At 68.2% G+C, this 57,671-nt stretch carries 47 protein-coding genes (1 of these 47 only partly in view); 19 read left to right on the top strand and 28 right to left on the bottom strand.

Annotated elements, in window-relative coordinates; all coding sequences use genetic code 11:
- The 6 genes from CRP45_RS23440 to CRP45_RS23415 all read right to left on the bottom strand — a co-directional run.
- Positions 1–1,339, bottom strand: partial view of a serine/threonine-protein kinase gene (locus tag CRP45_RS23440; RefSeq protein WP_342747035.1) — the 5' portion only. It extends 269 nt beyond the left edge of the window; only the first 1,339 of its 1,608 coding nucleotides appear in the window; it begins with the start codon at positions 1,337–1,339; the stop codon falls past the left edge of the window.
- A 176-nt stretch (positions 1,340–1,515) separates the two neighbouring features.
- Positions 1,516–1,923, bottom strand: a complete 408-nt coding sequence (locus CRP45_RS23435; protein ID WP_097246973.1) for a hypothetical protein — start codon at positions 1,921–1,923, stop codon at positions 1,516–1,518.
- Between the two features lie 28 nt (positions 1,924–1,951).
- Positions 1,952–3,586 (bottom strand): hypothetical protein, encoded by a 1,635-nt coding sequence (locus tag CRP45_RS23430; protein ID WP_097246971.1) that lies wholly within the window; start codon positions 3,584–3,586, stop codon positions 1,952–1,954.
- 31 nt (positions 3,587–3,617) lie between these two features.
- Positions 3,618–3,974 carry a hypothetical protein gene (locus CRP45_RS23425; protein ID WP_067784964.1) on the bottom strand — a complete coding sequence of 119 codons (357 nt, stop codon included), beginning with the start codon at positions 3,972–3,974 and terminating at the stop codon, positions 3,618–3,620.
- A 360-nt stretch (positions 3,975–4,334) separates the two neighbouring features.
- Complete coding sequence (locus tag CRP45_RS23420; RefSeq protein ID WP_097246969.1) at positions 4,335–4,643, bottom strand: DUF6802 family protein; 309 nt, start codon at positions 4,641–4,643, stop codon at positions 4,335–4,337.
- A gap of 114 nt (positions 4,644–4,757) precedes the next feature.
- Positions 4,758–4,949, bottom strand: coding sequence for a PspC domain-containing protein (locus tag CRP45_RS23415; RefSeq protein ID WP_067784968.1), 192 nt, complete (start codon positions 4,947–4,949; stop codon positions 4,758–4,760).
- Positions 4,950–5,172: 223 nt separating this feature from the next.
- Between CRP45_RS23415 and CRP45_RS23410 the strand changes: the two genes are divergently transcribed.
- Positions 5,173–6,825 (top strand): ABC-F family ATP-binding cassette domain-containing protein, encoded by a 1,653-nt coding sequence (locus CRP45_RS23410; protein ID WP_097246968.1) that lies wholly within the window; start codon positions 5,173–5,175, stop codon positions 6,823–6,825.
- A gap of 30 nt (positions 6,826–6,855) precedes the next feature.
- On the opposite strand, the gene CRP45_RS23405 is transcribed toward CRP45_RS23410, so the two are convergent.
- The 6 genes from CRP45_RS23405 to CRP45_RS23380 form a co-directional block, all read right to left on the bottom strand.
- Positions 6,856–7,734 carry a hypothetical protein gene (locus CRP45_RS23405; protein WP_097246967.1) on the bottom strand — a complete coding sequence of 293 codons (879 nt, stop codon included), beginning with the start codon at positions 7,732–7,734 and terminating at the stop codon, positions 6,856–6,858.
- Between the two features lie 655 nt (positions 7,735–8,389).
- Complete coding sequence (gene glmM, locus CRP45_RS23400; protein ID WP_097246965.1) at positions 8,390–9,766, bottom strand: phosphoglucosamine mutase; 1,377 nt, start codon at positions 9,764–9,766, stop codon at positions 8,390–8,392.
- Between the two features lie 210 nt (positions 9,767–9,976).
- Positions 9,977–10,477, bottom strand: coding sequence for a 30S ribosomal protein S9 (gene rpsI, locus CRP45_RS23395; RefSeq protein ID WP_084482930.1), 501 nt, complete (start codon positions 10,475–10,477; stop codon positions 9,977–9,979).
- Positions 10,474–10,917, bottom strand: coding sequence for a 50S ribosomal protein L13 (gene rplM / locus CRP45_RS23390; protein WP_067784976.1), 444 nt, complete (start codon positions 10,915–10,917; stop codon positions 10,474–10,476). Before rplM ends, rpsI begins: the two co-directional genes overlap by 4 nt.
- A 177-nt stretch (positions 10,918–11,094) precedes the next feature.
- On the bottom strand, positions 11,095–12,825 hold the full coding sequence (locus CRP45_RS23385) for a hypothetical protein (RefSeq protein WP_097246963.1): 1,731 nt from the start codon (positions 12,823–12,825) through the stop codon (positions 11,095–11,097).
- Positions 12,826–12,898: 73 nt separating this feature from the next.
- Complete coding sequence (locus CRP45_RS23380; RefSeq protein WP_097246962.1) at positions 12,899–15,463, bottom strand: FHA domain-containing protein; 2,565 nt, start codon at positions 15,461–15,463, stop codon at positions 12,899–12,901.
- A gap of 155 nt (positions 15,464–15,618) precedes the next feature.
- Between CRP45_RS23380 and CRP45_RS23375 the strand changes: the two genes are divergently transcribed.
- The gene (locus CRP45_RS23375; protein WP_097247195.1) at positions 15,619–17,010 is read left to right on the top strand and encodes a neutral zinc metallopeptidase; all 1,392 of its coding nucleotides are present in this window, start codon (positions 15,619–15,621) and stop codon (positions 17,008–17,010) included.
- A gap of 3 nt (positions 17,011–17,013) precedes the next feature.
- Here the strand turns inward: CRP45_RS23375 and CRP45_RS23370 are convergent, their stop codons facing one another.
- Entirely contained in the window at positions 17,014–18,312 is a 1,299-nt protein-coding gene (locus CRP45_RS23370; protein WP_097246961.1) for an FHA domain-containing protein, read from the bottom strand.
- Positions 18,313–18,454: 142 nt separating this feature from the next.
- Here CRP45_RS23370 and CRP45_RS23365 point away from each other — a divergent pair, with 142 nt between their 5' ends.
- The 9 genes from CRP45_RS23365 (at position 18,455) to CRP45_RS23325 (ending at position 28,650) form a co-directional block, all read left to right on the top strand.
- Positions 18,455–19,660, top strand: a complete 1,206-nt coding sequence (locus tag CRP45_RS23365; RefSeq protein WP_097246959.1) for a DUF7373 family lipoprotein — start codon at positions 18,455–18,457, stop codon at positions 19,658–19,660.
- Positions 19,657–20,907, top strand: a complete 1,251-nt coding sequence (locus CRP45_RS23360) for a DUF7373 family lipoprotein (protein WP_097246957.1) — start codon at positions 19,657–19,659, stop codon at positions 20,905–20,907. The genes CRP45_RS23365 and CRP45_RS23360 overlap by 4 nt, the downstream gene beginning before the upstream one ends.
- The gene (locus CRP45_RS23355) at positions 20,907–22,097 is read left to right on the top strand and encodes a DUF7373 family lipoprotein (RefSeq protein ID WP_097246956.1); all 1,191 of its coding nucleotides are present in this window, start codon (positions 20,907–20,909) and stop codon (positions 22,095–22,097) included. Before CRP45_RS23360 ends, CRP45_RS23355 begins: the two co-directional genes overlap by 1 nt.
- A 61-nt stretch (positions 22,098–22,158) precedes the next feature.
- A complete protein-coding gene (locus CRP45_RS23350) occupies positions 22,159–23,364 on the top strand; it encodes a DUF7373 family lipoprotein (protein ID WP_097246955.1) in 1,206 nt (401 codons plus the stop codon).
- A gap of 5 nt (positions 23,365–23,369) precedes the next feature.
- Positions 23,370–24,560 carry a DUF7373 family lipoprotein gene (locus CRP45_RS23345; RefSeq protein WP_143861527.1) on the top strand — a complete coding sequence of 397 codons (1,191 nt, stop codon included), beginning with the start codon at positions 23,370–23,372 and terminating at the stop codon, positions 24,558–24,560.
- A 106-nt stretch (positions 24,561–24,666) separates the two neighbouring features.
- Complete coding sequence (locus CRP45_RS23340; RefSeq protein WP_245910364.1) at positions 24,667–25,812, top strand: DUF7373 family lipoprotein; 1,146 nt, start codon at positions 24,667–24,669, stop codon at positions 25,810–25,812.
- 208 nt (positions 25,813–26,020) lie between these two features.
- On the top strand, positions 26,021–27,574 hold the full coding sequence (locus CRP45_RS23335; RefSeq protein WP_425436957.1) for a serine/threonine-protein kinase: 1,554 nt from the start codon (positions 26,021–26,023) through the stop codon (positions 27,572–27,574).
- A 415-nt stretch (positions 27,575–27,989) separates the two neighbouring features.
- Positions 27,990–28,319, top strand: coding sequence for a WXG100 family type VII secretion target (locus tag CRP45_RS23330; protein ID WP_067785002.1), 330 nt, complete (start codon positions 27,990–27,992; stop codon positions 28,317–28,319).
- A 40-nt stretch (positions 28,320–28,359) separates the two neighbouring features.
- On the top strand, positions 28,360–28,650 hold the full coding sequence (locus tag CRP45_RS23325; RefSeq protein WP_067785005.1) for a WXG100 family type VII secretion target: 291 nt from the start codon (positions 28,360–28,362) through the stop codon (positions 28,648–28,650).
- An 84-nt stretch (positions 28,651–28,734) separates the two neighbouring features.
- On the opposite strand, the gene CRP45_RS23320 is transcribed toward CRP45_RS23325, so the two are convergent.
- Together CRP45_RS23320 and eccCa are read right to left on the bottom strand one after the other, a co-directional pair.
- Positions 28,735–30,195 carry a type VII secretion-associated protein gene (locus tag CRP45_RS23320; protein WP_097246948.1) on the bottom strand — a complete coding sequence of 487 codons (1,461 nt, stop codon included), beginning with the start codon at positions 30,193–30,195 and terminating at the stop codon, positions 28,735–28,737.
- Complete coding sequence (gene eccCa, locus CRP45_RS23315) at positions 30,174–34,217, bottom strand: type VII secretion protein EccCa (protein ID WP_097246947.1); 4,044 nt, start codon at positions 34,215–34,217, stop codon at positions 30,174–30,176. The genes CRP45_RS23320 and eccCa overlap by 22 nt, the downstream gene beginning before the upstream one ends.
- 250 nt (positions 34,218–34,467) lie before the next feature.
- On the opposite strand from eccCa, the gene eccD reads away from it, so the two are divergent.
- Both eccD and mycP read left to right on the top strand, forming a co-directional pair.
- Positions 34,468–35,934, top strand: a complete 1,467-nt coding sequence (eccD, locus tag CRP45_RS23310) for a type VII secretion integral membrane protein EccD (RefSeq protein WP_097246945.1) — start codon at positions 34,468–34,470, stop codon at positions 35,932–35,934.
- A complete protein-coding gene (gene mycP / locus CRP45_RS23305; RefSeq protein WP_245910363.1) occupies positions 35,931–37,340 on the top strand; it encodes a type VII secretion-associated serine protease mycosin in 1,410 nt (469 codons plus the stop codon). The genes eccD and mycP overlap by 4 nt, the downstream gene beginning before the upstream one ends.
- Positions 37,341–37,375: 35 nt before the next feature.
- Here mycP and CRP45_RS23300 read toward each other — a convergent pair whose 3' ends face one another.
- A complete protein-coding gene (locus CRP45_RS23300) occupies positions 37,376–39,028 on the bottom strand; it encodes an enoyl-CoA hydratase-related protein (RefSeq protein ID WP_179830979.1) in 1,653 nt (550 codons plus the stop codon).
- Between the two features lie 360 nt (positions 39,029–39,388).
- Here CRP45_RS23300 and CRP45_RS23295 point away from each other — a divergent pair, with 360 nt between their 5' ends.
- Positions 39,389–40,156 carry a potassium channel family protein gene (locus tag CRP45_RS23295; RefSeq protein ID WP_097246942.1) on the top strand — a complete coding sequence of 256 codons (768 nt, stop codon included), beginning with the start codon at positions 39,389–39,391 and terminating at the stop codon, positions 40,154–40,156.
- A gap of 12 nt (positions 40,157–40,168) precedes the next feature.
- Here the strand turns inward: CRP45_RS23295 and eccB are convergent, their stop codons facing one another.
- The gene (gene eccB / locus CRP45_RS23290; RefSeq protein WP_097246940.1) at positions 40,169–41,650 is read right to left on the bottom strand and encodes a type VII secretion protein EccB; all 1,482 of its coding nucleotides are present in this window, start codon (positions 41,648–41,650) and stop codon (positions 40,169–40,171) included.
- A 113-nt stretch (positions 41,651–41,763) separates the two neighbouring features.
- On the opposite strand from eccB, the gene eccE reads away from it, so the two are divergent.
- Positions 41,764–43,407 carry a type VII secretion protein EccE gene (gene eccE / locus CRP45_RS23285; protein WP_097246939.1) on the top strand — a complete coding sequence of 548 codons (1,644 nt, stop codon included), beginning with the start codon at positions 41,764–41,766 and terminating at the stop codon, positions 43,405–43,407.
- Positions 43,408–43,414: 7 nt separating this feature from the next.
- On the opposite strand, the gene CRP45_RS23280 is transcribed toward eccE, so the two are convergent.
- Complete coding sequence (locus CRP45_RS23280; RefSeq protein WP_097246938.1) at positions 43,415–43,975, bottom strand: NADPH-dependent FMN reductase; 561 nt, start codon at positions 43,973–43,975, stop codon at positions 43,415–43,417.
- A gap of 372 nt (positions 43,976–44,347) precedes the next feature.
- On the opposite strand from CRP45_RS23280, the gene CRP45_RS23275 reads away from it, so the two are divergent.
- Complete coding sequence (locus tag CRP45_RS23275; RefSeq protein WP_097246936.1) at positions 44,348–45,190, top strand: NAD(P)H-binding protein; 843 nt, start codon at positions 44,348–44,350, stop codon at positions 45,188–45,190.
- A gap of 171 nt (positions 45,191–45,361) precedes the next feature.
- Here CRP45_RS23275 and CRP45_RS23270 read toward each other — a convergent pair whose 3' ends face one another.
- Both CRP45_RS23270 and CRP45_RS23265 read right to left on the bottom strand, forming a co-directional pair.
- A complete protein-coding gene (locus CRP45_RS23270) occupies positions 45,362–46,393 on the bottom strand; it encodes an NAD-dependent epimerase/dehydratase family protein (RefSeq protein WP_097247193.1) in 1,032 nt (343 codons plus the stop codon).
- Between the two features lie 73 nt (positions 46,394–46,466).
- Positions 46,467–47,276, bottom strand: coding sequence for an S-methyl-5'-thioadenosine phosphorylase (locus CRP45_RS23265; protein WP_097246935.1), 810 nt, complete (start codon positions 47,274–47,276; stop codon positions 46,467–46,469).
- Between the two features lie 129 nt (positions 47,277–47,405).
- Here CRP45_RS23265 and CRP45_RS23260 point away from each other — a divergent pair, with 129 nt between their 5' ends.
- Both CRP45_RS23260 and CRP45_RS23255 read left to right on the top strand, forming a co-directional pair.
- A complete protein-coding gene (locus CRP45_RS23260) occupies positions 47,406–48,347 on the top strand; it encodes an EamA family transporter (protein WP_097246933.1) in 942 nt (313 codons plus the stop codon).
- Between the two features lie 72 nt (positions 48,348–48,419).
- Positions 48,420–48,755 (top strand): metal-sensitive transcriptional regulator, encoded by a 336-nt coding sequence (locus CRP45_RS23255; protein WP_067785038.1) that lies wholly within the window; start codon positions 48,420–48,422, stop codon positions 48,753–48,755.
- Positions 48,756–48,759: 4 nt separating this feature from the next.
- Here CRP45_RS23255 and CRP45_RS23250 read toward each other — a convergent pair whose 3' ends face one another.
- The 5 genes from CRP45_RS23250 to CRP45_RS23230 form a co-directional block, all read right to left on the bottom strand.
- Positions 48,760–49,680 carry a TAXI family TRAP transporter solute-binding subunit gene (locus tag CRP45_RS23250; RefSeq protein ID WP_097246932.1) on the bottom strand — a complete coding sequence of 307 codons (921 nt, stop codon included), beginning with the start codon at positions 49,678–49,680 and terminating at the stop codon, positions 48,760–48,762.
- Positions 49,677–51,110: a sensor histidine kinase gene (locus CRP45_RS23245; RefSeq protein ID WP_097246930.1), complete on the bottom strand. Its 1,434-nt coding sequence runs from the start codon at positions 51,108–51,110 to the stop codon at positions 49,677–49,679. Before CRP45_RS23245 ends, CRP45_RS23250 begins: the two co-directional genes overlap by 4 nt.
- Before the next feature lie 19 nt (positions 51,111–51,129).
- Positions 51,130–51,789 carry a response regulator transcription factor gene (locus CRP45_RS23240; protein ID WP_067785158.1) on the bottom strand — a complete coding sequence of 220 codons (660 nt, stop codon included), beginning with the start codon at positions 51,787–51,789 and terminating at the stop codon, positions 51,130–51,132.
- 46 nt (positions 51,790–51,835) lie between these two features.
- Complete coding sequence (locus tag CRP45_RS23235) at positions 51,836–53,209, bottom strand: MFS transporter (protein WP_179830978.1); 1,374 nt, start codon at positions 53,207–53,209, stop codon at positions 51,836–51,838.
- A 133-nt stretch (positions 53,210–53,342) separates the two neighbouring features.
- Complete coding sequence (locus tag CRP45_RS23230; protein ID WP_097246928.1) at positions 53,343–54,170, bottom strand: LLM class F420-dependent oxidoreductase; 828 nt, start codon at positions 54,168–54,170, stop codon at positions 53,343–53,345.
- 149 nt (positions 54,171–54,319) lie between these two features.
- Here CRP45_RS23230 and CRP45_RS23225 point away from each other — a divergent pair, with 149 nt between their 5' ends.
- Entirely contained in the window at positions 54,320–54,763 is a 444-nt protein-coding gene (locus tag CRP45_RS23225) for an Hsp20/alpha crystallin family protein (RefSeq protein ID WP_067785056.1), read from the top strand.
- A gap of 48 nt (positions 54,764–54,811) precedes the next feature.
- Here CRP45_RS23225 and truA read toward each other — a convergent pair whose 3' ends face one another.
- The 3 genes from truA to CRP45_RS23210 form a co-directional block, all read right to left on the bottom strand.
- Positions 54,812–55,717: a tRNA pseudouridine(38-40) synthase TruA gene (gene truA / locus CRP45_RS23220; protein WP_097247192.1), complete on the bottom strand. Its 906-nt coding sequence runs from the start codon at positions 55,715–55,717 to the stop codon at positions 54,812–54,814.
- Between the two features lie 250 nt (positions 55,718–55,967).
- Positions 55,968–56,504 carry a 50S ribosomal protein L17 gene (gene rplQ, locus CRP45_RS23215; protein ID WP_097246926.1) on the bottom strand — a complete coding sequence of 179 codons (537 nt, stop codon included), beginning with the start codon at positions 56,502–56,504 and terminating at the stop codon, positions 55,968–55,970.
- A gap of 49 nt (positions 56,505–56,553) precedes the next feature.
- Complete coding sequence (locus tag CRP45_RS23210; protein WP_067785162.1) at positions 56,554–57,612, bottom strand: DNA-directed RNA polymerase subunit alpha; 1,059 nt, start codon at positions 57,610–57,612, stop codon at positions 56,554–56,556.
- Positions 57,613–57,671: the final 59 nt, after the last annotated feature.

Raw genomic sequence — 57,671 nt, 5'->3', positions numbered from 1 at the left:
CCGCGGCAGCCGACTTGTAGTCGTAGAGAGTGAAGTTGGCGGCGTCGGCATCTCCGCCGAGGCACCGGAACCCCCTGTGGTCGAGACCATCCGAGAACGTGCACCACACGCCTCGCCACCCTGTCGCGGTGGTGCCTTTGCCGCCGGGGAGCAATTTCGGAAAATCGGCGACGATCTTTCCTTCTTTCTCGGGCCAGGCGACGGTTGTGAGGCCCGCCCAGGATCGAGGCGACGAGTCGCTGGCCTTCGCGGCGAACGAGACGACACCGACAACGCCGACCAACAAGACGGTGAGCCCGACGCCGAGCGCCGCGATCAGTTTTCCGGATGGACGACCAGCCCCGGCTGGACGGCTCCCGACGTTCGGACCGTACGGCGCCGGGATATGCGGAGACGCGGGCCGGAACGGAGACGCCGGGTAAGACGGGTTCACCGGTGCCATCCCGCCGTTGCCCGCTACGAATCCGTGTGGGATCGGCTGCAGTGGAGCCTGATTCGGCGGTTGCCACCCTCCCCCGACAGGCGCGCCGACCTGCTGCGGACCGGTGGCAGGCCGCCCCGCCTGCAATGCATGCGCGACGGCTGCCGCGAACTCGCCGCAGCTGGCGTATCGGGCTTCGGGCCGTTTCGCGAGCGCCCTCGCCAGCACCGTGTCGAGCGCTGGCGGCAGCCCGTGTCGCCGCGCGCTGATGGGCGGCGGCGGATCCGACAGATGGGACCGAATCACCGAGACGGGATTGGTCGAGTCGTAGGGCACCGTCCCCGTCAACAGCGCGAATAGGGTGCAGGCCAGGGAGTATTGATCGCACCGGTGATCAAGTGGAGCTCCGGTCAGCTGCTCTGGCGAGGCGAATGCGAGTGTCGCGGTGAAGGTCCCCGTCTGAGTCAACCCGTGCTGCTCATCGCGCAACCGCGCGATACCGAAGTCCGCCAGAAACACTCGTGGCGGTTGTCCCGGCTCGGCATCGCCGAGCAGGATGTTCGCGGGTTTGATGTCCCGGTGCAGCACGCCCTGTCGATGCGCATAGTCCAGTGCCGCAGCAGCTTCGGTGATGACACGAACCGCCAGCGCCGGTTCGATCGCACCCAGCGTCGCCACGTCGGTTCCGGCGATGTACTGCATCGAGATCCACAGACTGCGATCCTCGACGCCGCGGTCGTATACGGCGACGATGTTCGGATGCTCGAGCCGCGCGATCAGATCTGCTTCGCGCTCGAACCGTGCCCGAATCTCGTTGTCGCCGAACATTTCCGCGTTCAGCAGTTTCAGCGCGGTCTTCCTCGGCAAACGCGGATGCTTGGCGAGATACACGGTACCCATCCCGCCCTTGCCGAGCACCCGTTCGATCTCATACCCGGCGAACACCTCACCGGCCCGTAGGTCGGTCACGTGCCGCCCCCTTCGTTGTTCTACTCACACCGCCGCGTCATGCTATCGAAACCACACGGCTCCGAACGGTCTCCGCCGGGCGAACTCACCACACGCGGAAGCCGGTCCGCCTCAGTCCCATTCGCTCAGATCAACCAACTCTTACGTCGGTAGTACTCCGACTCGGGGTCATCGTCTTCATCGATCGGCGTGACAACATCCTTCGACTTGCGCGCCGCGATCGACCGAGCGATCGCCTCCCGTTGCTCCCGCGCCTCGGCCTCCTGACGCTCCCTTTCCATGCGCTCCTCAGCTTCGGCACGCTCCCGCTCCTCGGCTTCAGCGCGAGCCTGCTCGGCCTCGTCCGCAGCGGCCTCCGCTTCGCGAACCTTCTCTTCCCAGAACGGAATCAACTCACGTGCCGAACGCTCCGCCAACTCACGCCCCTTATCCGCCGTTCGACGATGCACTGCGTCGAGTTCATCGAGCAACATCGCGGAACGACGGCGGGTCTCCGCGGCCAGTTGTTCGATCTCAAAGGAGTAATTGGCCACTACATCTCTCCTGCCCGGTCATTCCGATTCACAGCGGGCCCGCCTCAGCCAGTTGGGCACCGGTGTCGAACGGCTCTTCCTGTTCCTCTGAATCCTCTTCCACGACGGGCGTCGGTATCGGCTCCGGCTGGTATTCGCCATCTTCCTCGCGCTTGGCCGCAGGTGGCATCGGCGGTGTCGTACCGGGGTTTCCGGTGCCCCCCTCCGGCGTCTGACCGCCGTCGGATGGCTTGTCTTCCGGGGCCGGAGGTTCGTCTTCGTCCGGCTTCTGCTCGCTGTCCGAGATGACCGGGATGCCGTTCTCGTCCAGCTTCATGCTGTACTCGTGCGACGTACCGTCTGGGTCTGTGGCGATCAGCTTCAACTGGCCGTCCGGTCCCATCTCGAACTTCAAATGTTTGTCCCCGAGGTCGAACTCGGCCTTCGCCTTGTCATCCTTGTTCTCCTCGTCCTTGGCGTCCTCTTCCGCCTGCTTGGTCACTTCCTCCAGCTGCTCCAAAGCAGTGTCGACCCCGTCCTGAACAATGCCGCTCAATGCGCTCAGTCCGGTACCGAGCCCCTGTGCAAGAGTGGTGGCCAGCGGCGACAGACTCTGCGCCAGAGTCGCGAGACCTTCCAACGGGTTGGTCGTGTTCGAGGGTTTCGTCGTGTCGTCGGTTTTCGTGTCGTCACCAGGTCCGGGGGTGCCGGGTGTCGAGGGCCCGGGAGGCCCAGGAGGCCCCGGAGTCGACGGCGTCTCCACTTTCTTCTCACCCGCGGGCGCGGGGTACGGATCGTCATCGATCTGTTTCAGTGCGGACTCGAGCGACGTGTACTGCGTCTCGAACGCCTGGTGCGTGATGTCGCACTGCTCGATGAACTTCTGCAGCGCTTCGTCGTATTCAACCTTGAAGATGTCGTTGAGCCAGTCGCGACAACGGGTCTGGATCTTGTGATTGTAGGCGGAATCTTCTCCCAATTGCCACGGCCAGGTGAGATCCCCCTGAAGGGCGGAAATCAAAGGCACGGCGGATAAACCCGCCTGAATAGCGTTGAGGGGGCTATTCGTCGGAGACAGATCGGGGAAGATTTTGGTCAGCTTTCCGATGAGCGTGCTGCCGCCGAAGATCGGATTCGTCAATGCGCCACTCTGCGCCCCGGAAATGATGTTATCGATATCCTCGGGCGTCTTGCCCTGGACCTTGACGTCCTTTTCGCCCTTCAGCAGCTTCAGGGTAAATTCCGCCTTGGCCAGTACGGCATCTCGAAATGGACCGATGGTCGCCCGCATGGCGTCCATAGCGGCCCGGACCTTACGCCGGTCCTCCGCCGCGAGTGTGACCTGCTGGCTGAGCATCGCGATGCCCGCGTCGGCTGCTGCGCCTTGCCAGAGCGACGGCAGCTTTTTGGCGAGCTGATCCTGGATGTCCCACTGCGCATCGGCATTGGTCAGCATCTTGTTGATGCCATCGGCGGCAGCTTCCAGCTTCGCGAGATTCATACCGCGCTGCTCGTCGTACCTCATCTCGAGGAACGAATGGGTCTTGCCGTCGTCACCGCCGAAGGCGCGACGGTACCTGGGCGCCAATTGGATCCAGTATTGAAGGCCCGGTGCACCCGCGTCGAGGATCTCGTCGACGGAACTGCCTTTGTACTGCTGAGCGAAGCCGTCTTGTACGCCCATCAGGCGCTACCCCTTCCGATGTCCGAATGCCTCATTTGTTCAGCGACGGATCATCGGCCGCCTTGTTCGTCTTACGTGCGTTGTTCTCGTCGACGTTCGCCAGCTCGATGGAGACCTTGCCTATCGCGCTGGCGGTGTCTTCCGTTGCCGTCGTCCAGATGGCCAGCCAGTTGCTCACCCGCTCCATGGCTTCGTGAACGCGCTTGCCCTGCTCGACATATTTGCGGCCTGCTTCACTCTCGGCGCCGTTCCGGCCGGTACCGAACATGTTGTCGGTGACATTGCCGATGTAGTTCCTGATGGTGGTCGCCGAACGACTCAGATCGTTCGCGGCCGTCGCCAGACCGGCTTGGTCTACGACGACGCTGCCGGAGATCGTTTGACCCATGACCCCTCCATGTTCGAGTCGTACGACGTTGGCATCGAGCGCCAGCGCGGCGCGCTGCCCTACTACATTCGACGCACCGTGTCAGGATTCGGTTCCCCCGAGATCAGCACAGGCGAAGCTCAACGCCGTGTGAAGAAATCTACTGGGCGGCGCGGCCGGGCTCAATTGGACCGTGGCGCGTGGACGCAGGTTCCGATGATCCGCACGGGAGTGTGCGGATCATCGCAGCCTGCGGCCTGGTTCACCCCTCCGAGGGGTCGGCGTTCGGGGGCCGTATGGGGGTGAGTGTAGTTGGGCGGCGGTCGCTTTCGGGAGTTCGTGGCGGGTGGCTCTTGGCAGCGCACCCGCCGCGAACGGCGACTACTCGCCGATCTTGCCCTGGTCGGTGCGCTTCCACTCGGAGGAGCCGTCGGGGTGGCGGTGGAACTCCCAGGCGGCGTAGTCGCCGTCTTTTTCGACGACGGTGACGTGGTCGGCGAGGCCGTCGTGGTCGTAGTCGGTCCAGACCTGCATGGCGTCGTCGCCCTGGGTGGTGACGGAGTCCAGGATGCCGTCGGCGTTGATGTCCTGGGTGGGATGGTTCAGTTCGACAGCCCCGAGGCCGTCCAACGGGGTGGACGCGTCGATGTCGGGTAGATCCATGCCCGGGAACTCGCCGGACGTGATCATGGCTCCTCCTCGGACGGGACTCGTGCGATGGTGCGGAACTCCGGCAGGCGCGCGGAATCACCCCATCCTGTCATCCACGAGTCCCTGGCGCAGCCCCCGACCCGGTCGCGGTGGTCACTTTTTCGGAATCACCAGCCACAGAACGAGGTACAGGATGAACTGCGGGCCGGGCAGCAGGCAGGACAGGACGAACAGCAACCGGACGATGCCGGCGTTCCAGCCGAAGTACTGTGCGATGCCGCCGCAGACTCCGGCGATCCACTTGTCGTGGGAGGTGCGGGTGAGGCGGCGGGCGGGTGCGGTCATCGGATTTCCCTCTCTGGTGTCGATCGCTGTGCCATCCACTCTCCGCGTGCGGGCGCTCGCGCACATCGGTCCGTCGACCCATCGGCACCCTGATTTCCGCGCGCCGCGACTCAGGGTGAAACCCCGAGCATGGGCGCGGATCCGGTTCGCCAGGCCGCCGACGGCGTCCATTCGAGTGCGACCCCGTGCGGCGGGCCGACGCGAACACGGCAGACTTCTCCCTGTGAGCACCACTTTGCATGCGCGCGGACTCTCCGCCGAACACGGCGAACGCACCCTGTTCGACGATCTGGATCTGACGCTCGCTCCGGGTGACGTTATCGGCTTGGTCGGCGTCAACGGCGCGGGCAAGTCAACGTTGCTGCGCATGCTCGCCGACCGGACGGCGCCCACCGGCTCGATCACGCTCAGCCCGCCGGACGCGACGGTCGGCTACCTCGCGCAGGAGCCGGAGCGGATTCCCGGCGAAACGGTCTTGGAGTTCCTCGGCCGCCGCACGGGGGTCACGGCGGCGCAGCATGCGATGGACTCCGCGGCGGAACGGCTTGCCGAGGGCGGTGCGGACGACTACACGCCCGCGCTGGAACGCTGGCTCGCGCTCGGCGGGGCCGACCTGGATCAGCGGGCCGAGGAGGTCACCGCCGAACTCGGCCTCACCGAGAACCTGGCGAGCGGTTTGGACACGCCGATGACTGGCCTCTCCGGCGGACAGGCTGCGCGTGCCGGTCTGGCATCGGTCCTGTTGTCCCGCTTCGACATTCTGCTGCTCGACGAGCCGACCAACGATCTGGACCTGGACGGGCTCGCTCGGCTCGAGCAGTTCGTCACGGGCGTGCGGGTACCGCTCATGGTGATCAGCCACGATCGAGAGTTCTTGGCGCGCACTGTGAACCGGATCGTCGAGCTGGATCTGGCGCAGCAACAGGTTGGCGTCTACGACGGCAGCTACGAGTCGTACCTCGCCGAACGGGCGATCGCGCGGCAGCACGCGAGGGATGCGTACGACGAGTACGCCGACACGAAAGCCGGCCTGGAGGCGCGGGCGCAGATGCAACGCAACTGGCTCGAGCACGGGGTGCGCAACGCTCGCCGCAAGGCCCGCGACCCGAAGAAGCTGGATTCCGACAAGGCGGGCCGCAAGATGCGCGCGGAGTCGACCGAGAAGCAGGCGGCCAAAGCGCGCCAGACGCAGCGCCGTATCGAGCGGCTGGAAGTCGTCGAGGAGCCGCGCAAGGAGTGGGAGCTGCGGATGTCCATCGCCGCGGCGCCGCGCAGCGGGTCGGTGGTCGCGACGGTATCCGACGCGACGGTCACCCGCGGTGATTTCACCCTCGGTCCGGTGACGACCCAGGTCGACTGGGCCGATCGGATCGTGCTGACCGGTGCGAACGGTTCCGGCAAGTCGACGCTGCTCGCGCTGCTGCTCGGCAAGATCCCGCCCGACTCGGGAAACGCGACGCTCGGTTCCGGAGTCGAGATCGGGGAAGTCGATCAGGCGCGCGGACTCTTCCGCGGGACAGCCTCCCTCGCGGACACCTTCGGCGCGCAGATGCCGGACTGGCCGGACGCCGAGGTGCGCACGCTGCTGGCGAAGTTCGGGCTGCGCGGGCCGCACGTGCCGCGTGCCTGCGACACGCTCTCGCCCGGCGAGCGCACGCGTGCGGCGCTGGCTCTTCTGCAAGCACGCGGCGTGAATCTGCTGGTGCTGGACGAGCCGACGAACCACCTCGACCTGCCCGCGATCGAACAGCTGGAGCAGGCCGTCGAATCCTTCACGGGCACAATGCTGCTGGTTACGCACGATCGGCGGATGCTGGAGTCGGTTCGTGCGACGCGACGTTGGCATATGGACAACGGCAAGCTCATCGAGGAATGACCGCCCTACCCGGAGTTGGGTAACCATTGTTCACCGCCCTCGCATCGCGCACCGGAGGGGCTCGATGAAGTTCTCGGGTCGCTGGTACACGTCGGTGGCGGTCGCGTAGTAGACGGTCCAGCCGTCCGCGGAGAGCCAGTTGTGCCGCCGGTCGTCGCGCACTGCCGCGGCTTCGCCGGAATGCCATGTGGCGCTGTCGTACTCCAGGCCGATACGCCACTCGGGCCAGCCGAGGTCGAGTCGCCGTAGCCCGTTCCTCGTCGACACTTCGACGTGCGGCTCAGGGCGTGGAAGGCCGGCATCGATACAGCGCAGCCGCGCCCGCGACTCCATCGGCGACTCCGCACGACCGTCCGCGAGTTCGATCAACTCCACCGCTTGCACGTAGCCGCGACGACCTCGGTGGCGTTCACTCTCCGCGAGCAGGGCTGTACGGGAGAACCCGAGGCGTAGCGCCGAGTCCAACGTCGCCACTGCGTCGAGTCGGTCGGTGGTACGCGCGACATCGACGGCGGTTCGAATCGCATTCGTCGCCACGATGCCGTTGATCAGTTCCAAGTCACCCGGCTCCGTCCGATCGCTGTGCACCACCAACCGGGAGGTTCGCGATCGCTGAACACCGAGCACATGTGTTGCCCTGCTCCCGGACACCGCGAATCCATGCAGCTCCGCGGCGGTCTCGTACGCGGCGGCCAGCGACTGCGCTCCAATCGATAGTCGCGCGGCCTCCACTCGCAGTTGCGGGTTCGGCGTTGTCGCGGATTCGCGGTAGACGCCGTGGAACACGCGCACCCAGTCGCCGCGGTCGACGCGAGTGCGCATCTCGGCGCGGGTGTACTCGCACAAGGCCTGCCAGGCGGTGAAGGCGCCGAATTGCTTGTCTCGAACTTCCGTCAGTCCCGGTCGCATGAGACCACTTTGAGCTGATCGCGTCGCGGGCTGGATTCGGCGACCTGCGGAAATGGTTGGGCGGTGGATAACTCTGGGCCTGTGGACAACTCGCCGGTAGATGCTCGAATGGCAGTCGTACCCAGGGACGAGGGACGCGAAATCGCGGGAGAGAAATGGTGGCTACAAAGGCGGTTTCAACGACCATTTGACTACCGTCGAAACCATTTCACTATCGACGGTAGTCAAATGGCGGTAGGGGACTTGACAGCAGTCAGGTCAGCAGAGCAGCAACCCGACAAACGCCACATCACCCCTCCCGCAACCTCCCCAAACGCAACCACAGCCGGATGACCACGCCGGAAGCCGAACCCACCCAACGGCGGGAGGTAAGCCGGGTACCCCACCCAACGCGCCCAGCACCGCTCACGGGCAAACCATGGCAGACAAACGAACCCGAACTAGCGAACCCGGGATCACGTCACCCAACGCAACCACGAAACCCAGCCCCCGCCACCGTCTTACCTGCCCTGGGGAGACCAACTCTCGGCACACCAGCCAGCCGTTGCTGCTAAGCCATAAACCCCGCGAAGCCGAGCGGATTCACCAGCCTGCAGCCCTCACCGTCACGCAACCCCTGATATGCCAAGCGATGCAGGCCATTCAGCCGAGCCCGCTAAACCGACGCAACCCGCTTCGCCAAATCATCCGCAAGCTGCTTCGCCTGCACCGGATCCGTCGCTTCCACCATCACCCGAACAAGCTGCTCGGTACCACTGGGACGCAACAGCACCCGCCCGGAATCCCCCAGCACCCGCTCGGCCTCCGACACCGCGTCGCGCACTTCCGGCGCGGCGGCGACCGCGGCCTTGTCGTTCACCGGCACATTCACCAACACCTGCGGCACCGTCTCCAGGACGCCGGCCAGGTCGGCGAGGGTGCGGCCGGTCTGGGCCATCCTCGCCATCAGGCGAAGGCCGGTGAGGATGCCGTCGCCGGTGGTGCCGTACTTCGGGAAGACCACGTGACCGGACTGCTCGCCGCCGAGGGTGTAGCCGCCGCGGCGCAGTTCTTCCAGCACGTAGCGGTCGCCGACGGCGGTGGTGCGCAAGCTGATACCGGCGTCGCGCATGGCGATGTGCAGGCCGAGGTTGCTCATGACGGTAGCGACCAGCGTGTCCTTCGCGAGTTCGCCCGCGTCCTTCATGGCGAGGGCCAGGATCGCCAGAATGGCATCGCCGTCGACGATGTTGCCGTCGGCGTCCACGGCGAGGCAGCGGTCGGCGTCGCCGTCGTGGGCCAGCCCGAGGTCGGCGCCGTGCTCGCGCACCGCGCGCTGCACTTGCTCGAGGTGGGTCGAACCGCAGCCGTCGTTGATGTTGAGGCCGTCGGGTTCGGCGTTGATGGCGATCACCGTCGCGCCCGCCTCGCGGTACGCGGCCGGACCGACCTCGGCGGCGGCTCCGTGCGCGCAGTCGACGACCACGGTGAGCCCGCTCAGGTCCTGCCCGGTGCCTTCGACCAGATGCTCGACGTACCGCTCGTGGGTGCCTTCCACGCTGTACTGATCCGGGATGACCAGGCCGTGGTCGCGCGCGCCGGAGGCGTTCAGCACTCGACCGATGCCCGCGCCGGTCGGACGCTGCGGAGCGTCTTCGGCAAGCAGTGCTTCGATCCGGTCCTCGACGGCGTCGTCGAGCTTGTGACCGCCCGCGGCGAAGATCTTGATGCCGTTGTCCGGCATGGGGTTGTGCGAGGCGGAGATCATCACGCCGAGGCACGCGTCGTAGAGGCCGGTGAGGTAGGCGACGGCGGGCGTCGGCAGCACACCCACCGAGAGCACGTTCACGCCCGCGGCGGTCAGCCCCGCGGTCACGGCGGCTTCCAGCATCTCGCCGGATGCCCTCGGGTCGCGGCCGACGACCGCGAGCGCACGCTTCTTGCCGCGGCCGAGCACCTGCGCCGCCGCTCCGGAAACACGCAGTGCCAGTTCCGGACTCAGCGATCCGTTGGCAAGCCCGCGGACACCGTCGGTGCCGAACAAACGTCCCATACCTCGCCCCTCATCGGTGGTTTCGCGACATGCGCGTTGGCCCGCAGGCGTCGACCTGAGCAACCGCAGGGCCCGCGAACGCCGCGACTCAATACAGCGAGAGCAGGCGACCAGCGGTGCTGGAAGCCTGCTCTCGTACAGCTGCCGCGCCGACCATACCGCCCCCGGCACCTCCAGGGTGCCGGATGGCGGTGATCGACGAAGCCAAAATCAGCGCTTCGAGTACTGAGGCGCCTTACGCGCCTTCTTCAGACCGTACTTCTTGCGCTCGGTGGCACGCGGGTCACGGGTCAGGAAGCCCGCCCGCTTCAGGGCGGGACGGTCCTCGGGGGTGACCTCGATCAGCGCGCGGGCGATGGCCAGACGCAGGGCGCCTGCCTGGCCCGACGGGCCGCCGCCGACCAGGCGGGCGTGCACGTCGAAGGATTCGGTGCGCTCGACGGTCACCAGCGGCGACTTGACCAGCTGCTGGTGCACCTTGTTCGGGAAGTAGTCCTCGATGGTGCGGCCGTTGAGCACGAAGTTGCCGGAGCCGGGGAGCAGCCGGACGCGGACGACGGCTTCCTTGCGGCGGCCGACGGTCTGCACCGGGCGATCGATGACGACCGGGGCGTAGGCGGCGGGCTCGGCGTCGTAGCCGTAGTCCTCCTCCACGACCTCGACGGCGGCCTCTTCGGCGAAGTCCTCGTTGAATTCCTCGGGAGCGGTCACTGGGCCACCTGCTTGATCTCGAACGGAACGGGCTGCTGAGCGGCGTGCGGATGGTTCGGGCCCGCGTAGACCTTGAGCTTGCCCGCGATGGCGTTACCCAGCTTGTTCTTCGGGATCATGCCCTTGACGGCCTTCTCCACGAGACGGTCGGGACGGGTCTCCAACACCTGACCGACAGTGCGCGACTTGAGGCCGCCCGGGTGCCCGGAGTGGTGGTGGATCAGCTTGTCGGTGCGCTTGTTGCCGGAGATGGCAACCTTGTCCGCGTTGATGATGATGACGAAGTCGCCACCATCGAAGTTCGGCGCGTAGGTCGGCTTGTTCTTGCCACGCAGCAGATTCGCTGCCTGGACGGCAAGACGGCCGAGCACTACGTCAGTGGCGTCGATGACGTACCACTTACGGGTCACGTCACCCGCCTTGGGGCTGTACGTAGGCACAGTGCTTCCCTGTCTGTCGTCGGTGTTGCCAGCCAAAAGCGTGCGGTCGAGGTGAATCCCGGCGGCCGGTTGAGACCCGGGCCTCGGTGTGCGAACTGGTGATCCACGAGGAATCTCCCGATCGCCCACACGCCAACGCAGAACGATACCAGGAAGGTATCGAGGGCCCGAATTCGGTCAGATCTCGACCGGGGCCCCCGGGTCGATCGCGCCCGGCGGGCCGGGCACCACGTACCGGAGCGTGTCCATGCTCGGCGGCGCGCATTCCGAGTGCACCGCGGCGGGTTCCCGGACGGCGGCGATGCCCTGCCTGCGCTCGCCCGGCGCGACGTGCGGCGTCAGACCGCAGGCCACGGGGGCTACCTCGCCGACCACCGAACGGATCGGTTCGGCGGCGCCGGTGAGCTCGATCCGGTCACCCTCGGCGGGCATCGCCACCACGGCAAGCGCTACCGCGCCCGCGATGGTGTGCGCGCCGAACAGGTTGCCCTTCATCTTGCCCCAGATCTTGCCCTTGCGGCCCTTGCCGTCCTCGTCGTCCTCCTCGGACTCGGACGGTGCCTGCCAAGAACCCTGCTGGTTCGGCGGCGGATAGGGCGACCGAGGACCGGGCGGCGGCGAGCCGGGAGCCTGGTGACCGAGCGCGGGGTTCCGCTGATCGTCGCCCTGCTGGCCCGGCGGCCTGGTGAACCGGCTGCCCAGCTCCGCCAGGTTCGGCGGGAGACCGCGCGCCAGATCCTCGCGGGTGACGCGGGTGGTCGGCTCCTCGCTGGGCACGGGTTCGGCGTTCGGCGGCACGGTCGGGTAACCGGGGCCGTAGGTGACCACGGGCGATCCCGACGGAGCCTGCGGACCGAGATCGGGCCGCTGCACCGTTTCCGGCGGTCGTTGCGCCGTTTCCGGCGGACGATGAGCCGATTCGACCGGCCGCTGAGCCGGTGGCACAGGTGGTTCGACAGGCCGCTGCCCCGCCTCCGCCTGCCACTGCCCAGGATGCTGAGCTTGCGGCGGATACTCGCTCCGCGGCTCCGCGTGCCGACCGCCCTGCTCCGGTTCCCCGGCCGCACTGTCCGTGACCAGCAGGTGAGTGGCCCCGAGCACCAGGGCGTGCATCGGATGATCGGCGACCTGCAACCGGTGCCCCAGGTGATTCTGGAACGCGAACCGCAGCGCCTCGTTGAAGCAGACATTGCCGCTCAGCAGCACCGTCGAGGTGTCCGCGCCGATCGAGCGGGCCGCGGCCATGACCTCGATCACCACATTGTCGGCCGAGCGCGCGTCGCGCATGGCGTCGCTGGTGACCGGCACGTCGACCGATTCGGTGGGCTGCTCGTCGTCACCGTGCACCGCGACGACAAGCATCGTGCGGCCGTCGGAGTAGACGCCGGTCGCGCCGACGCCGCGCGGATTGCGCTCGTCGGGCGCGCGCACCAAACCGAGCGCGCGCACGTACCCCGAGAGCGCGACGCTCTCCGGCAGAGGTTCGACCACCACGTCGAGCGTCTCGACGAGCTCGGCGTATATATCGACCTTCTCGTCCGGCCAGCCGTCCGGGAAGGGCAGCGCCACCACGTCCGGCTTGCCGCGCAGGTATTTGCCGATAGCGGCGAGCGGGTTGTACATCCTGGCGCGGAAGACCATCTCCGCGGGCCAGGTCGCCCCGGCCACCACGATCTGCGGGTGACCGAGGATGTCGCGCACGTCGGCGATGGCCATCCCGAGGTCGGGACGTTGCCGGTCGACGCCCGCGGTGTGCAGCCGTCCGGACGCATCGGCCAGCAGATACGCCGGCGGCGTGTACGTACCCTCCACCTGCACCGGCCGGATCGGAGTTCGCCCGCCGCCCGCTGCCACGGACACCACATCCCAACCGAGATGCACTGCCCCTACTCGCACCGTCACAGTCATAAGTGTGCCTGCTGCGCGAGCGAGATGCGCGCGATCCCAGCCGACCCCAGGTCGTGGCGGTTCGAGTAGGCGGTCACGCCGCGGACTTCTTCAGTCGTAGCCGCTGCCAGGTGATGATCGCGAGAACCGCCGTGATCACCAGCAACAAAGCGACATCGAGGAACCAGATGCCTGCCGAGTGTTTCCACAGATTGTCTTGCTGAGCGTTGGCGAAGATATCGAGGATGTTGACGGTCGACGCGCCGGCGGCATAACCCCAGCGCGACGGGAACAACCACGAGACCTGCTCCAGCACCACACGGTCGGTGACCGGGATGAGTCCGCCCGCCATCACGAGCTGCACCATGATCATCACGACCAGCATCGGCATGACCTGCTCGTTCGACTTCGCCAGGCTGGAGATCAGCAATCCGAAGACCACGCAGCACACCGCGGTCAACGCGATATCGATGTACAGCTCGGCGCTGCCCGAAGAGAAGACCGAACCCTGGCCCGGCGGGTTCTTGCCCGCCAGTGTGATCCCGACGAGCACTGCCGCCTGCAAGAACGCGGTCACGCTGAACACCGCGATCTTGGCCATCAAATACGCCGAGGGCAGCAACCCCACCGCCCGCTCACGGTAGAAAATGGTCCGCTCGCCCACCAGATCACGCACGGTCAGCGTGGCGCCCATGAAGCACGCGCCGAGAATCAGCACGACCAACAGCTGCTGGGTCTCGCCGCCACCGACGGGCACGATGTCGCCGTTCGGCAGGGTGGTGTATCCGCCCTTCGCGAAGCCGTTCTTGCCTGGCACCACCAGCGACAGCACACCAAGGATGACCGGCAGCAGCAACAGGAAGATCAGGTAGCCGCGGTCGGCGAAGATCAACCGAATCTGTCTGCGCACCAGCGTCGAGAACTGTTTGAACCCGCTCGACTGCGGCGGGCTGCCCGCGGGTCCGTAGCGCGGCGGCGGTGGCGGCGGTGGAGCGAACGCCTGTCTGGATCGGTAGGCGGCGAACGCCTGGTCCGGATTGGCCGCCACATTGGCGAAGATCTCGGCCCAGTCGCTGGTGCCCAAGGCCCCGCCCACTCCGGCCGGATGTCCGCAGAACGCGGTCTTGCCGCCCGGAGCCAGCAGCAGCACCTGGTCGCACATATCCAGGCAGGCCACCGAGTGGGTGACGACGATGACCACGCGACCGGCGTCGGCCAGCTCGCGCAGCATCACCATGACCTGCCGGTCCAGCGCGGGGTCCAGACCGGAGGTCGGCTCGTCCAAGATCAGCAGCGAGGGACCGGTGAGCAGCTCGAGCGCCACCGAGGCGCGCTTGCGCTGACCGCCGGAGAGCCGGTCGACCCTGGTGTCGGCGTGCTCGGTGAGCGAAAGTTCCTTCAGCACACCGTCGATCACCTTCTGACGGTCGGCCTTGGTGGTGTCCGGCGGCAGGCGCAGCTCGGCGGCGTAGCCGAGCGCCTGGCGCACCGTGAGCTGACGGTGCAGCACGTCGTCCTGCGGGACCATGCCGATACGGGAACGCAGCGCCTCGTACTCGGCGTGCAGGTTGCGTCCTTCGAAAGTCACCACGCCGCCGGACGGTTGGGTGGTGCCCGCGATCAGCTTGGACAGTGTCGACTTGCCCGCGCCCGACGGACCGATGAGCGCGGTCAGCGTGCCGCGGCCCGCCTGCATGTTCACGTCGACGAGCAGCTGCTTGTTGCCCTCGACGGTGAATCCGACGCCGTGCACGTGCAGACCCTGTTCGGCGACCGGCTTCTGCCGGTGCACCAGGGTGCCCTGCTGGACGACGAAGTCGACGTTGCCGATGGTGACGATGTCGCGCTCGCGCAGCACCGTGCGCTGCTGCCTGGTGCCGTTGACGAAGGTGCCGTTCGCCGAGCCGAGATCCTCGATGGTGAGGCCCTCTTGGGTCGCGATCAGGCGGGCGTGCTTGCGGGAGGCCAGCGGATCGTTGACGACGATCTGGTTGTCGGTGGTGCGGCCGATGGCGAGACCGGCGGACGGAATCCGGTCGGCCCTGGCGATCGGCGAGGTCGACGCCCTGGCGCGCAGCGGAGGCAGCGCCGAGGTGTCGGCCTTGGTCGTCATATTGAAGTTGGGCTGCTGCGGCGTCGGCTGCGAGGGCGGGTGATGCGCACCGACGGGTTGGTGTGACGGCGTCGGTTGGTGCGAAGGTGTCTGTTGATGCGGCGGCGCGGGCTGATGCGCTTGCTGCCCGACCGGCGGACGGTTCGGATGCTGATAACTCGGCCGTTGCCGAACCGCCTGCTGCGGCTGCGAAGACGGTGGCGGCGCCGGTGTCCGCGCGGGCCGGACCGGCGCCGCGGCCGGCAGCAGATGCAGCAGCGGACCGCTGATCGCGTCGCCCAGCCTGACCTGCGTCGGGCGGTCGATCGACACCGGCTGACTCAGCCTGCGCGCGTCGACGAAAACGCCATTGGTACTGCCGTTGTCGGTGAGAACCCAGCCGCTCCCCTGCCAGGTCAGCGTCGCGTGTACTCGCGACACCAGCGGGCTGTCGACGAACAGCGTCACTTCGGGCGCACGGCCCATGGTGACTTGCTGATTCGAATCGAAGACCCGTTCAGTTCCATCATGGCGCACGGTGATGGTCTGCGCCCCCGGTAAAGACATGCAGCGGATACTATGCCATCAACCGGACATCGGCGGTGCCCCCGACGCGCCTATTGTCCCGATCCGGCGACCGATGTGAACGATATACCGGCCGACTAGGGGGAGCTTTGCCGAAACTCCAAGCGACCGCTGTCATTACGGCTGTGCTGTGCGCGATGGCCCTGCTCGCGGGCTGTACGCGCGAAGTGGACGGCCGCGCGGTCTCGGTCTACGACGACCCGTTCAAGGTGGCCGGACTGCCAACGACGAGCGGCCCGAGCGGACCGCGTCCCGGCGTCCCCGACACCGACCTCACCGCGTCCGGCGGCGACGGCGGCGAGATCGACACTCTGGCGCTCAACGCCATCGACGACATCCAGACCTACTGGGGCGCCGAGTACGGCAAGGAGTTCGACGGCGAGTTCGCGCCCGTCGATCGGCTCATCTCCTGGAGCGCCAAGGCGCCGCGCAGCGACGCCCCCGAGTTCTGCAAGGAGACGACCTACCGTCTGGTGAACGCCGCCTTCTGCCGATTGGACAACTCCATCGGCTGGGACCGCTCGGTTCTGTTGCCCACCATGGCGGAAACCTTCGGCAAGATGGCCGTCGTGATGGTGCTCGCCCACGAGTACGGGCACGCCGTCCAATCACAGGCCAAGATCGTCGATCCGAAAGATCCGGTGATCGTCAAGGAGCAGCAGGCCGACTGCTTCGCGGGCGCGTTCATCCGTCACGTAGCGGAGGGCAAGTCGAAGCACTTCACCATCAATACTTCCGACGGTCTCAACACGGTGCTCGCCGCGACCGTCGCGATCCGCGATTCCGATCCCGACGATCCGGAGAGCGTGCACGGCTCGGCGTTCGAGCGCGTCACCGCGGTGCAGATCGGCTTCACCGACGGCCCGAAAGCGTGCAAGGGCATCGACATCGACGAGATCAACCAGCGCCGCGGCGGCCTGCCCCAGACGCTGGGCGGCAGCACCGGCGAGTACCCGATCGACAAGGAAAGCCTGATCGAGCTCACCAAGGCGCTCGCCGCGATCCTGCCCATCGAGGACAGTCCGACCTACAACTACAACGGCGCGCGGATCGACTGCCGCGACGGCACGACCACCGCGCCCGTCTCCTACTGTCCCGCCGAGAATCTCATCGCCACCGACATTCCCGAGCTGGCCAAACGCGGCACGGCCGATGTCGACGCGGACGACCCGCTGCCGCTGAAGGTCACCGGCGACTACAACGGCTACGTCGTCTTCATCGCGCGCTACACCCTCGCGGTCCAGCAGAGCCACGGCCAGTCGCTGGTCGGCGCCAAGACCGGGCTGCGCGCCGCGTGCCTGGCCGGCGTGGTCACCGGCAAGCTCGCCGACCCGAATCGCCAACGCACCCAGGGCGATATCTCCCTGGCCGCTGGCGACCTGGACGAGGCGGTGTCGGGCCTGCTCACCGACGGTCTCGCGGCAAGCGACGCGCAGGGCAAGACCGTGCCGAGCGGGTTCGCCAGGGTCGACGCCTTCCGCGCGGGCGTGCTCAACGGCGAGAACACCTGCATGTCGCGGTACTCCTAGGCGTCAGCCGCCGAACGGCGGCGGCGCGGCGGGTTCGAAACGCAGCACGCGATTGCCGATCATCACCTCGGTGCCGGGCACCAGGATCATCGGCTGATTGGGATTGAGCCGGACCCAGTCGCGGTAACCGGGCAACCGCGTGCGGGTGCCGTTGGTCGAGCCGCGGTCCACCACGGTCACGTCCCAGTTGATCAGGCGAATCTCCGCGTGCGCGCGAGACATTCCGCCGGAGTTGTCCTCCACCTTCAGCGGGATGAGCCCGCGCTGCGCGGCCTCGGAGTGTTCGGGGTCGCGGCCGAGCACCGCGTCGGCGGCCAGCATGTAGGTCATGCCGTCGTCGAGGATCAGCATGCCCAGCGGCGGACGGACCACCTCGATCAGCGCCTGGGTCTGGTCCACCGGCATGCCGCAGACGGTGCAGAACGCCGCGCGCGGATCGCTGGGATGGGCTCGGGCGCACTTGAATCCCATCACCTTCACGGTCAGCGCGGTCGCCTTCGCGGTGGCTTCGAGGCGGCGTTGCAGATCGGGATCGGGTTGTGGGGCCGGGTTGGTGCCGCCGATCTGGGTGTCGGCCTCGTGCGGGTCGGCCACCGAGTCCAGCATGGAGGTCGACGCCTGCGTCGCCGTGGGTTGCGGCTCGGGCCGGGGTTGCCGACGCGGTTCGGGGTCGATGCGCGCCGTCGGCAGCGGCGCGACGGGCGTGCGGTGCTGCGGCGCTCGGTGTTCGGTGGGCTCCGGCCGGGCGACCGCGCGCGAACGAGCGCCGTCCGACCAGACGACCGCCCCTCCGGCCTGCGCGATTCCCTCGACAAGCCAGCCGATTCCGCGCTGCCGCGGCATTTCCGGGATCCGTCCATCGGCGTCATCGATGAACAACGCGACACCCCGCGCCGGGACGGACGCGACCCGGTCGACGGTGAACGCCGCGTCGCTGCCCCGGTACCGCTCGTCCCTGCCGTCCCCGGCGAGCACCGCGGTCACCGCGCCGTGCAGGAAGATCGCGACCCCCCCGTTCTCCGCCGCGGAGAGGATGCCGAAATCGATCGGCACACCCGGGCTGATCTGCTCGGCGTGCTTCATGAGCCAGCGCGTCGCCTGCCGCGCGACCAGCGCGCCGGGGCCGTCCGGCTGTTGTTCGACGGCGGCCCTCACCAGTTCCGCGAGCGATTCGAGCGCGATGACGGCGGGCGAGTCCTCGGTCGGTTCGCCCCGCCCCCGATGCGCGACCACCAGCACCGCGCCCGCGACCCGGGCGACAGCGTGGTTCCCCGCGACGACCTCGACCTGCCGATCCTTCACCGGTATCGGCCTCCACCGGTGCTCTGGTCCAAGGTCGTCGCCATGGCACCCAGCGTATTGCAATCGGTGTCTGATCGGTCGCTCTGCCCGGCGTTCGTCGGTTATCTTCAAGGGCACGTACGGGAGGAACGAGGGGCCTGTCATGGTTCGGACTTCGCGCATCGCGATCTTGGCGGCGTGTGTTGCGGTAGCCGGTGCGTTGACCGGGTGCGGCAGCGTGGCGGGCACCGCGCTACCCGGTGAACTCGACGTCCGGAATCTGGCGGTCGGCACCTATCCGGTGGACAAGCATGCGTACGACCAGGATTCGAACGGCGACGGCGCGCTGCTGGAGGGCATGCGCATGTCCGAAGCCGTGGTGCCCACCGTGCGGATCGATCCGTCGCTCACCTTCGGCCGCGGCAGCACCGTGCTCACCGACACCGAGGCGGCGCTCGACTTCGTCGCCAACGTCTCAAAGCCGGTGCTGGACAACCGGAAGATGGTGACCGGCTTCGCCGCAAGCGGTTCCGACAAGGCCGATCCGCCCGGCCAGACCCGACCCGCCGCCGACGCCACCGCGATCACCAACGTGGTGTTCCGTTTCCCGGACGAGGCCACCGCCAAGCTCGCCGCCCGTGAACTCGAGGACGCCGACATCGGCGTCTCCGATCAGAACCGCAGGCTCGGCTCCACCAAGTACCCCGACGCCTATCTCCATTGGCGCCCAGGCGTTCCGAGCATCGGCGCCTTCCTCGCCCACCGCGAATTCGTCATCTCGCTGTACGTGCAGCGGCCCCGCGCCGACAGCACCGATCTGGTGAACTGGGCGGACAAGACGTTCGCCGCCCAGGTGCCCGCGCTGGACAAGTTCCAACCGACCCCGGTCGACAAGCTCGACACCCTGAAGGTGGACCCGGAGGGCCTGCTCGCCCGCGTCGCTGTCGCCGACCGCTCCGGGCACTCCCCCGACCCGGTCTCCTTCGCCATCTACAGCGGTAACCACGGCGTCCACTCCTCCGACGACCAAGCCGCCACCCAGCGCCTCATCGAGGAGACCGGCGTCGACAAGATCGCCATCGTGGACGCCAGCTCGGTGACCCGCACCCGCGACAGCGACGCCGCCCAGAAACTCCTCACCGGCCTGATCGACACCGCGGGCGACCAGTTCGACCCCGCCAACGCCCCCAACGACGTCCCCGGCGCGAAATGCTTGCAGCTCAACAGCAAAGGCGACCCGGAACGGGAGTACAAGTACCGCTGCTACGTGCCGTACAAGCGCTACGTCGGCGTGGTGACCAGCGACAAGGAGCCCGACGTCCGCCAGAAGGTCGCGGCGCAGTACGCGTTGCTGGCCAACAGCTTGTGAGCATCGCGGACCGCAACCGCCGGAAAGAGATTCGAGCGCGACTGTCCGTCGCCGCGGCGATCGTCGTTCTCGCCGGTGCGGCCTCCGGCTGCGGCGCCCAGCTCGAGGGACGTGGCGTGCCAGGCATGGCTCCGGTCGATCTGGCGAGCCTCGCCGTTGGCCCGTTCCCTTCGGCTCCTGTCGATTACGAACCGAAGCTGGAGACCAAGGGCGACGTCTTCGCGATCGAGTCGCGGCGGTTGTTCGGCTATCTTGTCGCGCCCTACGAAGTCGACAGCGAGATGGCCGCCCTCGATACGACGCGGATCGTCGCCGCTCCTGGTTCGGCGTTCAGCGACTCGCTCGGCGTGCTGCCCGCCCAATTCGAGCCGATCGCCGAAAGCAACCGGCTGATCGCGGGCGTCGTCACCGTCCGCTCGAATCAGAAACTTCGGGCCATGCGCAACATGTCGATCGCGCTGCTGAGATTTCCGTCCGACGACGCGGCCCGCTCCGCCGCAACGGAATTCGACCGCGTCATGGGGGAACTCCTACCGAACCGGCATGCCCTCGCGATTCCGGGTCACCCGGATGCCGTGGCTTCCACCGCGAACGACCAGAAGGGTTACGTGTTCGCCACCCGCGGCCCGATGGTGGTCATGGCGATGACCACAGTCCCCCAGCCCGACGCGAACGCCCTTGTGACACAACTGCGAACGATGCTCGATCTACAGCTCGACCGTTTGACCCGGTTCGAGCCGACACCGGTCGATCAGATCCTCGACCTGCCCGCCAACCCGGACGGGATCATGCGACTCGCGCTGCCGCCGCTTCCGGTGAGCGGTGACGACACCGCCCGCCGCGTCCAGCCGGCCGGAATCTACGACGCCGCCGGGCAGCTGCATTTCGAGCCGCGCGCCGCCGAGTTGAAGGCCGTGCTGGCGAGCGCGGGCGTCGATGCCGTCGCGCGGAACGACGCGACGGTCTACCGCACTCGCGATCTCGACTCGGCGTTCCGCCTCCAGCGTGCCCTCACCGAGCCACGCGAAGACGAGCAATCACGCGACAGTCCACCCGGCATCGCCGACGCCCAGTGCTTGCAGCGCGACACGGACGCCTTCGACCAGTACTACGAGTACATCTGCGTCCTCGTCCACGGACGCTACGTCGCTGTGGTCGGCGGCGACGGCCTGCCCGGCGGACTGTTCGACCCGAGCCTGTATCAGCGTGCGGCCGCCCAATATTCGATCCTGGCGCGGGGTGCCTGATGGTCGCACGTTCCCGAATCGCACTCGCCTTTCTCACCGTCCTGCTCGCGCTTTCCGCGGGATGCGGGTCCGAGCCCGCCGCGAGCGTCGACACGGCCGCCTTGAATCCGGGCAACTACCCGACGACGCCGCGGGACCTGGCCGCGCTGCGCACCGCCGACGCCGGAGCCGTCCGCGAATCCATCCGGCTCGGCAGCATCGTCCCGCTGCCCATGGATCTCGACAGTCGACTCGTCCACGGCCGCACCAACTTCGCAGGCCACCACTACACCGCCCGCAACCCACCGTTCCGCGGCAGCGGGATCAGCAACCTGGAGAACTTCGGCGAGCAGGCGCCCGGGCTGATCGCCGGATGGCACACCGGCGGCTCCCGCCGCGCCAATCGCAACTTCGGACTCGACGTGGCCATCGCACTCCTGCGCTTCACCACACCCGAGCAGGCAACGCACGCCATGCACGTGCTGGCGGACAAGGGAATCGAGAAGTACCCGCCCAAGCAGACCCTCGAAATCCCCGGATACCCCACCGGCCGCACCTACCTCACCGCCCACGATTCGGTGCAGTCGTGGACCGCTCGGGGCGACTACCTGCTGTGGACCTTCGTCTCCGACGGTCTCGCCACGCCGCCCGACCCGGCACCGCTACTCTCGGTCGCCAAGAAACTCTTCGACCGCCAGTTCGAGCAATTGGACCGCTTCACCCCCACCCCTGTCGAAAAGCTCTCCGACACAACCGTCGACGACTTGCTCGCCCGCACCCTCGCGGCCGAACGACCCGGCACCCTGGAGGACGTGACCGGCGTCTACACCGTGCCCGCCGCCCTCCATCTCGAAAGCCGCCCCGACCTCACCCGCCGCGCCTTCGAAGACGCGGGCGTAGACCTGATCGCCTACGCGGGCACCCGCGTCTACCGCGCAAGCGATCCCGCCGCAGCGGCCCGGCTCACCGCAGCCCTCGCCGCGCAGGTCCCGCCCGACTACGACCCCATCGACAGCCCACCCGGCCTACCCGACGCCAGCTGCTTCCGCGAAGACCCTGGTCCGCCGCAGAGCGCCCGCATCATCCTCGAACACCGCTGCTACTTCTCCCACGACCGCTACGTCGCAGAAGTCACCGCGAACCAACCGCAGGACCTCGCGCAGCGAGCGAGTGCCCAATACCTGCTGCTGGCACATGGTTCGGCGGGTTGACGTAGGATCCGGCGGGAAGTAAAGCGGTGGCATCGGTACCGATGTCCGGATTGGGGGAGGCATGAAAGTCCGTCGCGGCCTGTTAGGGCTGCTCACTGTGACGGCGTCGGCGGCTATCGGCTGTTCATCGAGTATTGCGGGTTCTCCCCAACCGGGCTTGGCACCGGTGGACGTCGGTTCACTCAACACCGGCTCATATGCGAACGAACCGACCGCATACGAGCCGAGGATAGGCAGCGCAGCGGATGTAATGGACATCGAGGCCAGGCGGATGCTCAACTATCTGGTTCTCCCCACCGATATCGACAGCGCGCTGACGGTGATCGGCGATGTCGAACTGTTCTCGTATCCCGAGGCCCCCTTCATCCGCAAAATCCTCCCCGACAAGTATCAACCGGTCACCGTCGACAACAAACTGATTGCCGGGGCGTACGTCTCGCGTATCAATCCCGATCTGCGCAACCGTAAGAAACTCATCGTTTCGATCCTCCGCTTCCCGACCGAACAGGCCAGCAGGAAGGCCGCGGAGGATTTCGACCGGATCACCAACGAGGATCCGGGCCGTCATCCCATCGCTGTCGATGGGCACCCCGATGCGAAAGCCACCTCGGCGGACGACATCACCGCGGTGTCCTTCCTCGCCAAGGGCCCTTTCGTAATCCTGACGAATGTCGGTGTGCCGCAGCCCGATCAAGCCGCGCTGGCGAGCGTCTTCAAGAAGACCATCGACAAGCAGATCGAACTGCTCGGCCAACTGCGCCCTGCGCCGCTCGACGACATCCTCGACGCCCCGCTGGACCCGGAGGGCGTCATGCGGCGTGCGGCACCGAAAGCGACGGACGGCACCGACCCGTTCTTCGTCGAGTACGACTTCGGGCCGCTAGAGCCTGCCGGTGAGCTGCACTACGAACGCAACGCGGTGGAGATGCAAGCGGTCTTCCGAGAAAGCGGCGTCGATCTCGTCGGGCGACGTGGCGGAATCGTCTACCGGGCACGGGATCTGCCCGCCGCGATCCGACTGCAATCGGCACTGGTCAGGCTGGGCAAGAACGACGAAGAACTGAACGCGCCGCCGGGCTTGCCCGACGCGCGCTGCGTCAGACTCGACACCACCGACTCGATCAGAGACTACGACCTGTTCTGCGCGGTGGTCCACGGACGCTATGTCGGGATCGTGGTCTCGAAGGCTCGCCTCTCCGGCGCTATCGACCCTGCTCTGTACCAGCGCGCGGCGGCCCAGTACGCGATCCTGGCGAAAAGCGAGTGATACCCATGCGATACCGACACAGTCTGTGCCTCGTCATTGCCGCCGTGGTCACCGCCGCTACGGGCTGCGGGCAAGACGACTCCGGACCAGCAACACCCGCCATCGATGTCTCGGCGCTGGATTCCGGCAACTACGCCTCGGTCCCTCGGGACGCGGAAACAATACGGTCGGATCAGACCGGTGCGGCACTGGAGGCCGTGCGAATCGGCGAGCATGTTCCGCTACCGGTCGAGATCGACGGCCGGTTCGCCTTCCAACGACTCGTGAACACCGACCGGAGGCTGACTCCGGACAACAACTCGACGCCCTATTCGATCGACCGCGAGGAGCTTCCGGCGCTGCTGCAGGGTTATGTCACCGGATGGGCTGCGTCCGCCGAACGTCGCGCCATACCGGCGCCCGGCCGGTCCGTCGAGATGCAAGTGCTCCGATTCACCGACGCCAACCACGCCGAAGAGGCGGCGAGAAGGTTCGCCGAGCGCCAAGCGGCGAACCTGCCGGGTGAGGCGGTCGGCATCCCGGGGTTCCCCAAAGCCCGAGCCAAATGGTCACCCGGCAAGAAGTATCTCGATGCCTGGCTGACGCAAGACGCACTACTGATGTATGTGCACATGGACGATCCGCTGACCGAGCCCCCAGAGGCGGCGCCGCTCGTCGCCTTCGTGCAGAAGGCTTTCACCGACCTGGTCGACGCTCTGAAGGGATACAGCCCGTCGCCGCTCGACAAGCTCGGCACGCTGCCGCTGGACCCGGACGGGCTGCTCGGTCGGGCACTCCCGCTCGAGGATGGTCAGAAACGGAAGTACGACCAATCCGTTGTGATGCCGGCACAGGCGGCGCTGCATTTCGAACGGCATCCTGGAATGATTTTGCCCGCGTTCGCGGACGCGAAAGTAGATCTTGTCGCGTACTCCGGCGGCCGGGTGTATCGCACCGCGAACGCCGATGCCGCCGAGCGCCTTCTCGCCGCATTCACGGAACTCGACGCGAGCGGTTATACACCGATGGACGGTCCGCCGAAGCTGCCCACTGCGAAGTGCTTCGACACCAAGGACAAGAAGAGCAACTCACCGCAGTATCCGCCGGTGTGCTTCGTAATCCACGACCGCTACGTGGCGCGGGTGACGGCAACGAACACCCAGCAGCTGCACCAGAAGGCAGCGGCACAATACAAGTTGCTGGCTTATCAGCAGTAGCCGAGAGGCAGAGATGACGCTCGCAAAGAAATCGTTTTCGACCCGCGCCGGCGCAGCGCTGTCGCTGGCCGTCGCTTTGACGCTAGGGCTGGGGGCCTGCGGGTCTGTGGTATCCGGAACGGCACAGCAGATTCAGCCGGACGTTTCGAAACTCGATGTCGGCAACTACGCGACTCAACCACGCACCGTCGGAAATGCGAAGAACGACAAGCAGGCTCGCTCACGCGAATCGCAGCGGCTTGGCGATTTCGTTGCCCTGCCTTACGAGGCGGATCCGTCCTATGTCGAGGACGTCTGGTACCTCCGGCCGCACATCGTGCTGAATCGCAAGACACTGGGCAACCTGGTTATCAACGACACCTTCGACGACGTTGCCAAGGACCTGGTCGCGGGCTGGGTCAACGCGTGGTCCACCGGCGGACCGAGCGAGGCGCCGCGGCGCACGATGAACGTCGCTGTCTTGATGTTCCCCGACGCGAACACCGCGAAGGCGGTCGGGCCGACGCTGGAACACGACGACTTCACCTACAACCGAGACAACGAGCCGGTCGCGATCACCAAACACCCCAACACGGCCGCACATTGGCGCCCCGGCGTCTCCTCGATCGGCTCGTGGACGGTACACGACCGCTACGTCATCTTCATCAAGGTCGTCGACGACACGTCCGGTCCCGATCTACCCGCGTTGGTCTCGCAAGTCGAGCGGATGCTCGACGTCCAGATTCCGCTACTGGACAAGTTCCAGCCGACGCCCAGCGCCGAGCTCGCCCGGATCCCGCTCGATCCCAGTGGCCTGCTCGGGCGCACACTGCCGAGCAACCCCACCGCGCCGTTCCGGCCGGAGCCAGATGGTGTCTACACGGGTCGCGGCGCGCTCTCGCTGTTCCAACAGCCAACGCCGGAGACGCTGGCGCTGTTGCAACGCGGCGAAGTCGACCTCGTCAGCTACGGCGACGCGGTGGTGTTCCGAAGCAAGTCCGCGAAGGGCGCCGAAGTGCTGTGGCGCGAGTGGCAACCGTCGAAAGACCTGCCCGCCAACCAAAAGCTCATCGGTTCGCCGACCGGCCTCGACGGGAACGTGGAGTGCTTCACCGAGTACTTCGAGAATTCCGGCAACCAGCAGGAACCGAAAGTCTCCGGAAACCTGTGCGTCCTTCAGTTCGGCCGCTACGTCGTGCAGGCACGAAGCTTGCACCCCCAGGACCTTTTCCAACGCATTTCCGCCCAATACGCCCTGCTGACAACGGGATGACGGGGCGGGCGCCGCGCTCGGCCGATACCACTCTCGCGGAGGCGATCACTCATGACGCGAGTCGATCGGCTAGGCGGTGCTTGCTAGATTCTTCCGGAAGGCTCGTGGAACCGGGCGTTCGAGATCGTCGAGGGAGGACCGAATGGCCTTGCGGCCCGGTGCAGTTGTGGGCGGATACCGGGTTCTTCAGGTTCTCGGTAGCGGCGGGATGGGAACTGTCTACCTGGCGCAGAACCCGATCCTGCCCCGCCGCGACGCATTGAAGGTACTGAGCGCCGATCTGTCGACCGACGCAGAGTTCCGCGCGCGCTTCGAACGCGAGGCCAACCTCGCCGCTGGACTGGACCATCCGAACATCGTCGCGGTCTACAACCGTGGCGAGGAGAGCGGCCAGCTGTGGATCGCCATGCAGTACGTCGACGGCACCGACGCGGCCGAGGAGGCGAAGAAGGGGCCATCGGTCATGACGCCGCAGCGTGCGCTGCGCATCATTTCCGAAGTCGGCAAAGGTCTCGATTACGCGCACCGGCGCGGACTCCTGCACCGAGACGTCAAGCCTGCCAACTTCCTGCTCTCCGCCGCCGATGAGGACGACGAGGAGCGCGTGTTGCTGACCGACTTCGGCGTGGCGAAATCCGCCGAGGACGGCCAGGACCTGACGGCGACCGGAAATTTCATGGCGACGGTCGCCTACGCCTCGCCGGAACAGTTGATCGGCGATCGGCTCGACCATCGCTCCGACATCTACAGCCTCGGCTGCGCCTTCTATCGGTTGCTCACAGGTCAGAACCCGTACCCGTCGACCATGCCTGCGGTGGTCATGATGGGGCATATGCACGAGCCGCCGCCGAAATTGAGTGCGGCACGTGCGGGCCTTCCTCCCGCACTCGACGCCGTCATCGAGAAGGTGCTCGCGAAGAGCCCCGACAACCGGTACAACTCGTGCCGAGAGTTCGTGCAGGACGCCGAAGCCGCGCTCTACGGTGCCCAGATGTTCCGCGCGCCCGGCGCTGCCTATGTAACCGATCCGCGCGCGGAGGTGCGGACGCATTTCACCGACCCGCGTGCCGAGCTGCGGACACATTTCACGGACCCGAGGCACGCGCTCACCGCGCCGGGCGACAGCCCGTACCCGCCGCAAGGCGGCTATACCCCGGCGCAGGAGGCGACGGATCAGCAGTTCGTCTCGACGGTGCGCAACGGTAGCGGCGCGAAGTCCTCTCGCGCGCGCAAGTTTCTGCTGCCCGCCATCGTCGCGGTGGTGATCGCGACCGCCGTAGCCGCGGGCACTTTCTTCCTCACCAGCGGGTCCGACTCGAGCGGTGGCGGCGGAACCCCGCTCGCCGACGTCCGCGACAACAATCCGCAGTTCGACGGAAAGACGATCCTCGCGCTCAACTTCGGAAATTCCACGATGTCCGCGGTGCTGAATCCGAGTACGCAGTCGAAGTTCCTGCAAGATATCGGCTTCCGCTACAGCACGAAATACAAGGCTGTCGGCGACGAGAAATCACCACGCCAGCTTTCACTGGGTATGTCCTCGGCCGAGATCGATTCCGAAGTGCTCATCGTCCTGCGAACGGACAGCGAGGCAGGCAACGGCGGTTTTCGCGGTCTGCCGAGCAGTATCACGAACAGTTCCGCCAAGATCGTGATCGTCGACGACCCAGCGACCATTCAGGCATTCCAGGTCTGGACCGACCAGTCGACCGGCGTACTCGTGGACAAGCTGGTGCCTACGATCGCGAAAGTGGTGAAGTAGCGCCACGGGTCCGAGTGGGCTCAATTCACCTGCCCCACAGAGCACCACGGTCAGCGCCGACGCGCGCTTGTGGACACTAAACGCTGGTAGCGCGAGGGGAACCCATTCGGTAGGGTGATGCGCAGCCAGCCCACTCGCCGATCAGGTGTAGCGAGCAGGGGGAAGGAGGGGAGCAGAGCGCTGGCAGCGACCGATGCGACGGCACCGCGGTCGAGATGTGGGGGGAGAAAGATCATCAGACCCTCCGTCCTCGGTGTAGCTGGTCGACCACGCGCAGGGGCGTCGAGACGCGATCGAATCCGCCGGAAATCAATCGAAGTCGGTGGAACCGATCGAGCCCAGAGCGCGTCCAATCATATGAACAGGGTCAGCTCACACTCCGGGCGTTGACCACGAGCAGGAGGAGGAAGCCGCTATGGCGGACAACTTGAAGGCTGATAGCGCACTCATCGCACAGAAGGCGAAGGAGTTCCAGGAGCAGCACAACAACCTGATGCTCGCCATCCGGCAGCTGAAGGCCGACGAGGACGCCGTCACCAACGGCGCGAACTGGCAGGGCCAGGCGCGCGACGCGTTCAACGCTTTCATGGAGCGCTACTACTTCCAGGCCGACAAGATGAACGACAAGCTGATGGAGACGTCGGAAAAGCTTGTCAAGATGAGCGGACAGTTCCAGGACCAGGACACCGACTTCGCCTCGAAGGTGCAGCAGCAGGTGTCGAGCCTCGACCTGCCGGCGCTCTGATCCCGTTCTTTCCCCAATCGCCGACAAAGGAGCCTGAAACATGAGCAAGCCCATCTCCGCCAATTTCTCGGGCGTCGAGTCCGGTGCCCAGCAGATCATCAAGCGCGCCGAAGGCATTCGCGACGAGCTGGAGGCCTTCCACAAGAAGGTCGAGCAGTACGTGGCCGACCACGGCGCCGGTGCCGCGAACGAAGCCTTCAGCGAGCTGCAGCGGAACTGGCAGAACCACGTTCTGCAGCTGCAGCAGACCCTGAACGGCGCCGCACAGCTGGTCAGCACCGGTAACTCCGAGCTGCAGGGCACCGACTCCGCGCTCGCGAACCTCTTCTGAGTTCGACTCGATCGGTTCGAAGCATTCGGGCCCCCAGCAATCTTGCTGGGGGCCCGAATCAGTTTGTGCCGAGCGGTTTTCCGCTCACGGAATCACATGCACCGTCGACGCGAAATTCTCGCACGTCGGCTCGAAACCGCTCCACGCGTTCCCCACGTACTGGCACCCGATGCTGACCTGGATTCCGTGTTCCACCAGCACATGCCATTGCACCGTGGACCCTTCCGGGCGTTCCACGTAGGAGAGTCCGGAGCGGCCGCCGAAGACGACGTCGCGGCGGAGGTCGCCGATGGACGGCTTCGTCTTCATCTGGGCTTCGAGGTTGGCGGCGATCTGTTCGTAGCCGGCGTTGGGGGCGACGGGGGTTTGGACGAGGGTCATTCGGTAGCGGGCGCCGTCTTGGGGGGACAGGTCGACGCGGCCGCCGTTCTGGCCGGAGGGCGGGGCGAGTCGCCAGCCGTCCGGCACTTTGAAACGGATGCGGCCCACGGTTTCCTGCGCTCCCGGGGAGTCCGTCGGGGGCAGCGAGGGGATGGGTGGGACGGACAGTGTGATCGGTGCGGTGCTGGATGGCGCCGCGGCCGGGGCTTCGTCCGAGCCGCCGGACGCGACGATGCCACCCACGACGACCGCGGTCACCACCGCGATCACGGCGACGCCCGCGAGGACGTACTTGGCGATCGGACGGTCCGGGGACTGGGCGGCGGCGCGTTCGCGCAGCGGCTGGAGCCATTCGTTGGTGGGTAGGGCCGGGGCCGCTTCGGGGCGGTACTCGGGTTCCTGGTGTGCGCCGCGGACGAGTTCGCCGCCGGAGATGGGGCGTAGTTCGGCGTCGGGGCCGCAGGACTGTTGGACGGCCGAGGCGATGAGGTCGAGCTTGGCGGGATCGGAAACACCGACGGCCTGAACGACATCCGCCGGGCGGCCGTCGAGGAGACGGGTGATCAGGCTGGTCAGGGTGTCGAAAGCGCGCTGATCGGCGCCGAGGTCGGCGAGCGCGAGGTTCGGTTCGTGCTCGCAAGCTTCGACCTGGACGCCGAGGTGGCTGCGGGTCACCGCGGTGGCGGTGGTGGTGATGGCGCCGAATTCGAGGACGACGGTGCGGCGGCTGCGCGCGGTGCCGTCGTCGACGGTGACGGCGCGCGAGGCGATCTCCTCGAACACGACGTCGTGCGCGAACCGGCGCGCGGCCGCGTCCAGCACGGCGCGGCGGCGGCCGCCCCAATCCGTCGGGCAGACGAGGGTGATGCGCTCGCACGGGACGCCGACGCCGAGGTTCTCCAGCACCGTGCCGAAGACCGCGGTCAAGGCTTCCGGCACGGCGGGAACCCGTGGCAGCAGCGCGATCCGCTCGGCGGGCACGAACTGCACGGCGGAGCTGACCTGGGTCGGCGGGTTCAACGACTCGCCGACGACCAGGTTTCCGTTGCTGCCCAAGACGACCGATGGCGGCGCGTCCCAGTGCGTGGCCGGGCCGCGCGCCCAGATGCGGGTGTCCGTCAGGACCAGGTCGACCGTCGACATCACTCGGCCGCCGGCATCCATGCCAGCTGGATGAGCTCCTGGGCGTTACGGGTGATGTACGTACCGCGGCCCGGGGGCAGCGGACTCGGCCGCACCGTACCCATCAGCACGCCCTCGTCCTTCGGGCAGCTCATGATCAGGCCCGCCGAACCGAGATCCTTCATCCGCGCCATGGTGGCCTCGTACATGGCCCGGCTGGCGCCACCCGCGCGACGGGCGACGATCAGGTGGAAGCCGAGATCGCGGGCGTGCGGCAGGTGTTCGACGAGGGCCGAGACGGGGTTGCCCATGGAGGTGGCGACCAAGTCGTAGTCGTCGACGATGACGTACAGCTCCGGCCCGTTCCACCAGGACCGTTCGCGCAGCTGCTGCGGGGTGACGTCCGGGCCGGGCGTGCGCTGGGCGACGTAGGCGGCCAGGTCGTTCATGTTCTGCGTGAACTGCGGTGCGGTGGAACCGTATCCGGCGAGGTAGCCGTCGGGCACCAGGCCGAGCATGGTGCGCCGGTAGTCGCCGAGGATGAAGCGGGCCTCGTTCGGCGAGTTGGCGGCGGCGATGCCCTCGATGATCGAGCGCAACAGCGTCGTCTTACCCGACTCGCTGTCACCGATGATGATGAAGTGCGGGCTCTCGTTGAAGTCGAGGTAGACCGGCGCCAGCTCGGATTCGTTGATGCCGAGCGGAATACGCACGTTCTTGACGCCCGAGTTGAGCAGCGACGGCCAGTTCCCTGCGAGCTGCAACAGCTGTTCGCGCGGCAGCACTTCGGGCAGCATGCGCGCGGCGGGCGCGTGCCGACCAGGGGTCAGGCGCGCGATGGTCGCCACGGCATCCGCGACGGCCTGGCCGAGCATGGTCGGGTCGGAGCTGCCGTCGATGCGCGGCAGACCGGTCAGCATGTGCAGGCAGTCCGGCGTCATACCGCGACCGGGGCGGCCCATCGGGACCTGCGCCGCGAACTTGCGGCCGAGGTCGGAGTCCATCGGGTCACCGAGCCGCAGCTCGATGCGCGTGCCGATCTGGTCCTTGAGCGCCGGGCGCGCCTCGGCCCAGCGGGCCAGCGCGATGACGACGTGCACGCCGTACGAAAGACCCTGCACCGCAAGGTTCATGATCGGTTGCTCGAGCGGATCGAAGTCCTGGCGGATCGAGCCGAAGCCGTCGATCACCAGGAAGACGTCGCCGAACGGGTCCTCGTGCGCGCCGGCGGCGGCGGGGCTGCTCGACGGATCCATCGAACGCAGTCGGCGGAACTCCGCCATCGACTCGATACCGAGCTGACGGAACCGTGCCTCGCGCTGGCGGACGATGGTGGTCATCTCGGCGATGGTGCGCCGGACCTTGTCCTCGTCCAAACGGCTCGCCACCGAACCGACGTGCGGCAAACCCTCCAGGCTGGCCAAGGTACCGCCACCGAAATCGAGGCAGTAGAACTGCACCTGCTCGGCGGTGTGCGTCATCGACATCGCCATGATCATCGTGCGCAGCGCGGTGGACTTGCCGGACTGCGGACCGCCGACCACCGCGACGTTGCCTCGCGAACCGGACAGGTCCACGACCAAGGGATCGCGGCGCTGGTCGTACGGGCGGTCGACGATGCCGATCGGCGCGCGCAGCGTCGCGACGGCCGAGTACTCGCCGGTGAGGATCGAGCGCGGGATGAGCTGGTCCAGCGTCGGCGCCTCGTCCAGCGGCGGCAACCAGATCTCGTGCGCAGGGCGGCCGTGCCCGCGGATGCGGGAGACGAGCATGTTGAGGTTCGAGATCTGCTCGCCCTCTTCGGTCCGGTGCTCCTCCGGCTCGTGGTTGGCCTGGGTGGGCAGCGGGACCCGGTCGATGGCACGGAAGTCCACGTGGTGGGCGGTGAAAGGCCGTGCCTTCACGTCGATCTCGCCGCCCGCGACACCGGCCTGGGTGACCTCGCGCTGCGAGCCGCCACCGACGTACGGGCCGGAGACGTAGGACGCCTGGAAGCGCTGGATCTCGCCGGAGTCGGACTTGAGGTAACCACCACCGGGTGTGTTGGGCAGGTTGTAGGCGTCGGGCACGCCGAGCACCTGACGGGACTCGTTGGCGGAGAACGTCTTCAGACCGATCCGGTAGGACAGGTGGCTCTCCAGGCCCTTCAGCTTGCCCTCTTCGAGGCGCTGCGAGGCGAGCAGCAGGTGCACGTGCAGCGAGCGGCCGAGTCGGCCGATCATCACGAACAGTTCGGCGAAATCCGGGTGCTGGGTGAGCAGTTCGGAGAACTCGTCGAGCACAACGAACAGCGCGGGCAGCGGGTCGAGATCGGCGCCCGCCGCGCGCGCCTTCTCGTATTCGGAGACGTTGGCGAAGTTGCCCGCCTGGCGAAGCACTTCCTGGCGGCGGTTCATCTCACCGGCCAGCGCGTCCTTCATACGGTCGACGAGATCGGCCTCTTCCTCGAGGTTGGTGATGACGGCCGCGACGTGCGGCACGCCCTCCAGACCGAGGAAGGTCGCACCACCCTTGAAGTCGACGAGCACCAGGTTCAGCTGGTCCGGCGAGTGGGTGGCAAGCAGGCTGAGCACCAGGGTGCGCAGGAACTCCGACTTACCGGAACCGGTGGCGCCGATGCACAGACCGTGCGGGCCCATGCCGTTCTCGGCGGCCTCCTTGATGTCCAGCTCGATCGGCAGACCCGCGGCGTCGACGCCGAACGGAACGCGAAGGCGCTCACGGCCGTAGCGCGGGCGCCAGGCGCTCTCGGGGTTGAACGAACCGATGTCGCCGAGGCTCATCAGCTGCGCCCAGGTCGAGATGACCTCGGTGTCCTCGGTCTCCACGTCGCTGCTGCGCTGGGTGGCCGCGCGGTAGGGCGCGAGCCTGCGCGCGGCCTGCTGGGCCTGGTGCGCGCTGATCCGGTCGATGAGCGCGAACCGCTCCTGATTGCCGGTGGCGCCGCGGCCGACGCACTCGCCGTTCTCGACGACCATCTTGATGCCGCGCGAAACCGCGAGGCGCGGTGCGTATCCGCAGAGGTCGATGATGGTGACGCCCTCGTAGCCGGATTCGCGCAGCTGGTCGTCCTCGGCCTCCAGCAGACCGCCGTCGACCACGATGACGACCTGCACCAGACCGGCGTTCGCGGGCTGGTTGCGCGAGTAGCGGACGCGGTTGGCAAGCAGCGGGTGCAGGCTGGCGGTGGCCTCCCGGATCGAGCCGTAGAACATGCGCTGTGTGCCGATGCCGTCCTGGGCGTCGGGATGCTGGGTGTGCGGGAGCCACTTGGTCCACTCCCACTCGCGCGCGGTGTCCGGGCCGCACACCACGGCGACGAGCACCTGGTCCGGTCCCTGGAACATGCACAGCTGCAACAACATCGCCCGCACCATGTCGCGGGCCTCGTTCCGATCGCCGTCCAGCGCGATGGTCGCGAACCCCTTCACCGCGATGGCGGTCGGCAGATCCGGCACCGTCGAGTGCGCGCGCACGAAGCGGCGCAGCGACACCGCCGCGATCGGTTCCAGTTCCTCGACCGGGCCGGTCTCCGGCGCGACAAGCCGGGTGGCGAGGCGCTGACCGCCGATGCCGATGCGCGCGTGGCAGAAGTCCTTGTCCCCCGCGCGGCGCTCCCACATGCGGCTGGTCCCCGCGAGCATCCAGATCAGGCCGGGCTCCGGGTGGCTCCATTCCACCGACGCGCGTTGCTGTTTGGCGGTCTCGTCGACGTCCTTGCGCACCTGATCGAGGTAGCGCAGGTAGTCCTTGCGGTCCTCGTTCGCCTCGGCCGCCTTCTGTCCCTTGCCGCCGCCCTGGCCCGCGAACATGCCGACCATCGAGAACAGCATCATGATCGGGAACATCATGCTCATCGGGTTCGACGCGATGCCGCCGCCCTGCGTGAACAGCAGCGCCATCATGCCGACCATGCCGATGATCATCACGACGGGCATCAGCTTCATCAGCAGATTGCCCGGTGTGACCCTGGGGATCTCGGGCGGCGGCTGCAAGGTGACCTCGCCGCCCGGCGTACGCGGCATCTCCCGGCGAGCACGGCGCTGGAACCGGACGGTGCTCATGCCTGCGCCTCGCTGGCGCTCGGCTCCGGCATGCGCACAGCGCGCTGGCACATGGATCGCTCACTGCGTTCGCTCAACGAGAATTTCCCCCTCTTCACATGCTGCGACTTCGGGCTCAGTGTAGAGGCCACCGCCGACATGTCGTACAGTTCGACCTGCATTCTGCTGCCCCGACGCCAGGGTCGCAAGCTCGCCCCCCAGCGCGACGGGTCAGCGGAAAATCGAGGTAGAACACCAGGTTGGGGGAAGTTTGACGCACGCGCGACTTGACCACATCGACGAAGACTCCTCGCGCGGTATCGTCCGTGCGCCGGACCTGGCTCGGGTGACGATCCTGGCGAAGCACACCCAGGTGGACATGGCGATCCCGGTCGACGTGCCGGTCGCGCTGGTGATCCCGAGCGTCGTCGACATGGTCGCTCAGCACAGCCGCACCAACGATTTCGACAACGAAGGCGAGCGCTTCGAGCCCGCCGAGTGGGTGCTGGCCAGAATCGGTCACCCGCCGTTCTCCAACTCGCTCAGCCTCGGCGAGCACGGCGTGCGCGACGGCGAACTCCTCATGTTGGAGAGCGCATCGCACACCGCGCCCACACCGCTTTTCGACGACATCATGTACAACGTCGCGATCGCGGACACCGACCACTACCGCAGCTGGACGCCGAAGACCGCGCGGCTCACCGGCTCCGTCCTCGCCGCGCTCACGATGATCGTCGGTTGCCTCGGCCTGTTGCTCGCGCCGGAGGAGCTACCGGAGTGGGTCAGCGGTTCGATCGCGCTGGCGGTGGCGATCCTGCTCGTCGTGGCGGGCATGGTCCTGAGCCGGATGTACGGCGACACCGCGACCGCGCTCGTCCTCGGCGGCTGCGCGCTGCCCGCCGCGCTCACGGCCGGAATGCTCTACGTACCTGATCATTACGGCTGGGCGCACATCCTGCTCGGATCGGTGTTGGTTGGGGCCACCGCGATCCTCGCGTGGCGCGTCACCGGCGTCGGTCTCGCGCTGTTCATCGGCGCGGCCGCGCTCGCGGTGTACGCGGTGCCCGCCGCGCTGGTCGGGCTGCTCACCGATCAGCCGCTGAAGGCGATCGGCGCGGTGGCCGCGGCGCTTGGTCTGGCGGGTCTTTCGCTGTCGCCGCGTATTTCGATGCTGCTGGCCAAACTGCCGCTGCCGCCGGTGCCTTCGCCGGGCACGCCGATCGACCCGACCGAGGACGACCCCGACGATCACCGCGCGCTGCCGACCATGGAGGCGCTGCGGGTGAAGTCGGAGCGGGCCCGCATGTACCTCGCCGGTCTGGTCTCGGCGACCACGCTGGTCACCGTCGCGGGCGCGCTCGCCGCCACCGATCCCGAGTCCGGTGACCCGTACTGGCAGGGCATCGCGCTCGCGCTGGTCTGCGCGGCGGTGCTGATGTTCCGCAGCCGCACCTACGCGGGCGCCGAGCAGGCGGTCGTGCTGATCGCCGGTGGCGCGTCGATCGTGCTGATCATGTTGGTGGGGGCCGGTTTCGCGATGGACATGCCGCTCGCCGTCTTCGGCACGGCGATGCTGATCCTGGTCGCCGCGCTGATCCTTGGCATCATCGTCCCGAACCAGTCGGCGACGCCGCCGATGCGCCGCGGCGTTGAGCTGCTGGAGTACGCGTTCGTCGCGGCGGTACTTCCGCTGGTGTTCTGGGTCGCCTCGCTCTACTCCCTCGTCCGCGGGCTGTGAACGCGCACTTGCGCGTCGCCGCCGTCGCGGTGACGCTCGGGCTTTCGGCATCGTTCGGCGTCGGCTCCGGACACGGTGTGGCGCAGGCCGATCGGCCGCCCGCGGTGAATCCGGCGCTGCGGCCTGCGGGCGATCCCGCCGCGCCGCCCGAGAAGACCGAACGCCCGCCCAACTCGAACTGCGCCGACATCGTGACCGGCGGCGACGGGCCGACCATACCCGCGGCGCAGCGCGCGCTCGATCTGGAGCGCGCCTGGCAGTTCTCCAAGGGCGCGGGCCAAGTCGTCGCGGTCATCGACACCGGAGTCGCGCGGCATCCGCGGTTGCCCGGTCTGGAGGCGGGCGGCGATTTCGTCGCCGCAGGCGGTGACGGCACCGAAGACTGCGACGGTCACGGCACTTTCGTCGCCGGACTGATCGCGGCCTCGCAGGTCGAGGGACAGGGCTTCGCCGGTGTCGCGCCCGAGGCGCGCATCATCACCATCCGCCAGACCAGCAAGATGTATCAGCGCGAAGGCGCTTCGCGGAACAAGGGCCCCGACGACCTGCCCGACGGCTACGGCACCCTCGCCACCATGGCGTCGGCGATCGTGCGCGCGGTGGACATGGGCGCGACGGTCATCAACATCTCCGAGGTCTGGTGCGGCTCGTCCAACGACGTCGACGGCGCGATCGGCGCGGCGTTGCAGTACGCGCTGGACAGCAACGTCGTGGTGGTCGCCGCGGCGGGCAACAACGACACCGAGCAGTGCAAACCGGTGAACAAGGTGATCGACCCGCTCGACCCGACGTCCGATCCGTGGAGCAACGTCACGGTCAACGTCAGCCCGGCGCGCTGGGACGACTACGCCCTCTCGGTCGGCTCGATCGACCAGAACGGCGCACCGTCCAAGTTCACCGTGCCCGGTCCCTGGCTGAGCGTGGCGGCGACCGGCGAGAACATGGTCTCGCTCAACCCGCGCGGCGACGGCACCGCGATCGGCGCGGTCGATCAACGCGGGCAGCAGAACCCGATCAGCGGCACCAGCTTCGCCACGCCCCTGGTCTCCGGCGTCGTCGCGCTGGTGCGCGCCCGGTTCCCGGAAATGAGTGCGCGCGAGGTCATCCGGCGCGTCCAGGCCACCGCGCACGCGCCCGCCGAGGGCTGGAACCAGTACGTCGGCTACGGCGCGGTCGACCCGATCGCCGCGCTGACCAACGCGGTGCCCGACAAGCTGCCGCCGAAGCGGCCGACACCGCCGCGCAGCGAGCAGCTCGCCGTGCCCGCACCGCCGCCGCCACCGGACAACACCGCGCGCGACGTCGCGTTGATCGGCACCGGCATCATCGCGACCGCGTTGATCCTCGGCTACCTCGCGTCGTTCCCGATCCGCCGCCGCTTCGGCGTCACCTCGGACGACATGTGACCGCTGACCGCCTCGGGCGCGAATGCCCGAGGCGGTCAGCGCGACACGGGCCGGGCGGTGCGAATTCGCTTGGCCAGGAAGGCCCGTCGTCGCGTGGCGAAGTCCGCGCCGTAGAGGTCGGCGCGCATGCGGGCGAGTTCCTCGCGCTCGTGGGCGTCGATCAGCGCGCGGTCGCCGTCGTCGAGGCGGGTCCGTTTCGCCGTCATGATTCGCGTCCACACCGTCGGTTCGGTGTAGGAGCGGGCGAGGTCGTCGAGCCAGTCGTCGAAACCTCGTCCGATGGGGCCGATTTCGTCCAGCAGTCCCAGGCTCAGCGCCGTGGCGGTGTCGATCGGTTCGCCGTCGTCCAGCAGTCGCTCGGCGACGGCGGGTCCGACGCGCCGAGGGAGGGTGAGGGTGTGGAACTCCGAGCCGCTCAGGCCGAGCGACTTGTAATGCGCGTTCACCGTGGCACTTTCGCGCGCGACGACGACATCGGCCGCGAGGGCGAGCATCATGCCGCCCGCACCGACGTTGCCGGTGACAGCCGCGATGGTGAGTTGGTCCGCGCACAGCAGTAGCGCACGGCAGACGGAATTCATCGCGCGGATGTTCGCCCAGCCCTCCGCGGCGGGGTCGGCGGCGAATTCGATGGCGCCGAGGTGGATTCCGGTCGAGAAGAACGGGCCCGCGCCGCCGCGAAGTACCAGGACCTCGGTGTCCTGGGCGGCGGCGAACTCGATCGCGGCGGCCAGGCGATGGCACTGCTCGGTGGTGAGCGCGCCGTTGTACGGGTCGATGGTGATGACGCCGACGGCGCCGTCGGCGCGGTAGTGGATGTCACCGGGGCGCGCCGGGTCCGTCGTGACCGGAATGGTCGCGGGCCGGATTCCGGTCCTGGCGAGCACGCCGAGCGCGGGCCCTTTGCATGTCGACTCAGCCTCGCCCGCGGCGCGCAGATGTCCGACCCAGAGAGTGCCCGAGCCGCAGGCGATTTCGATCGCGTGGTGGCGGCGGCCGACCAGCGTCCCCGGCTCGGCGTCCAGCGGACCGCGCCGCCCCGGCTTGGCGTCGTAGAGGTAGACGGAGCGGTCCGCGAGGACGGTCCGCACGCCGGGTGCGCCGTCCGCGGCGCGCACGCGGTGCGCGATCGCCTCGGCGTCGTCGGACCAGTCGAACGCGCGGTCGGCCTGACGCATGGCCGAACGGCTTCGCGCGTGCGGAATCGCTCGGGGCACCTCTTGCTGATCGAACGGAACGAAATCGGTGTCGAGCGCGCGGCTCACGGCCGTGAGGACGCACTCGATCGCGGCGTCGGCGACCACGGTGCCGTAGAGGGTGCTCTTGCGGCGGTGCGCGTCGAACGGGAAGGTGCGCCAGGCCCACACCGGGCCTGCGTCCAGATCCTCGACGGCGGAGAGCACGGTGACGCCCCAGTACGGCTCGCGGTCGGTGATGGCCCAGTCCAGCGACGACGGCCCCCGGTCACCGATCGGTCCCGGATGGACGATCACCACCGGGACGGCGCCCGCGCAGATCCGGCGCGGGATGCGGCGGGTCAGGTAGGTGCAGACGATCATGTCGACGCCGGAGGCCGCGGCGCGCTCCATGTCGGATTCGGTCTCCACGACCGCGGTGCGCACTAGATACCCGCGCCGTCGCAGCGCGAGGGCAGCGCGCACGGTCAGTCCGTTCTCGGCGCTGCACATCAACAGAATCTGTCGGCGCATCCTGGTCGGGCCCTTCGGCTGGCGAGAGCGGTTCGGGCGCACCCGGCACCTTCGCTCCGGCCGTGGCCGGATCACTCGGGCAGCGCCAGTGCGGCGGCAACGCTGCGCCTGTGCCCGTACCCGCCCTGATCTGCGACAACGTGACTCTGGGCGATGGGCGGTGACCGGGCGCAAGCACCATCAGGCGACCAAGTGTAGTTCCCGGCCGCCGCGGTCCGGGCGGAGTTCGGCTCGACGCGTCGGCCGTAGCCGTGCCGCCCGAGCCGGGTCGACCTGTAGCCTCAGCCGCAATCGACGGGCGAGCACCGCCCAGCACCGCAGAGCAACAGGTAGTACCCGATGACCGACCAGACGATCGTGACCCGCAGGCAGGCGTGGGAGCGCGCGACCAACGTGCCGATGATGGCGTTGGCGGTGACGTTCCTCGGCGTGTACGCGTGGCATGTGCTCGACACCGGCGCTTCGCCGCGGCTGGATTCCTGGCTGACCGGCGTCGACATCCTGATCTGGACGCTGTTCGCCGCGGACTTCGCGGTGCGGCTGTGGCTGTCGACCGACCGGTGGCGGTTCGTGCGGCGGCATCCGCTGGAGCTGCTGATCGTGGTGCTGCCGCCGTTCCGGCCGCTGCGACTGTTGCGGGCGGCGCTACTGCTGCTGGACACGTTGAACCGCACCACCGTCACGCGGGCTCGGCTCTCGGTGTTCGTCGGCGCCAGCTCGGCGTTGATCCTGCTGCTGTGCAGCCTGGCCTTCTTCGACGCCGAGTACGGCGCGCCGGACAGCAAGATCACCGACTTCGGTGACGCGCTGTGGTGGTCGGCGGTCTCGGTCACGACCGTCGGCTACGGCGACGTCTATCCGGTGACCACCGAGGGCCGCTTGATCTCCTTGGTCCTGATGACCTTCGGCATCGGACTGATCAGCTTCGCGATCGGCACCACGACGAGCTGGGTGATCGATCAGCTGAAAGCGGTGGAGGTCAGCGCCGAGCGCACCGATCGGGAGATCTCCGTCCTGCTCGACGAAGTCCGTGCGCTCCGCAGCGAAGTCGCCTCGCTGCGCGAAGGCACCGAGCCGCGCGAGGACACCGCAGCCGAGCGGCGCTGACCTGTCTCTCGACTACTTCTGCTGATTGCCGACGGGCTTCGAAGCCGGTGACGGATCGGGCGCGACACCGTCGTGCGCGACCATCGCCTCCTCGCGACCGAGCGTTGGCCCGTTCGCGAGCAGACCGACGATCGGCCACGGCGCGGGCTCGGGCTTCACCCCGGCCTCGGCGTCCAGTCCGAGCGCCTTCTGCGCGTCGGCGTTCTTGACGCCGTAGCGCACGCCCGTGTCGGCGACGTAGAAGAGGGAATCCTTACGCCTGCTGTCGGGTTCGATGCCGGTGGTCTGCACGAACGCGCCGGTGCCCGGCGGGACGTACGCCGAGTCCGCGTTCGGCCCCGAGCCGTCGGCCTGGGCGAGCGGCACCGCTTTGGCCTTGTCCGGCATCGGCAGCGTGACGCCGGTGATCACCGAGAGCTCGGCCTGCATACCGCCGTCCTTGGCGGCCGGGTTCGGCTTCCAGGACAAGCAGCTGACGGGCTGCTCCTTGGTGTCGACGATCGTGGGCACGGTCGTCGGATAGGTGTCGACCGCCAGCGCGGTGGCGATGTTCGCGCTCGTCTTGTCGGTCGGGTCGATCCAGGAAGCACCGGGGGTCGACCGGTACGTGGCGCGAATGATCTCCGCGGTCACCGCCGAGATCGCCTGCAGACCTTCGTGCAGCACCACGTAGTTCTGGTCGGGATCCGAGGACACCTGCACCACGTCGCCGACCCGTCGGTCGCCGACCTGATAGCTCACCCGCGCGCCGGGATCGTTGATCTTCGGCGGAACGATCGCCGGCACTTCGGGAATGGCGTTGAGCAGACCCTCGCTGACCGGCCGCGGTGTCGCGCCGGTGATGCCGAGCGCGTCGGTCACCTTGCGGTCGCTCATGTCCACGCGGGCGCGAGTCTTGTTGTAGACCAGGTACGCCTGCTCCTTCACCTTCACAAGCAGCGCCCGGTCCGCGGGCATGACCGAGGCCTTGTCGCCCAGCTCCAGGTCGCCAGCGAGCACCGTGGTGGTGAATTCCTTGGAGCCGTCGACCTTCATCACGTCGCAGACGGTCCAGGCCCGGCCCTTGCCGTCCTTGTCGTAGCGCAAAGCCGCCGGCGCGCCGGGGATTCCGATCAACTGGCCGCGCGGCTTCTTGCCGAGTTCGGACTCCTTGACGATGACGGCCTTGCCCGATTCACCGGACGCCAGGCGCGCCGAGGCCAGGTTCAGCGCCGGATGCACGACGCCGTCGATCACCACGTAGACGCCGCCGGACTCCTTGCCGATCAGCAGCACGTTCTGGCCGATCTTGTCCTGCGGGCGGAGCAGCGCGAGGATGCCGCAACCGGCGAGCACCACGCAGGCGAGGACCAGACCGGCCGCGAAGGCGCGGGATTGGGATCGCATCGGATCGTGCAGCATTCGCACGTCCCGGCGCACGAGCGCGTGCTCCATCCGGCGGACCAGGAAGCGGTAACCGCTCACCTGCCAGCGCGTGGTGGGTTTTGAAGGCATGGTTCCTCCCCCGAACAGTGCTCACGTTCGCGGAACACAGTACAGTTCCCTGGGACTCTTGTTCAGCTCGGCCGGTAGGAAACGGTCGATACCGGGTATTTTGGGGGACGCTGATGGCCGAAGCCACAGGGGCGGGACCACGTCCGCTGCTTGGTCGCATCTCGCTGCCGAATCTGTTGATCGCACAGATGATCGGCATGATCGCCGGAGTGATCGCGTTGGTGGCCGGTCTCGGCGGGTGGCCGTCGCTCGGCGTCGCCGTCGCGGTCGGTCTGCTTCCGCTGATCCCGATCGCCAAACGCACCGTGCTGGACTGGATCGCGACCTGGTGGCGCTACATCACCAAGCGCGACTACGAGATCGGCGACACCGTCGACTTCCGCGGCCCCGACGACCGCTCGCTCGGTCTGTACTGGGACGGCACCCGGGTGGTGACGGTCGTCGAGGTGCTGCCGCCCAAGGGCGGACTGACCCGCATCTCCAGCAGCACCGTGCACGCCTCGCACCTGCTGCCGCTCCCCGAACTCGCCGCCTGCCTCAACCAGCACGACATCCTGCTCAGCGGCATCGACATCATCAGCCACGGACACCGCAGCCGCGCGGGCACACCGGCGGGCAAGATCTACGAGTCGCTGCTCGGCCCGCTGCCCGCGACCGCGCACCGCGCCGTGTGGCTGGCGATCAGCTTCGACGCCATCGCCTGCCCTGAGGCGGCGGCTCGCCGCGGCGGCGGCAGCGAGGGCGCCTCGCGCGCGGTAACCATTGCGACGCAACGCATCATGCGCGCGCTCGAGGACGCCGACTGCAGCGCCCGCATCCTGACCGCGCCCGAGATCCGCAAGGCGGTCCTGCAGATCACCGCGGGCTTCGATCCGCGCACCCTGACCCATCGATGGCGCTACGCCGAGATCGGCAACGCCGTGAACATCGGCAGCGCGGTCGACCCGAAGCAACTCGGCTCGGATCTGCTCGCGCAGCTGTGGGTCGCGCCCTCGCGCGGCACCACCGTCACCGTGCGGCTGCGTCCTGGCAGCTCCGCCGAATCGGTGAGCATCGGCGCGGCTTGGCGACTGACCGCGCGCGAACTGCCCGAGCGCGGCAAGCTCACGGGCATGGTGTCGATGAACGGACGCCACCGCGACAGCCTGCTCGCGCACCTGCCGCTCGCCGTGCCCGGCCTCGACGACACCGTGCCGATGACCGAGTACCCGATCGATGTGATCGGCGCGCTGCACCTGCCGTCGTCCGGCTGCGGTCAGCTCATCGGTTCGGACGAGAACAATCAGGGTGTGGCCGTTCGCATCATCGGCACCGGCATCTCGACGGTCTACCTGGCGGGCGAGCTCTACCTGGCGCAGCAGTTGGTGTTCCGCGCGCTGGCCGTCGGCGAGCGCATCCTGATCCGCACCGACCGGGCGCACGCGTGGGAGAACCTGGTGCAGACCATCGGCAACCCGGAACGCCTCACCATCGCCGTCGAAACCCACCAGTCCGACGCGGGTTTCACCGCGACCGTGGTGGACGGGGTGCTCGCGCCCGCGCCGCACGCGGGCGTCACGACGATCTACGTCACCGGTGACCCGATGGGCTGGCCCGCGACCAGGCCGGACCTGTCCATCCACCAGCCCGGCGCGATCGGCAACCACGTGGTACTTCGCACCGGGACCGCTCAGGTGGATCTGACCCTGGTGTCGATTCCCCGCGAGGCCACCTACATCGGACATCCGCGCGGACGACGGCCCGTCGCCGCGCAGTGATCGAGCGTCAGCCGGGGTAGGGATCGGCCGCCCGCGCATCCCGCAAATGCCGTGCCCACCAGTGCAATTGGCGCAGCATCCGTTCGCTGGCGTCGATGGGCGCGCCGTCGATGGGCGTGCCCGTGGCGTCGAAACCGCGCTTGGCCTGGTGGATGCTGACGGTTTCGCGGATCGAGACCATGTGGATCTCGGCGACCACCTGCCTGAGCTGTTCCACCGCGCGCAGGCCGCCGGAGAGTCCGCCGTAGGAGACGAAACCGATGGGCTTGGCGCGCCACTCGCGCTTGGCGGTGTCGAACGCGGTCTTGAGCGAGGCCGGGTAGCCGTGGTTGTACTCGGAGGTGATCGCGACGAACGCGTCCGCGGCCGCCAGCCGGTCCCGGTAGGCGTCGGCCTCCGGCGTATCGGTGAGATCTGTCGGCAGCGGTGTGTCGATGAGATCGATGACGCCCGTGTCGAATTCGGGTCTGTCCCGGACGACGCGCAGGAACCAGTCGGCGACCACCGGAGCGAACCGCTCCGGGCGCACGCTTGCCACGATGATCTCGAGCCGTACCGGGGTGTCCACCGGGCGAGCGTAATGGACGCCGCCGGATGGGATCAGCAGACAGACCGCGCGTGGCTGAAGGGGAGGCCACACGAAGGCGCTGCCCGTCGACCACACCGCGCGTAGCCGAAGCGGATACGCCCGAGCGATGCTGCTGCCGACGACTGCGCACTGCCGAGGGAGCGGCACGCCCGAAGGCCCCCGACAGACCACGCATGGCCGAACGGAGGCCCCGAGCGCGCCGCCCCCGACGGACGACATGCGGCCCGAATGCGTCGGTACGCATTGCCTGTGGTGCCGGTGCACTGCTCCGACGACACGTACATTGGATGAGCGAAGCTCGAAAGACGTTGCGGGACCGACGTTTCGCAGCGGTCAGCCGAAGGAGACGGTATGTACGTGGTGACCGGGGCGACCGGGAACATCGGCGCGGAACTCGTGCGCGCGCTCGCCGAGGACGGGCAGCGGGTGCGCGCGGTGGTGCGTGATCCGGCGCGGGCGTCGCTGCCGGACGGCGTCGAGCCGGTCACCGGCGACCTGAACCGACCCGAGACCCTGGCCGAGGCGCTGGACGGCGCGCAGGGCATGTATCTGATGCCGGGCTACGAGAACCTCGAGGAGCTGCTCGCGCTGGCGGGCAAGGCCGGGCTGGCGCGGGTGGTGCTGCTCTCCGGCGGGTCGGCGGCGCTCGCGGATATGGGCAACGCGGTCTCCCGGTACATGACGCTTTCCGAACAGGCCGTGCGCGAATCCGGTCTGCCGTGGACCTTCCTGCGTCCGCGCTCGTTCATGTCCAACGCGCTGCGCTGGCTGCCGCAACTGGCCGCGGGTGACGTGGTGCGCGCCCAGTTCTCGGGGGTACGGGTCGCGGCCGTCGACCCCGCCGATATCGCCGCGGTGGCGGCGCGGGTGCTCACCGGCGGCGATCTCGACGGCCGGATTCTCGATCTCACCGGTCCGGCGGCGCTGCTGCCCGCCGAGCAGGTCGCGGTGCTCGCCGAGGTCCTCGACCGGCCGCTCGTGTGCCACGAACTCACCGACGACGAGACCCGCGCCGAACTCGCGGCCACCATGCCCCGCGCCTACGCCGAGGCGTTCACCAGCTTCTTCATCGACGGCACGCTTGACGAATCCGAGGTCCACCCGACCGTGCGCGAGGTGACCGGCCGCGAGCCGCGTACCTTCCGCCAATGGGCCGAGGCGCACGCCGACGCTTTCCGTACCGAGTCGGCCTGACCTCATGCGGCACTGACTGCGGCCCTTGCGAATTGGTCGATCACGAGCCGCGGGTGCCGCTTACGAGTATCTCCGCCAGCCCTCGATCCAATTCGGTGAATCAGCAACGCAAGCGTCGGTTCCCGCAGCCGCGCGTGTTGCGCCCCACGCGAATTGGGTCGGCCGCAAACCTCAGCCCGCGGCGGCAACCTCGGCCGCACTCCTCGCGAACTCGGCGAGCCCGTCGCGCGGAACCACTCGCGCGGTGAAATCCAGTGCGCGCCGGGCACGTTCGGGATCGGCGACGAAATGGCGCACGTCGCCGATCCGGTACTGACCGGTCACGATCGGCGACGGCCCGCCGCGGGCCTTGGCCATGATCGACGCAACCTCCCACAGCGTGATCGGATGGCCGGAGGCGATGTTGAGCGGAACGAAGCCGGGCAGTTGACGCTCCACCGCGGCGCGTGTCGCGGCGGCGGCATCGCGGACGTGCACGAAATCCCGCACCTGACCGCCGTCCTCGAACACCCGCGGCGCCTGGCCCGCGAGCAGTTCCTCGCGGAACCGGGTCGCCATACCCGAACGGGCGCCGTCGCCGTACACGTTGTGATAGCGCAGCGCGGTCACCGACGCCCCGGTGGTCAACCCCCAGGCGAGCGCGTACTGCTCCTGAGCCGCTTTGCTCGCGGCGTAGAAGCCGCGCGGCCGCAGCGGCGCGTCCTCGGCGACCGGCTCCCAGGTGAGCACCTCGCCGGTGCGCGGCGCGCGGTGGTCGAACATGCCGCGGTCGAGGTCGGCGCGTGAGCGCAGGCCGGGGAAGAACGGCCCACCGCGCACGCTGCGGTAGCGCCCTTCGCCGTACACGGTGATGGACGAGGCGAGCACCAGGCGACGAACTCCGGCCTGACTCATCGCCGCGAGCAGGACCGCGGTGCCGTGATCGTTGTGCGCGGCGAACGCGGCGATGCCGGATTCCGATTCGGTGCTCGGCGCGGTGACGGCCGCGAGATGACAGACCACCTCGACGCCGCGCAGCAGCGGCGCGAGCGCGTCGGCGTCCCTGACGTCCACCCTGGCGACGCCCTCGGGCGGCTCGGCGTCGGGCCCGTGCACGTCGGCGAGCATCAGGTCGAGCGCGGTCACCTCGTGCCCGGCGGCCGTGAGCGCGCCACGCACGTGTGATCCGAGGAATCCGGCGGCCCCGGTGAGCAGTACCTTCATCGAAGCCACACCCCGCCGCCCACGGCCGATACCGGACCGATGGCGGCACGAACGTCGCACCGTCGCATGCGGTTTACGGTAGTTCGAAAGGCAGCGCCACGCCGGTATGGACACGGCACCGATCGCAGGTGTCGGTTCCGTCGACCGCCGCGATCGAGGCGCGGATGAGCTCCTTGAACGGGGCAAGGTTGCGCTTGAACTCGGCGAAGACGTCGACGGCGTGCACACCGTCGCCCTCCTCCAGGCCCGCGTCCAGGTCGGTCACCAAAGCGACTGCGGCGTAGCACATCTCCAGCTCGCGGGCGAGCACGGCCTCCGGGTGACCGGTCATATTGACCAGGTCCCAGCCCTGCCCGGCGAACCAGCGGCTCTCGGCGCGGGTGGAGAAGCGCGGGCCCTGTACGACGACCATGGTGCCGCCCGCCTTCAGCGGCAGCGCCTCGACCTCGGACTTCACCACGGCGCCGCGCAGTTCCTCGCAGTACGGGTCGGCGAACGAGACGTGCACGCCGCCGCCGTCGAAGTAGGTCTGCGGGCGACCGGAGGTCCGGTCGACCAACTGGTCCGGCACCGCGACGGTGCCGGGTCCCCAGTCGGCGCGCAGGCTGCCCACCGCGCACGGCGCCAGGATCCGCCGCACGCCGAGCGAGCGCAGCGCCCACATGTTGGCCTGGTAGGGCAGTGTGTGCGGCGCGTATTCGTGCTGCTTGCCGTGCCGGGGCGCGAACGCCACCGGCCGTCCCTCGACCTCGCCCACCGCGATCGGCGCGCTCGGCTTGCCGTACGGGGTGTCGACCTCGACCTGGGTGGCGTCGTTGTCGAAGAAATCGTAGAAACCACTGCCGCCGATGACGGCGAGGGCGGGCCGGGGAAGCGAACTCATGGGCCCGATTCTCCCGTCCACCCCGGCTTCCCACGCAACCGGTACCGGCCTTGTCGCCGATGCGTGACGCAGGCCACCGAGCCGGGTCGGCAATGATAGGACGATTCATGGATCGAGCGGGAGGTAAGTGTGTCGCGCACCGGCGTTTGGCTGACCGTGGCGAGCGGTCTGGCATTCGCCAGTTCCGGACCGCTCGCGAAATCCGTGCTCGCCGCCGACTGGTCGCCAGGCGCGGTGCTCGCCGTGCGGCTGACCGGCGCCGCGGCGATCATGCTCGTGCTGGCCGGAATCGCCGAACCCGACGGGCTGCGAAGCAGCGTGCGTCACCTACGGACCATCGGTGCGTACGGCGTGATCGCGGTGGCGGGCGTGCAGGCGACGTTCTTCCTTTCGCTGGAATACCTGCAGGTCGGGGTCTCGCTGATGATCCAGTTCCTGGCTCCGATCGTGGTCATCGGCTGGGACTGGGCGGTGCGCGGGCGACGGCCGTCGAACGCCACCCTGCTCGGCGCGGTCGTCGCGCTCGTCGGCGCCGCGCTGGTGATCGACGTCTTCGGCGCGGGCGGGCTGAGCCTGCCCGGCTTGGGCTGGGCGGCGCTGTCGATGCTGTGCAACGCGGCGTTCTTCCTGCTCTCCGCGCGCACGTCGGACAGCCTGCGCCCGGTGGTGCTGCTCGGCGCCGGACTCACCGTGGCCGCGCTGACCAGCTGGACGCTCGGCGCGCTCACCGTGCTGCCGATCCACTTCGGCGGCGCCACCGCGAACATGGCCGAGCGCCACCTGCCCGTCTGGCTGGCTCTCGCCCTGCTGATCCTGCTCAGCACCGTCGTGGCCTACCTCTGCAGCGTGGCGGGCGCGGCGCGGATCGGGGCGACGCTGATGTCGCTGATTCTGCTCAGCGAGGTGCTGTTCGCCGTCGCGCTCTCCTGGCTGCTGCTCGGCGAGGCGGTCGCGCCGATCCAGGCGCTCGGCGCGCTGCTCGTAATAGGCGGAATCGCGCTGGCCAGGTACGGTGCCGATCAGCGAGCGGCGCGGCGCGAAGAACCCGCGCCAAGCCGCGCGCGGACCTGACAACACGCCGGAACGGATGTACCCTAGGGGGGTATAAAATCGGACTTTCCGGCAGGCAGCAAGGAGACAGCGGTGACCACCCCGGACGCGAGCACCACCAAGGACCAGCCGGGCCACGACCACTCGGCACACGGCTACATCACCGCCAAGGACGACTACCTCAAGCGCCTGCGCCGCATCGAGGGTCAGGCGCGCGGGTTGCAGCGGATGGTCGAAGAGGAGAAATACTGCATCGACATCCTCACCCAGGTCTCCGCGATGACGAAGGCTCTGCAGGCCGTCGCGATGGGTCTGTTGGAGGACCACATCAGCCACTGCGTCGTGGATGCCGCGGTGGCGGGCGGCCCCGAGGCCGACGCCAAGATCAAGGAGGCCACCGACGCGATCGCGCGCCTGGTGCGCTCCTGATCGTTCACCCGTGGCGTCGCCGGTAGGCCGCGGCCGCGCCGGGGTGCAGCGGAATGGGGCCGGTGCCGATCAACGAACGCGCGTCCAGGAACTGGGTGCCCGCGGCCTCGGCCGGGACAAGCGCGTCCGGGTGCCCGGCCAGCAGATCGACGATCGCGGCGGCGGCCTCGTCCGGCAGCGTTGGCGCGGCGAGCAGCAGGTTCGCCACGCCGATGGTGGTGATCGCGGAGCCGCCCGGGTAGGCGTCGCGCGGAATCTCGACGCGGTCGTAGATGTGTCCGTAGCGCTGGCGCAGTGGCGCGGCAAGTTCACCGAGATCCACCAGGCGCATCCGCAGCGGCACCTCCAGCGCCGCGGTCGGGACCCCGCCGGCCCACAGCAGCGCGTCGACGGCGCCGGCGCGCAGAGCCGCCGCGGCATCGCGCAGCGGGCGGTGTTCCACGATGACGTCGGTCGCCGGATCCAGTCCGGCCGCGAGCAGTATCCGCTCCCCCGTCAGCGCCGCGCCGGAACCGTCGGCGCCGAGATTCACACGCTTGCCGCGCAATTCGATCACCCGATGAACGGTGCTGTCGGCCCGCACGGCCAGCTGTAGGTAGTTCTCGTAGACCCGGCCGAGCGCGAGCACGCCGCCCGGCGCGTCCCTGCTCGAATCCGCGAGCGCCAGACCTGCCTGCGCGTCTCCCCTGGCCAGCATGGCGAGGTTGTCCTGGGAGCCCGAGGTGGCGACCGGCTCGATCCGTACCGTTCCCGTCCGAGCGGCCGTGGCGGCCAGCAGACGCGCGAACGCGTGATAGAAGCCGCCGACCTCGCCGGAGGCCAATCGGACCACCGGCTCGTCCCCGCTCCCGCAGCCCGCCGCGACACCCGCGACGCCGAGCGCCGCGAGCGCCAGGAACGCGCGCCGGTCGAGCCGCCCCGTCACGACGCCACCACCGCGGGCAGACGGACCGCGACCGCGAGTCCGTGCGGCGACACCTCGGTGACCGACAGCGAACCGCCACGCGCCTGGGCGAGCGCGGCGGCGATCGGCAGACCGAGACCGGAGCCCCCCGGCTCCGCGGCGGAACCACGGAAGAACCGCGTGGTGAGCTTGTGGATCTCGTCGGCGGGCACGCCGCGGCCGTCGTCGCGGACCGTCACCGTCACCCAGTCCGGCTCGATCCCCACCGAAACGACGACGTGCGCGTCGCTACCCGCGTAGCGATTCGAATTGCTCAGCGGCACATCGAGAATCTGCGCGAGCACATCCGCCGAGACGGCGACCTCGGCGGGCAACCCCGGCTGCTCCGCCACCAGCGACTGCCCGGACGCGGCGAACGCGGAATGCCAGGCGTCGATCCGGTCGGCCACGACTTGCCCTGCGTCGCACCGGTGTTCCTCGGTGCCGGCCGCGGTGGCGAACCCGTCCGGCGTCTCCGCGACGGCCAGCGTGAGCAGTCCGTCGAGCAGCGTGGTGAGCCGATCCACTTCCGTGCTCGCGCCGCGGAAGGTGTCGGCCGCGCTCTCCGGTATCGCGTACTCGAGCGAGTCGAGCCGAATGGTGAGCGCGGCCAACGGATTGCGCATCGCGTGCGCGGTGTCGGCGACCAGTTGCCGCTGCGCCTCCGTGGAGTCGGCGACCGCGAGCGCCATGGCGTCGAAAGACTCGGCGACGGCGCGCATTTCGGGTGGTCCGCCGTAGCGCCGCGCGATCGATGGCGGCGGCGCGTCGTCGGGAGTCTGCGGCGCGGGCCGCGGCTTCGGCAGCGTCGCGGTCAATTCGGCGACGGCGCGAGACAGGGCCGCGAGCGGCCGCAACACCCAGCGGCTCAGCGTCAGCGCGAGCATCGTGAACAGCACCATGGCCACGGCTCCGCCGAGACCGATGATCAGCCAGGCGCGGGTGATGTCGCGGCGCGCCTGCGCGGTGGACGCCTCGATCACGACGGCCCCGTTGACCTGCACGCCGGTCCCGACCGGCCGCGCGACGAGCATCATCGCATCGCTCCACGGCATCAGCCGGTCGATCGGATGCGGTCGCTGATTGCGCCGCGCGTCGGCGACCGCCGCGACCACGGCCGGGTCGATGATGTCCACACCCGCGTTGACCGCGGTCGCACCGCGCGCGTCGACCACGAGCACGTTCTCGCCGTACAACTCGTGATACCGCGCGACCTCCTCGGCCAGCGCGGCGTCGTTACCTTCCACCGCGACGGCGTCGGCGAGAGTGGCGAACCGATCCGCGTCACCGGAACGGCCGAGCACCAGCTCCTGGGTCCGGCTGGTGGCGTAGGTCAACGACAGCGGTACCGCGAACGCGAGGACCGCGATCGCCGCGAACACCGTCAGTGCGGCAAGCAGTCTGCGCCGCATGGCCTTCCGTCCTTCACGCTCACTGTCCCCACCGGTACCCGTAGCCGCGGATCGTGGTGATCAGCCCCGGCCGGTTCAGCTTGGCGCGCAGACCGGTCATGTGCACGTCGAGCGAACGCGACACCGCGACGAACGCGTCGCCCCAGATCCGATCCATCAGCTGCTGGCGGCTCACCGCCGCGCCCGGCCGTTCCACCAGCGCCTCGACCAGCTCGAATTCCTTCTGCGTCAACGCGACCGGCGCACCGCCGACCTCGACGATCCGGGCCGCGAGATCGACTCGCACATCACCGGTGACGACCTCGGTGCGCTCGGACTGCGACACCGCGGCCGCCCGGCGCAGCACCGTCTCCAGCCGCGCCATCAGCTCCGCGATCCGCGGCGGCTTCACCAGGTAATCGTCGGCGCCGCCGCGCAATCCGCGCACGATGGAGCGTTCGTCGCTGCGGGCGGTCAGGATCAACACGGGCACCGTGCTCACCTCGCGCAGCTGCCGCAGCACCTGCAGACCGTCGCCGTCGGGCAGTCCGAGATCGAGGATGACAGCCTCGTAGCGGCGGTGATCGAGCAGCAACTCGCTGCCGCGCCGCTTGCGCTCGGCGGAATAACCGCGGGCATTGAGCGCCTCGACGAGCGCGTCGCCCACGCCGTCGTCATCTTCGACCACCGCAAGCCGCACGCGCCGATCCTGCCACATGGGCGGGATCGGCGCGGAAGCGAGCCGCTCAGCCACGCACGGCGGCCATCGGACGGTCGTCATCGGCATCGGCGTTCGCCGCGGCGACGCGCGCCTTGTCGTCGGCGTCGATGGTCGACTCCTTCGAGGTCTCCCGCATGAACCAGTAGGTGATCAGCGAGATCGCGATGCAGCCCGCCACGTAGTAGAAGTACACCGACTCCGCGCCCGCCTTCTTCAGCGCGAGGGCGATCATCTCCGCGGTGCCGCCGAAGATCGCGACGGTCAGCGCGTAGGGCAGGCCGACGCCGAGCGCGCGGATCTTGGTCGGGAACAGTTCGGCCTTCACGATGGCGTTGATCGAGGTGTAGCCGGTGATGACCACCAGGGCCAGCATCATCAGGCCGAACGCGGCGAACGGGTTGGACGTGTGCGCGAGCAGGGTCATGATCGGCACGGTCAGCAGCGCGCCGCTCACACCGAAGAAGATCAGCAGCTTGCGGCGTCCGATCTTGTCGGACAACCCACCCGCCAGCGGCTGCAGCACCACGAACACCAGCAGCGCGACGAAGTTGATCCAGGCCACCGTGCCCTTGGAGATGCCGGAGGTGTTGATCATGAACTTCTGCATGTAGGTGGTGTAGGTGTAGAACGCCACCGTGCCGCCGAGGGTCAGGCCGACCACGAGCAGGCACTCCCGCGGGTACTGCAGCAGCACCTTCAGCGAACCGCGCGAGGACCCGGTCGCCTCCTTCGCACCCGAGGCCTCCGCCTCGAACGACGCGGACTCGTCCATTCCGCGCCGCAGCACCATTACGACGAGCGCACCGCACGCGCCGATCGCGAACGGGATGCGCCAACCCCAGGAATGCATCTGGGCGGAGGTGAGCACCTGCAGCAGCACGATCTGCACGCCGAGCGCGGTGAGCTGACCGGCGACCAGCGTCACGTACTGGAAGCTCGAGTAGAACCCGCGGCGACCGGCCGACGCGACCTCGGAAAGGTAGGTCGCGCTGGTGGCGTACTCACCGCCGACCGAGAGGCCCTGCAGCAGTCGCGCGAGCAGCAGCAGCACCGGCGCTGCGATGCCGATGGTCTGGTAACCCGGTGTGAGCGCGATGAGCAGCGAACCGGCCGCCATCACCGTCACCGACAGGGTCAGCGCGGCACGCCTGCCGAACCGGTCCGCGTAGCGGCCGAGCGCCCAGCCGCCGAGCGGGCGCATCAGGAACCCGACCGCGAACACCGCCGCGGTGGACAGCAGCTGCGCGGTCGAATCCCCTTCGGGGAAGAATGTTTTCGCGAAGTAGACGCTGAACGCCGCGTAGACGTACCAGTCGTACCACTCCACCAGGTTGCCGATCGATCCGCGCAGCACGTTCGCGACAACGCGGCGCTCACTCGTGGACTGTGTCGTAGTCACCCGAATCTCCTCCTTCGACGCGTCTTCGCGTCAGCTGGAAGAGAGTGTGTCGGCAGTCACAAGCGGTTCGGAAGCGTGCGGCGGGATTTCTAACTGTTCCTTAGGACGATGCCCGCCGCACGCTTCACGCAGGTCAGGCGCGCAGCAGGGGTGCGAGCGCCCGCAGCGAGGCGAGGTAGTCGGGGCCGAGCGCCTGCAGTCCGACGTGGTCGGCGCCCGCGTCGAGGTGGGCGAGGAGCTGCTCGGCCACCCGCTCCGCCGAGCCGTGCACCGCGAGCTGATCGATCAGACGGTCGCTGCCCGGGGTGGCGACATCGTCCTCGTCGAAGCCGAGCCTGCGCAGGTTGGCTACGTAGTTGCCCAACCCGAGATACATCGGCACGATCGTGCGACCGACCTCGCGCGCCCGCTCGGGATCCTCCTCGACGACGAGCTTCTGCTCGACGGCGAGCAGCGTGCTCTCGCCGAGAATCGCCCTGGCGCGGCGTGAATGCTCGGGGGTGACCAGATACGGAAGGGCGCCCGCGGTCCTGTCCCGTGCGAGCTCCAGCACCCGCGGACCCAACGCGGCAAGCGCCAGCCGCTCCTTCGGCACGCCGGCCGCGTCGAGTTCGTCGAGGTACTCGACGAGCGCGTCGTAGGGCTTCTGGTACGTGCCGTTGAACTCCGGGTGCCCTGCACCGACGCCGAGCAGGAAGCGGCCGGGGAAGTTCTCCTCGATGCGGTGGTACGACTCCGCGACCGTCTTCGCCGGAGCCGTCCAGATGTTCACGATGCTGGTGGCCACCGTGAGGGTTTCCGTCGCGGCGAGCAGCGATTCCACCACGGGCAGTTCCGCGGGCGGGGACCCGCCGAGCCACACCGTGCCGTAGCCGAGCTGCTCCAGCTCGCTCGCGTCGTCCGGAGTCACCCCCTGGTAGCCGCGCCATACACCGAAACGTCCGAGAGCGTCGATTGTCATGTGGGGAAGGAACAGTCGTTGTTGCCGTTCCTATTCCGCCGCGAAAAGTATTAGCACTCTCCGTTCGAGAGTGCTAACTTTGATGGTGCACAGCTTCCGGCGCCCGCCGCCGTGGTGGCGCCGACGTCAGCGAAACGGAGGTGATTGCTGTGCTGCGGTTCGATCCATTCCATGACATCGACACCGTTGCTCGCCAGTTGCTCGGCGAGAACGTCGGGTCGACACGCGCGCCGCGCTTCATGCCGATGGATCTGTTCAGAGCGGGCGACCACTACGTGCTCAACGCCGATCTGCCCGGTGTGGATCCCGGCTCGGTCGATGTGAGCGTGGACAACGGCACCCTGACCCTGCGCGCCCAGCGCAGCGTGCCGAGCGAGGAAGGCGTCCAGTGGATCGCCTCCGAGCGCTTCGCGGGCACCTACATGCGCCAGCTCTCCCTCGGCGACAACGTCGACACCGACAAGATCAGCGCGACCTACAACAACGGTGTCCTGTCGGTGACCATCCCGATCGCCGAACGGGCCAAGCCGCGCCGCATCGAGATCGCGGGCCACTCCGAGCAGAAGACCATCGAAGCGGGCAGCGGCAACTGAACCATTCCGGTACCGCGGTTCGCTGAGGCCTGCCGCGGTACCGGTCCCCTATCCCTCTCCTCCGCAGCAGCCTCGGTTCGGCACGGTGCGCATCTCCCTGGTCTCGGCATTGCGCGCGGCCAAGTCCGCGTCGGCCGGGTAGTCGACCGCGACCAGGCTCAGGCCGTGGGCGGGGGCGACGGTCACCGCGCTGGAGCGCTCAGTCTCGTTCAGGAGGCCGGCGACCCACTCCGGCGTCCGCCTGCCCTCGCCGACGGCGAGCACCGCGCCGACCAGGCTGCGCACCATGGACCAGCAGAACGCGTCCGCGCTGACATACGCGGTGAGCAGATCCCCCTCGCGCTCCCAATCGAAGCGCTGCAATTCGCGAACCGTGGTCGCACCGTCCCTGCGGCGGCAGAACGCCGCGAAATCGTGCAGCCCCAACAGGTTCCCGGAAGCCGCACGCATGGCCGCCAGATCCACGCCTTGGCGGCACGGCACGACGCTGCGGGCGGTCAGCGGCTCGGCGCCGTAGGGCGCGGTGGTGAGCCGGTACACGTAGTGGCGGCGAATCGCCGAGAAGCGCGCGTCGAATTCCGGCGGCGCGAGCCGAGCGGCTTTGATGCGCACGTCCTTCGGGAGGAAGCGGGCCATGCGGTGCACGAGCTTGTCGCCGTCGAACTCGGCGGTGGTGTCGAAGTGCGCGACCTGCCCCTCGGCGTGCACCCCTGCGTCCGTGCGACCGGCGACCGTCAGCTGGATCGGCTCGCGGAACACCTTGCTCAGCGACTCCTCCAGCACGCCCTGCACAGTGCGCAGACCCGGCTGGCGGGCCCAGCCGATGAAATCCGTTCCGTCGTAGGAGATGTCGAGGCGCACCCGCACCGCGGCCCGGGACTCGGTCGCCGCCGTGAGGGACACTGGAGACGCCGCCGGGGCGGCGGAGTCGGTCTGCGCGTTAGCCGATTCCATCGAATCCTCCACTGTCACAAAACTTCTCGTCGAGCCGACTCGTGGTGACCTGCACCGTGTCAGGCGCGGTGCAGGTCACCTCGAGTCGGGTCGACTCGCGAACCAGCCCGCGGAGTCACGACGGGCCGCAGGCCGGTTCGGACGATCGACGCGAATGAGCCCGCCACCCACAGGGCGGCGGGCTCATTCGAGAAACCCGACCAGGTCAGGCGTCCGGCTCATCCCCGCATGCGCGGGGAACGCCCCGATGTCAGGCGTCCTTCTTGTCCTCGGCGGACTCGTCGGCCTTCTCCTCGGCAGCGGGGGCCTCGGCCTCGGCGGTCTCGGCGGCGGCCTCGTCGGCCTTCTCCTCGACAGCCTCGGGAGCGGCCTCCTCCGCCTTCTTCGAAGCGGCCACGCGACGGGCACGATCGGCCTCGTTGGTCACGGTCTTCTCCCGGACCAGCTCGATGATCGCCATCGGCGCGTTGTCGCCCTTACGCGGCAGCGTCTTGGTGATGCGGGTGTAGCCACCTTCGCGCCCCTCGAACGACGGCCCGATCTCCGCGAAGAGCGAGTGCACGACGTCCTTGTTGCGGATCACCTTCAGCACCTCGCGACGGTCGGCGAGGGTGCCGCCCTTCGCCTTGGTGATGAGCTTCTCCGCGTAGGGGCGCACGGCCTTGGCCTTGGCCTCGGTGGTGGTGATCCGGCCGTGCTCGAAGAGCGCCGTGGCCAGATTGGCGAAGATCGCCTTCTGGTGCGACGCCGACCCGCCGAAGCGGGCACCCTTCTTGGGCTTAGGCATTGTTGATTCTCCTTGTATGCGGCCGGGCCGGGGCGCCTACCCCAGCGGCCTAGAGCTGTTCGGTCTCGGCGTAGTCCTGCTCGCCGCCATCGGTGTCACTGAACGTGCCGCTGTCGCTCCACGTGCCGGTGCTCGCGTCGTAACCCACCACGGAGGACGGGTCGAACGACGCCGGGCTGTCCTTCAGCGAGAGGCCGAGCGCGTGCAGCTTGACCTTCACCTCGTCGATGGACTTCTGGCCGAAGTTGCGGATGTCCAGCAGATCCGACTCGGTGCGGGCGACCAGCTCGCCCACCGTGTGCACACCCTCGCGCTTGAGGCAGTTGTAGGACCGGACGGTGAGGTCCAGGTCCTCGATCGGCAGACCGAACGAGGCGATGTGATCCGCCTCGGCCGGCGAGGGGCCGATCTCGATGCCTTCTGCTTCGACGTTCAGCTCGCGAGCCAGGCCGAACAGCTCGACCAGGGTCTTGCCCGCCGAGGCGAGCGCGTCCCGCGCGCTGATGGAGTTCTTGGTCTCCACGTCCAGGATGAGCCGGTCGAAGTCGGTGCGCTGCTCGACACGGGTGGCCTCGACCTTGTAGGTCACCTTGAGCACCGGGGAGTAGATCGAATCCACCGGGATCCGGCCGATTTCCGCACCGGACGCCTTGTTCTGCACAGCGGGGACGTAACCGCGACCGCGCTCGACGACGAGCTCGATCTCGAGCTTGCCCTTGTCGTTCAGGGTGGCGATGTGCATGTCCGGGTTGTGCACGACGACGCCGGCGGGCGGCACGATGTCACCCGCGGTGACGGTGCCGGGACCCTGCTTGCGCACGTACATCGTCACCGGCTCGTCCTCCTCCGAGGACACGACCAGACCCTTGAGGTTCAGGATGATGTCGGTGACATCTTCCTTCACGCCGGGAACGGTGGTGAACTCGTGCAGAACGCCGTCGATGCGGATGCTCGTGACCGCGGCCCCCGGAATCGAGGACAGCAGGGTACGCCGCAGCGAGTTGCCGAGGGTGTAACCGAAGCCCGGCTCGAGGGGTTCGATGGTGAACTTCGAGCGGTTCTCGGCGACGACCTCTTCGGTCAGGGTCGGACGCTGGGAAATCAGCATGAGGATCATCCTCCTTTTAGGGCGCCCGCTATTTGACGCCTCGTTTTAAGGGGTTGTGC

The sequence above is a fragment of the Nocardia amikacinitolerans genome (assembly GCF_900215415.1).
Classification (GTDB): domain Bacteria; phylum Actinomycetota; class Actinomycetes; order Mycobacteriales; family Mycobacteriaceae; genus Nocardia; species Nocardia amikacinitolerans.
The sequence above is the reverse complement of the archived record's forward strand: the minus strand, read 5'-3'. Positions and strand labels throughout refer to the sequence as shown.

Coding starts and splice junctions, on each gene's coding strand:
- CRP45_RS23430 (WP_097246971.1), bottom strand. CDS start 3,586: ATGGGCGTACAAGACGGCTTCGCTCAGCAGTACAAAGGCAGTTCCGTC.
- CRP45_RS23425 (WP_067784964.1), bottom strand. CDS start 3,974: ATGGGTCAAACGATCTCCGGCAGCGTCGTCGTAGACCAAGCCGGTCTG.
- CRP45_RS23420 (WP_097246969.1), bottom strand. CDS start 4,643: ATGATCACGTCCGGCGAGTTCCCGGGCATGGATCTACCCGACATCGAC.
- CRP45_RS23415 (WP_067784968.1), bottom strand. CDS start 4,949: ATGACCGCACCCGCCCGCCGCCTCACCCGCACCTCCCACGACAAGTGG.
- CRP45_RS23405 (WP_097246967.1), bottom strand. CDS start 7,734: ATGCGACCGGGACTGACGGAAGTTCGAGACAAGCAATTCGGCGCCTTC.
- glmM (WP_097246965.1), bottom strand. CDS start 9,766: ATGGGACGTTTGTTCGGCACCGACGGTGTCCGCGGGCTTGCCAACGGA.
- CRP45_RS23385 (WP_097246963.1), bottom strand. CDS start 12,825: ATGACTGTGACGGTGCGAGTAGGGGCAGTGCATCTCGGTTGGGATGTG.
- CRP45_RS23380 (WP_097246962.1), bottom strand. CDS start 15,463: ATGTCTTTACCGGGGGCGCAGACCATCACCGTGCGCCATGATGGAACT.
- CRP45_RS23375 (WP_097247195.1), top strand. CDS start 15,619: ATGGCCCTGCTCGCGGGCTGTACGCGCGAAGTGGACGGCCGCGCGGTC.
- CRP45_RS23365 (WP_097246959.1), top strand. CDS start 18,455: ATGGTTCGGACTTCGCGCATCGCGATCTTGGCGGCGTGTGTTGCGGTA.
- CRP45_RS23355 (WP_097246956.1), top strand. CDS start 20,907: ATGGTCGCACGTTCCCGAATCGCACTCGCCTTTCTCACCGTCCTGCTC.
- CRP45_RS23350 (WP_097246955.1), top strand. CDS start 22,159: ATGAAAGTCCGTCGCGGCCTGTTAGGGCTGCTCACTGTGACGGCGTCG.
- CRP45_RS23345 (WP_143861527.1), top strand. CDS start 23,370: ATGCGATACCGACACAGTCTGTGCCTCGTCATTGCCGCCGTGGTCACC.
- CRP45_RS23335 (WP_425436957.1), top strand. CDS start 26,021: ATGGGAACTGTCTACCTGGCGCAGAACCCGATCCTGCCCCGCCGCGAC.
- CRP45_RS23330 (WP_067785002.1), top strand. CDS start 27,990: ATGGCGGACAACTTGAAGGCTGATAGCGCACTCATCGCACAGAAGGCG.
- CRP45_RS23325 (WP_067785005.1), top strand. CDS start 28,360: ATGAGCAAGCCCATCTCCGCCAATTTCTCGGGCGTCGAGTCCGGTGCC.
- CRP45_RS23320 (WP_097246948.1), bottom strand. CDS start 30,195: ATGGATGCCGGCGGCCGAGTGATGTCGACGGTCGACCTGGTCCTGACG.
- eccCa (WP_097246947.1), bottom strand. CDS start 34,217: ATGAGCACCGTCCGGTTCCAGCGCCGTGCTCGCCGGGAGATGCCGCGT.
- CRP45_RS23300 (WP_179830979.1), bottom strand. CDS start 39,028: ATGTGCAGCGCCGAGAACGGACTGACCGTGCGCGCTGCCCTCGCGCTG.
- CRP45_RS23295 (WP_097246942.1), top strand. CDS start 39,389: ATGACCGACCAGACGATCGTGACCCGCAGGCAGGCGTGGGAGCGCGCG.
- eccB (WP_097246940.1), bottom strand. CDS start 41,650: ATGCCTTCAAAACCCACCACGCGCTGGCAGGTGAGCGGTTACCGCTTC.
- eccE (WP_097246939.1), top strand. CDS start 41,764: ATGGCCGAAGCCACAGGGGCGGGACCACGTCCGCTGCTTGGTCGCATC.
- CRP45_RS23275 (WP_097246936.1), top strand. CDS start 44,348: ATGTACGTGGTGACCGGGGCGACCGGGAACATCGGCGCGGAACTCGTG.
- CRP45_RS23270 (WP_097247193.1), bottom strand. CDS start 46,393: ATGAAGGTACTGCTCACCGGGGCCGCCGGATTCCTCGGATCACACGTG.
- CRP45_RS23265 (WP_097246935.1), bottom strand. CDS start 47,276: ATGAGTTCGCTTCCCCGGCCCGCCCTCGCCGTCATCGGCGGCAGTGGT.
- CRP45_RS23245 (WP_097246930.1), bottom strand. CDS start 51,110: ATGCGGCGCAGACTGCTTGCCGCACTGACGGTGTTCGCGGCGATCGCG.
- CRP45_RS23230 (WP_097246928.1), bottom strand. CDS start 54,170: ATGACAATCGACGCTCTCGGACGTTTCGGTGTATGGCGCGGCTACCAG.
- truA (WP_097247192.1), bottom strand. CDS start 55,717: ATGGAATCGGCTAACGCGCAGACCGACTCCGCCGCCCCGGCGGCGTCT.
- rplQ (WP_097246926.1), bottom strand. CDS start 56,504: ATGCCTAAGCCCAAGAAGGGTGCCCGCTTCGGCGGGTCGGCGTCGCAC.
- CRP45_RS23210 (WP_067785162.1), bottom strand. CDS start 57,612: ATGCTGATTTCCCAGCGTCCGACCCTGACCGAAGAGGTCGTCGCCGAG.